A 57,671-nucleotide genomic window follows, 5' to 3' on the forward strand; every position below is an offset into this window, starting at 1 on the left:
CACCGCCGGCACTCCGGGATCGGCTACTCCTCGCCAGTGGATTACGAACACGCCTACCATCGACGGGTCACCTCAGACGTGGCCTGAACACCCAACCCGAACTGTCCGGGAAACCGGGTCAAGCTCCATACGGACCTTTGTCTACAGCGGCCATCGATCCGACTGTTAACGCACCATCGCTGTCGACGCACTGTCAGCGCGCTTAGCCTCCGCGGTGTGTTCGACCGACGCCGTCGACCGGCCTCTGCCCCACGGAACCGATCGGACGAAACAGCCCGAATTGGACCATCTAAGTTGTTAGCCTGCGTCTTCGGACGAGCGGAGCGTGTCTTGATTCGAATTCCGATCGCCACCCGCGTGACCCGGTTGGCGGCGCTCCCGGCGTCCGCCTAACCAGATCCACCTCCACCTACAACCTGAGAGACCACTGACTCGTACCGTGGATGAGCGCTCACCGATAGACATCTGCCGATTCGAAGTGCGAGTTCGGTGAGATCACGACCAGAAGTCCCGATCTCGAACCGCTCAGGCCACCACGCCAGCCCGACGAAAGATCGAGGTTAGACGTCGCTCATCAGGGCGGCGAGGGCGATGCCGGTCAGGGCTTCCTCGATGTCCGGTGTCGCTCCGTACCGCTTCGACCGCGCCACGGCCATCACCATCTCGAGTGTCGCGAGGACGAGAATCTTGGCGATCGCGTCCGGGACGTTCGGGCGTACCCCGCGCAACTCGGACACCCACTCCGAAATTCTTTGTTGTCGACGATGTTCTATGATCTTGCGCTGATCGGGGGGGAGGTGCTGTCGCTCCACCGCATGTACCGCAATGTCGTCCCGGTTCTGCATCGCGAGTGCGACGTACCGCGTCATGAGGGTCTGGAGCCGCTCCTTTCCGACACCGTCGGTGGGGGCGTGCACGGAGTCGAACTTGTCGGCCACACGCTCGAGAATCTCGAACAACAGGTCCGACTTCTTCGGGAACCACAGATAGAAAGACGGGCCCCGGATTCCCAGAGCTTCGCCCAACTCGTCCACTCCCACTTGGGAATAGCCGCGTTCGCGGAAGAGTCGAGCTCCGTGCTGCAAGAGTTGTTCGCGCCTCGATTCGAGGTCCGGAACGGGTTCGAACGGCACGGGTGATCTCGGCATCGTCGTCACGAGACCGGGGCCGAGGGTCACTGCCCGTACGACGCTCACGAGGGTGTCGACCAGGCGCACGCGCAACACAGTTCCGTGCACCAGCGGCGTGCAGTTGAGCAACCCCCACGACGCGCGAACACGGAATTCAGCCGCGTCAGCCGTCAGGCCGGGTTCACACGCCACCACCACGTCCACCCAATACTGCACGGTCCGCGACCGGAGTCCGATCAGGTCGTTTCGCAGGTCGCGATTGACCCGTCGTGCCTCCCGATGCCACAGCAGCACTTCCTTGGGGTGGTCCACCGCGACCGTGACCATGCTCGAGATCAGCTCGGCGACGGTGAGATCGGGCGACCTTCCGCGCTCGACTGCGAGCAGGGACGTCGTGAAGCCGGCTATCACGATCTCCCGGATCGGGTAGTCGAGAAGCTCCTGCTTGCTCGAAATGTGCCGGTAGACAGCGCCGGCCGAGACACCGGCGGACTCGCCGATATCGGTGATGGTCACCTGGTCGAATCCCCGCTCGGCGAACAGATCGAGTGCCCCCGACAGGACGGCAGCGCGACGGTCTTTGGGACGAACCGAGGCCGCCTTCGCACCAGCACCCACGTGCGGTCCCCTTCCTCCCCGGTCAGTCTCCGTACACCGACATCGCAATCGCGCCGCCCCGAGTGTGCACTATTGCAGCACGGACGTTCCGGCGCTCACGGGATCGCCGCGGCCACGGTCTCCCGTAAAGTCGTTTTGAGGACCTTTCCCGTGGATGTCATCGGGAGATTCCCGACGATCTGGAGAAACTCGGGCCACTTCTGCGTGGTCACGCCGCGCATCTCGAGGTGCAGACGGAGGTCGTCGAGTGTGAGGTCGACGCCGTTCTTGGTCACGACGAACGCGTACGCGCGCTCACCGAGGGTGTCGTCGGGCACGGCGATCACCGCGGCATCGCTGACCGCTGGGTGTGTGAGCAGTTCGTTCTCGACCTCCGCCGCGCTGATCTTGATACCGCTGCGATTGATGATGTCCTTGGTTCGGTCGACGTAGAGCACGAATCCGTCGTCGTCGATGGTGCACAGGTCGTTGCTGTAGAACCATCCGTCCTCGTCGCGAGACTCGCGCGTTCGCTCCGGATCGCCCAGGTATCCCAGGAACACGTGGGCGCCCCATGTCGAGTATTCGCCCAGGTCGCCGCGCGGCAACTCGTGTGATCGGTCGGCGGGATCGACTATGCGACTTCTCAACGGCGAGAAAGTCTTCCCGTCGCGACTCGTGAGGATCGACCAGTCCGCACCGGTGGGGTTCATCGCATGAAGCGGGGCCTCCGCACCACCGAACACACGAAGCACAGTGATGCCGAGTTCGTCCCGCGCCCTCTCGACGATGCCGGGAGACACCCGGGCGCCGCCGCTGAGGAAGTACTCGAACGACGTGAGGTCGTACTTGTCGCGATCGGGCACGTCGAGCATCGCAGCGATGAACGGTGTGGCGGACACCGTGAGAACAGCGCGTTCTCGGGCAATGAGTTCGAGTGCGGCGGCGGGGTCCCACCGATCCTGCAAGACGAACGGGGCACCCGCCACCAAAGCGGGGTAGAGGCCGAGGACCAGTCCGGTCACGTGCGATACCGGACTCGGCATCCACAGCGGGGTGTCCGCGCTCATGTGCGTTGCGTCGACCAGGAGTCGCGGTATCACCAGGTCCGTGTTGTGCGTGTGGACCACGCCCTTCGGTTTACCTGTGGTTCCCGACGTGAAGCTGACCTTGGACAGTCCGTCCGGGTCCGGGCGCACGCGGTCGTAGTCGACTTCGTTCAGCGGATCGGCTGTCTTGAGATCGTCGAACGCAATGGTGTCCGTGCCCGTAGTGGTCCCGACCTCGATGATGTACTCGAGGGACGGAAGTGCTGATCGGACCGATCGGGCCATGCCCACGTGGTCGAAGCCTCGATAGGTGCTCATGGTGACGAATGCCTTTGCCTGGCATCGCCCCAGCATGAACCGCACGTCTTGCTCGCGATAAATCGGCATCAGGGTCACCGCGCGAAGTCCGGCACGCTGGATCGCGAGGTAGACCTGAACGAATTCGGCAATGTTGGGCAGCTGCACAGCAACGAAGTCACCCGACGCGAGCCCGAGCCGAACCAGACCCGCAGCGATGCGGTCCACGGCGTCCGCGAGCTCGGAAAATGTCATTCTGTCCGAACCGGCGACCACTGCGGTCGACGAACCCCGCTCTCGGGCGTGAGTGGCGAGGTAGTCGGTCAGCAAACGGTCCTGCCACAGTCCTTGCTGCTTGAAGCCGGCGATCTGGGTAGGGGAGTACGCGTCGCTCGCGTGAGCGGGGTGTGGGGTTGTCGACATCGGAAGTCCTCGACTATCAGTAGGGGGGCCACTCGGCGAGGCCGTCGGAAAGTGCACCGGCCCCTGCGGAGACGGCACGTTCGACGATGGCGTCGTCGACGCCGCAGTCCCGGAGGACCGTCGCGGTGTCACTGTGATCGGGCCGTGCGGACGATGCGCGCGAGGGCGTGCGCGAGAACCGCGGGATCGGAGCCGGCGACCCCACCTCGTCGAACGCTTCGCGAAAGACGTTCTGCGGATGGGCACGTGCTTCCTCGGGGTCGAGAACGGGTGTCACGCACGCGTCGACAGTGTCGAATATCGATGCCCACTCGTCACGTGTGCGGGTCGCGAACACGTCGGTGAACTTCTCCGTGAGCGGAGGCCAGTGGATCGGATCCATGTGCTCGGGGGCGGGTCCTTCCAGCTCCAGACCTGACCAGAGGTTGTGGAAAAAGCGGTCCTCGATGGCTCCGACGGCCATGAACTTGCCGTCCTTGGTCTCGTAGCAGCGGTAGTAGGGAGCGCCCCCGTCCATCAGGCCGTCACCGCCCCTCGGCACGTGCCGCATGCCGTAGTCGCGGTGCACCATCGCGGCGAGGGAGTTGACGCCTTCCACCATCCCGACGTCGATCATCTGTCCCACACCAGATGTGGATCGTTCCACCAACGCAGCCGCAATGCCGAACGCGGCGACGAGCCCGCCCCCGGCAAGGTCGGCCAAAGTGTTGAACGGCGGTCGTGGTGCGCCGGTGGACGTACCCATTGCGCCCAACACACCGGATAATGCCAGGTAGTTGATGTCGTGCCCCGCAGCCTGCGCCAGCGGGCCGGTGGAGCCGTATCCGGTCACCGAGCAGTAGATCAAGCCGGGATTGATCGCCGCCAGTTCCTCGTATCCCGCGCCCATTCGGTCGGCCACGCCGGGGCGAAACCCTTCCAGCAGCACGTCGGCCGTCCGAACCAGTTCGTGGAGCGCCGCTCGGCCCGAGTCGCTCTTGAGGTCTAGCACCACTTCCCGCTTTCCGCGTCGCAGCGACGGGTTGGGAACGCCCGCCCGGCCTCCCAGGACCGTGACGACGTCGGCCCCGAGATCAGCCAGGAGCATCGAGGCGTAGGGGCCGGGGACCAACCGGCTCAGGTCGATCACGCGGATGCCGGCCAGTGGACCGGTTGTGTTCTTGTCGTTCGTCATTTCGTGCTCCCGTGATGTCGTTGTTCGATCGGGCGAGCTGATGGTCATCAGTGGACAGCGGTTATTTCACGGCCCTTCTGGTCCTTGAGGAAGAAGGAGAAGACGATCATGACGACGATGGCGATGGCTCCGGTCGAGATACCGCCGGCAAGACCGTAATTGGCGGCAAGAATTCCGACGATGAGCGGGCCCGTCGATGCGATGCCACGGCCGACGGAGTACGAGAACGAGGCACCCGATGCCCGGATGGCCGTCGGGAACAGTTCGCCGAGCCAGGCGCCGAAGATGCCGAAGTACCCGAGCCCGAACGAGATGACGAAGTAGGAGAGGACGGTCAGCGACACACTGCTGTCGTTCGCGTTGAAGTAAGTGAACAACCCGAACCCGATGAGCTGAATGATTGCGAACGAGACCAGGCTCGATCGCCGTCCGATCTTGTCGCTGAGGCCACCGCTGGCGAGGTAGGACACCAGGGCGATTCCTGCACTGACGTACAGGATGGTGTTCGCGTCGGTTGCGGATACGCCGAGGTCCTCTTTGAGGTAAGTCGGCATCCACGACGAGTACACGTAGTACGAGTACTGGCCGCCCATCACGACCAGGGTTGCGAGAACAACGATGCGCAACCATTGTGGGCGGGCCAGCATCGTCAGTCCGTTTCCCTGCTCCGGGATAGCTCCGCTCTCGACGCCGGCGCGCATCGCGAGCCACTGCTTGGATTCGGGGCAGCGCCGCCGAACCCAGATGGCGGCGAGAACGGGTAGGCCCCCCATCACGAACGCCCAGCGCCAGTTCTCACCGGCAAAGATGGACGTCACCAAAATGGCTGCCGCATAGCCGAACCAGAGGGACGATTGCACGGCACCGCCTGCCAATCCCCGGCGTTTCGGCGTCCAGGCTTCGTTGAGAAGGGAGAAGCCGACGGCCCATTCGCCGCCGGTTCCGAAGCCGGTGACGACTCGTAAGAGAAGAAAGACCCAGAAGGTTGGCGCAAAGGCGGACAGCACCGTGGACAGGCCGAACACCCAGATTGTCCAGGACAGGACTCGTTTGCGTCCGTAGATGTCGGCGAGGCGGCCGAAGACGATCCCGCCGAGGGCGGTGGCGATCAGCTGCGCGGTGAAGATCGCGCCGATCTGGCCCCGCGTGATCCCGAACGAATCCATGATCGGTGTGGCTAACAGTGACACCAGCTGAAGATCGAAGAACTCCAACCCCCACCCCAGTGACGCTGCCGCCATGATGCGTCGTCGATCTACCCCAGTGTACGAAACAGTCGTGTCGTGAGTCACCTTGGTGGTGGCCATGTGTACCTCGTCTCAGTTGTGAATAGTTCGAAAGTAAACCTGCGTTAGGTGTTCGTCAAGCTCATCCTTGCTGCAAAAACGTCTATTTGGATCCGACCCTGTAGTTGGTGCGGACGCGGTTGCGAATGGTCGTGTGGCGTCGTGAGGGCCCAAGGTCGATTGTCGGCACACGAGGTCCTCATCGCCGTGTGTCGGCGGTGTGATCTTGACACGCGAACCTAACGAGCATTTACTTATCTCTCAGACGCGCAGCCACAGGGCAGCGCGGAACGGCCCGGGAGGACCTGATGGATCTGTGGAGAAACCTGGCGAGCGACGACACCATCGCGCAGGCGAAGCAATTCGCTCGGGAAAACGTGGCTCCCGTCGCGACGACCCTCGACCGTGACGACGTGTATCCCCTCGATCTGGTGCGAATGACGGCCGAACTCGGCTGGAACTCCATGACGCTCGACACGAAGTACTCCGGCGGCGGGCGGTCCATGACAGAGCTCACCGCCGTGATGGAGGAGGTGTCGGTGTACAGCCCGATTCTCGGAATTTCGTTGATCACGATCTTCCAGAGCCAGAAGTGCATCGAGATGTTCGGCCAGGAATCGTTGAAGGAGCGGTACTTGCCCCAGTACGCGGCCGGGCTGACCGCGTCGTTCGCCTTGACCGAGGACGGACACGGAAGCGACATCCGGTTTCTGGATACCAAAGCGTCGAAGACCGAGAACGGTTGGCGCATCAACGGAGAGAAGGCCTTCATCACATCGGGGTCGGCCGCCGAACTCTTTCTGGTCCTCGCCGAGACCGAGAACGGCGTCTCCACTTTCGTCATCACTCGGGATATGCCCGGAGTCTCGACGTATCAGGGTGAACACGCCCAGACATTCGGTCTGCGGAACGGTCCGCACGTGAACCTCGTGCTGGATGACGTCGAGGTGCCCGACGACCACTTGGTCGGAACCGAGGGCCGTGGCCTGAAGCAGGTCATGGTCACCTTGGCCAACTCGCGCACGCTGGCGGCGGGGATCAGTTTGGGTATCGCGCGCGCCGCGGTGGAGGACGCTCTGCGATACGTCGACAAACGAGAAGCATTCGGCTCGGTGGTTCTCGAATTCCAAGGTATCCAATGGTATTTCGCTCAGCTGGTGGCCGAAATCGACGCAGCGCGATTCGTGACCTACGCGGCGGGGCAGGACCTGGACGCCGGTCGAGACATCGCCCGGTCGTCGTCGGAAGCCAAGATGTTGGCAGGAGCGCTGGCGACGAAGGCCGCGGACATCGCCGTGCAGGTCTGTGGCGCACACGGGACGCGCGAAACCCAGCCGTTCGGTCGGTACCTGCGCGATGCGAAAGCGTACGAAGTGGCGGGCGGATCGGCCGAGGTCCTGAAGAACACGGTCGCGAAATCTCTGATCAAGGCGGTCAGGAGCGGGCACGCCTGATGTTCGCCGCGACCGTGCTCCGCCGATGCCAGACGTCGCCGGACCGCACATTTCTCCGAGTCGACGACCGGACCATCACCTACGGTGAGCTTCTCGACACGGTCCGGCGAACCGCGTCGCTTCTCGACAGCAGGGGCGTGGGACCTGGAGATCACGTGCTACTCACCGCGCGCAACAGCCCGACGTTCATCTACCTGTGGTTTGCCATCCGATGGGTGGGCGCTGTCTGCGTCCCACTTCACAATCAGGCGACGGCGGAACACGTCCGCGGCATCGTCACCGATGCCGATATCTCCTTCGTGGCCGGTGACGAGGACGGCGTCGTCGAACTGTCTCGTGCCGGCTTGTGGAACGGCCCGGCGGCGGGGTTCGCGGATTACACCGAGCTCGAGCGGTGCGTCGCGAGGATGGCGGGCCTCGGTCCTGTGTCTGCCCGACCGGGCGACACGTGCAGTCTGCTCTATACGTCCGGGACCACAGGAGCGCCCAAAGGCGTTGTGCTCTCGGACGCTTCGTTCGTCGCGGGTGGCGAGCAACTTGCCGAGGCGCTCGCCGTCGTTCCCAACGACCGAATCCTGCTCGCGCTGCCGCTGTTTCACACCAACCCTCAGGTCTACGGCGTCATGACGGCACTCGCGACGGGCTGCTCGCTCGCGTTGGTCGACAAGTTCCGCCCGACCGAGTTCCTCGACGACGCAATCCGGTTGAAAGCGACCGCGTTCACCTACGTCGGCACAGTCCTCACCGCACTCCTGCGAGCACTGCCTGAGAACATCCCGCCGCACAGACTGCGCTTCTGCACGGGAGGGGGTGCGCCGTCGGAGGTATGGACCGGCATCGAAGAACGGCTCGGGGTGTCCGTTCACGAGCTGTACGGAATGACCGAGCTCGGTGGATGGGTAACTGCAAATCACGCCGGTGACATCCGACGGGGGACCTGTGGAACACCTCGCCCCGACGTGACGGTTGCCGTGCTGGACGATGAAGACGTAGCTTCGCCCACCGGCGAGCCTGGTGAAATTTGTATCCGCCCTCTACGCCCCCACGTCATCTTCGACGGGTACCGCAACCGAAGCGATGCCACGCTCGCGAAGATGCGCAACCTGTGGTTCCACACCGGAGATGTCGGCGTACTGGACGCAGATGGCCGTCTGAGCTTCCTAGGTCGCACAGACGATCTGATTCGGCGTAACGGCGAGAACGTGAACCCCGCCGACGTCGAATGGGTGTTGGCGAGCCATCCAGAGATTGCCGAAGTCGCGGTGGTCGGGATACCCGACGAACTGGCCGGGCAAGAGATCCGCGCAGTGGTCGTGGCGTCCGGTCCACTCGACCCCCTGTCGATTCCGGAGTTCCTGCACTCTCGGCTACCCAGGTTGGCGTGGCCCCGCTACGTCGCGGTGGTCGATGCTTTGCCGAAAACGGCAACACAGAAGATCAGGTCGACGTTGCTGCGTAGCCGCGGTAATGCCGACATCGACCTGCGCGCCGAGCGCGTACACACCAACGAGAGGACGTGAGATGGCGTCGTCGGTCAACGTCAGCATCACCGATGGGGCGGCGGAGATCACGATCTCCAACCCCGGAGCACGAAACGCCATCGACGCCACCATGGCGCGGGATCTCGTCGACGCCTGCGACCGGATCGACACGGACGCGTCGGTCGGAGTGGCCATCGTGCGCGGCGACGACGGCTACTTCTGTTCCGGCGGATCCCGTTCGGAACTGGCAGAGATCTCGAGCGCTCCTGTGTCGGACAAGGGCGTCGCATTGATTCAGACCATCTACGATGCGTTTCTTCGGGTCGGCCGGCTCAGGGTGCCAACCATCGCCGCGATCCGCGGTGGCGCAGTGGGCGCCGGTGTCAACCTGGCGATGGCGACCGACGTCCGAATCATCTCGCGCACAGCGCGCTTCACATCGGGCTTCGTCAACATCGGCATCCATCCCGGCGGTGGCCACTATACCCTGCTCGGTCGTTCGGCCGGCCCGGAAGCCGCCACTGCACTCGGTGTCCTCGGTGACAGCATCGACGGTGCACGAGCGGTCGAACTAGGCCTCGCCTACATCGCCGTCGCCGACGAGTCGGTAGAGCCGGAGGCCTGGAGGCTGACCGAGACCTCCCGGCGCGACCCGGCGCTGGCTCGCGCTGCGATCGCCAGTCTCCGCGCCGAGGTGCACGCGCCGGGCGTGAGCTGGGATGCGGCGGTGGCGATGGAACGGGGCATACAGGCGTGGTCCTTCGCGCGTAAGGGCGCGGCGCGGTGGGCGGAACGGAAGCGGGCGGACTGAGCGTCGGCAAAACCTCGAGCAGTGGACACAGCGCAAGGCAGTCTCGTGCTGCACTGTGGACCCTGTCGACGTAGGAGTGGTCGGTGTCCCACCGACGGGGGTCACGCTGACACGGGGTGCGCCTATCGTGCCCGTCGACGCAGTCGTGTCGCACCAGTGGCACCTGGGCTGACCGGGTCCTGATGTGAGGGGTCATCGGCACCCACTCTGTCTCACCGGGTGACGGGGCGTCCCGCCTTGACCGGCGACGACCCACGGTTAGCTTGCAGGCCGGTGGAACGCCATTAGATCGGCCTCCCCTGTACCGTATCGATGCGTCCCCGAGTGACGTGTGAACGCACCGTCACGGGTTGATTCGGCAGGTCCCGTGTCTAGCGGCGAGGTCCCGTCGGCCATTGTCCGCGGCTTTGGTAGTACTGCGTCGATTGCGGCTCCTCGGTGTACTCCATCAGATTGCCCACCTGTTGCGCGAGAACGGTCCTCACCTGTGACGGGCGTGCGAAGAAGTACTCACGCCGCAGGTTCGCGTGGTTCAGTCGTCGGTCCGAAAATGCAGCGTGCAGTGACGCTTCCAAGGCGACGGCGTCATCAGAGAAGTACAGCGCGTGCACGTCGAACGGGAACGGCACCGATGCGCTGCCGAGTTCGCGGACTCGGTCCATCGGTTCGAGTCGGCGGGTCATGCCGATCTTCACCACGTCCGGCCCGAATGCGCCCTGGTTACTGATGACGTAGACGTATCCGGCTCGAATGTTGGCGCGGCGATAGTCGTTCTGCTCGATCGCCGACTGCAGATCCGCCAATTTTTCCCGCACGCGCCGGGCCTCGTCGTCGTCGCGATCCCCCAGCGAATCGGCCACGTTCTGGTAGTGCGAGCGCTCCTTGTCGAGCTTCTCCCGCTGCGCGGCGAGTTCTTGCTCGACCTTGCGTTCCTCCCGTAGCCGCTCCCGCTGCTCGCGTTGCGCGAGTTTCTCTTCTTGGATCTTCATCAGGTAGTCCGCGGTGAGTTCGAGTTCCGTCACCCGGAGCCGGTGATAGTCGTCGGAGACGTGCATCTCCATCATCGCTCCGAGCTTGGCTATCGTGTCGGCCGCTTTCTCCAGGCGGTTGACAGCGGTGGCGAGGTTGCCCGCTTTGAGGGTCCGCACGCAGTTCTCCGCCTCGGCGTTGTACGCGCGGAGCATCAACTTCGACAGATTCGCGGTCATCTTGCGACCCTTGGCGAGGGAGTTGTTGAAGGAGAACATGTCTGACGCTTCGACGGCCGCGGTGGAGATCACGGACTGCTTGATCCGGTCTCGCACATCGGCCAGTCGTTCGCGGTACTGCTCGGCGTTCTGCAGGGGATGTTGGTAGGTGTAGATGCCCACTTCCTGCAGAACGACTCGGTCGTCAGTCTCGACGACGCCCGGTGGCGCCACCGGCGCAGCCTCGGGCGCGGGGGCCGGAGTCGACGCGGTCTGCACAGCCTCGTCGCGTTCGCGAGTGACCGCCGCGAGTTGGTCCTGCAGGGAATGCAGTTCCCGTTCCTTCGCCACCAGTGTGCCTCGGAGTGCACGAATGACATCTGCGCCGGCATCGTCGGTCATGACCTGTACCTTTCGCACCGCGCGTTGATATAGGTTCTTGTCATCCTCGAACTCCTAGGGAGTTGCTGACCGGGACCAGGTCGTACGGGTTCTTCGAGACACCCGCCCGGAGGTGGTCCAGCGTCGCCCTCGCGTCGACCCGGCCGAGGTCAAGTGCTTCGAAGCTCACTCTGTCAGTAGCCAACTGGGCCAGCGCAACGAAGTGGTCCCGCCCCGTTGCCGGGTCGACGGCGTCCACACCGACGGTCATCGACAACGTCGCCACGATGCCGTCCCGGTCGGCTTCGAAGATCTCATGCGCGGTGCGCAGGGCGACCTGACACACCGCCGTCGCGTAACGGTCCTTGCGGGCCTTGACCGGCAGAGAAGTGCTGGTGATCGAGTCGCTGGCCTTGGTGTACTTGAATGCCTTCTCGGTAGGCAGCGTGTCCGGGTGCGGAACGTGCACGGTCAGAGTGAGTTCGCCCACCGCACCGTCGAAGGTGAAGTCGTGCTCGACCTCGAAGCACTCCGGATAGGCGGAGTTTGCGAGAACGATCGACACGTACTCCTCCAGCGCCGCGGGCTCGCGGTCCTGCAGGCCTGTCATGAGCTTCTCGAGGCGCACGTTGGCTGCCAGGATCTCGGTGCGCCGTTGTGCGCACTCCGTCTCGTACTGCGCCTGGGCGGCGGCCAGAGCGTCCAATCGGTGCGTCTCGCGTTCCCGGTGCGCGGCCTCAGCCTGCTGGTGCGCAGCGTGGTGCGCGCTGGCGTACTGCTCCCACTGTCGGCGGTATTCCCAGTACTGCGCCTGCGCCGCTTCGATGGCAGCGGCATGCTTCTTCCTGCCACCCAGAACGGCCCCGATGCCCGTCGGCGCAGCGGGTTCGACGTAGACCGGTTCCGGAGACAACGGCGGAGGTACGGGGGGCGGCGCGGGCTGGGTCAGGTCGGGGCGGGAGAACGGCGGGTGCCGCACCGGCTGCCGCAGCGAGGCCAGATCCACGTAATCGTCCACCTCGAGCGTGGCGGCGAGAATTGCGTCGATGTCCTCGAGCTGCTGCAGCAAGGTGGCGTTGAGCAGGTCGACCTCGGCCTGACGCGCCTGGACATGCAGGCGCGCCTGCTCCTTGATCTGCGCCGCAGTGAGGGCGGCGGCGCGGCGGGCGTCCGCTGCTCTATTGCGTTCCGACTCCTTCCTCGAACGTTCCGCTTCCCGCGTCGCTCGGGCGTGCGCTTGGGCGGTGGCCCGCTGCTGCTGCCGTTCACGCTGTTCCCGAAGTCGGTTCTGGTGTTGAATCTCCGCGAAGAATCCGCGTCGTTTCGCCATGTGAGGTCCTCATCGTTGCGAGATGGTGCTTCAGGTCGGTCTCGACGCACCGTGAAAGGCGTGAGCCGGTGGACGTGTGGGTACTGGTGACAGCACGGTGTTGCCACAAGTCGCGTCAGTTGTCGGTCGGATCGTGACGAGCGTTCTCCGCTCGGCCACACGACACCGTCGGCCTCCGTGATGCCGCACGCGTACCCGGACTCGCATGTGAACTCGGTCGGGCCCGACTCCGGAGCGCCTTGGTCTCGCACGAATTCGTCTCGGACATTCTGGCAATACTCGCTGTATCCCGTGACCGAGCCGTCCGACCGGGTTGTCTCGACCGGGTTGTCTCCGGGCTGACACCCCACAATGCTCGCCGACTCTGTCGAGAGCGCCACTGGCGGAGGAGGGCTGGGGCACAGTCGGCCCCGATGTGGTCGGAAGCGCCGTTGGTTGAGGCGTACTGAACGCGGTGGTGACCACGGTCGAACCGGTCTCCCGATCGGCAGACGTCCCGCTGCCACATGCGGTGACGACCACGGCAATCATTGCCATGGTGACCGCACCGAGTGCACGTCCACGAATCGACCTTTACTTTTGTTCGGCGTGAATGGGCTCTCGGTGGCCATTCAAGTCGTCGTTGGTCCAGACGAGCCCCTCCAAGCACGATGAAACATACCGCAGGGTCCAAGCGATAGTTCGAGGAACACTGCTTCCGTCAGCCAGCACCGCCACACCCTCGAGAGTGACCATGAAACTCGCTACAGTCCTCGCCGCCGTCGCCCTGCTCAGCACAGCCGGGCTCTCATCCTGCAGTTCCGCAGAACCCGCTACGACCACCACGACACCCGCGATTTCGACCACAGTCCCGTCGACCACAGTTGCGCCGACAACAGTCGCGCCGATCAGCTCGGAGACTCTCGCCGATCCTGCACCGGAACCGATCACTTTCGAATGCGGTGATCTGAATCTGTATCAATCCGGCACCGCGCTGTATTCGGATGGAACGACTGGCTACGAAAGCACGTGCGACACGTATGTACCCCCTGCCGAGAAGGTCCTTTGGTACTGCGATTACCCCGAGACAGCCGTATACACCGACGGCACGTCGTCATCGTCAGACCCCGCTTGCATCAACGACGAGCCGATAAATCCGAATCCCGGTGGCGGATTCCCCTACATCGCAGAAGAAGACCGCAATGGAGACGGCGTGGTCAACGGATATGAACGCTGCGGTATCGCGTGCGGACAAGAACCCACCAGCGGTGACATTCAGACCAGGAACGGCTGCGAGGACGGCTATATCACCGGGCCACTGTGCGAGAACTTGGATGGATGAGAAACCATCCACGGTCAATCGCCGATGCGGATACGCCGCGATAGCGAGGAGCATCACCATGCCATTCGAGGGGAGCGTCATGTGCTCCTAGCAGCGGAGCGGTACGCGGACGACCCCTACCCCAACAACACCCGATACCCCGGCTTCACGACGTCGTCGATCAGCGCCAACCTCTGGTCGAAGGGCAGGAAGGACGACTTCAGCGCATTGATCGTGAACCGCTCGAGGTCGGACCACCCGTAGCCGAAGGCCCTGGCGAGCCGGTACATCTCCTTGCTCATCGAGGTGTCGCTCATCAACCGGTTGTCCGTGTTCACGGTGACGCGGAACCGTAAGCGGGCCAGAATGTCGAAGGGGTGCTCCTCGATGCTGGCCACGGCGCCCGTCTGGACGTTGGAGCTGGGGCACAGTTCCAGCGGAATCCGCTTGTCCCGCACGTAGTTTGCCAGCTGGCCGAGTTCGCGGGCGCCGTCGGTGTTCGTGGTGATGTCGTCGACGATGCGCACCCCGTGGCCCAACCGGTCCGTGCCACAGAACGCGATCGCTTCGTGGATGGAAGGCAGGCCGAACGCCTCGCCGGCGTGAATGGTGAAGTGCGCATTGTTCGCCCGCATGTACTCGAACGCGTCGAGGTGCCGGCTCGGGGGGAAGCCCGCTTCCTTGCCTGCGATGTCGAAGCCCGCGACACCCTGGTCGCGGTACCGGACCGCCAGTTCGGCGATCTCGCGGGAACGGGCGGCGTGCCGCATCGCGGTGAGGAGGCATCCGATGACGATGGGTCGACCGGCCGCACGGGCGGCGCTCTCGCCCTGGCGGAACCCTTCCAGGGTGTGCTCGACCACCTCGTCCAGTGTCAGCCCCTTCTCCAGGTGCTGCTCGGGCGCGTAGCGCACCTCGGCGTAGACGACACCGTCGGCGGCCAGATCCTCGGCGCACTCGCGCGCCACGCGCTGCAGGCCCTCGGCCGTCTGCATGACGGCGACGGTGTGCGCGAACGTCTCGAGATACAGCTCCAGGGAGCCGCTGTCGGCTGCGTCGCGGAACCACCGGCCGAGGCTCTCCGCGTCAGACGCGGGAAGCCCGTCGTACCCGCACTCGCTCGCCAGTTCCAGCACGGTCGACGGCCGGAGCCCGCCGTCGAGATGGTCGTGCAACAACGCCTTCGGCGCGCGGGCGATGTTCTGCATGTCCAGGGGTGCCGGACCGCTCAGTCGTGCCGCGCTGTCCGGAGCAACCGTCAGATCGTCATCCATGTCCCGACTGTAGTGTTCGCGGCCGCGCCTCGCGCCCCTCGCCTACAGCGGGTCGAGGATGCGTTTGAGGAACTGTTGCGTCCTCTCCTGCGCCGGGTGCGTCAGCACATCGGTGGGGGTGCCTCTCTCGACCACGACTCCCCCGTCGACGAACAGCACCTGGTCGGCCACCTGCTGCGCGAACCGGATCTCGTGAGTGACCACGACCATGGTCCAGCCCTCGCTCGCGAGGTTCTTCATGACCGACAGCACCTCGCCGACGAGCTCGGGATCGAGCGCCGAGGTGGGCTCGTCGAACAGCATGAGCTCGGGCGCCAGGGCGAGTGCGCGGGCGATCCCGACGCGTTGCTGCTGCCCACCCGACAGCTGGAACGGGTACTGGTCCTCCTTGCCGGTGAGACCGACCTGCGCGAGCAGTTCCCTGCCCGCCGCCTCGGCCTCCGCCCGCGGGTGCTTCTGCACGATCACGGGACCCTCGACGACGTTCTGCAGCACCGTCTTGTGCGGGAACAGGTTGTGGCTCTGGAACACCATGCCGCTCTGTGCACGCAGCGCTGCCGTCGCCGATCGGACGCGGCCACGCGGAGCCGACGCCAGCTCACCGAAGTCCGCGGACACGTCGCCGATGCGCACGGTGCCGGAGTCCACCGGGTCGAGCGCGTTGAGCCCGCGCAGCAGCGTGGTCTTGCCGGAGCCCGACGGACCCACGACGACGGTGACCGTGCCGCGGTCGGCGGTGAAGTCGACTCCCTGCAGGACGTGGTTGTCGCCGAACGACTTCCGCAGTCCCGTCGCCTCGATCAAGGGCTTCTCGGTCATCGCGCCACGTACCTGTCCAGTCGGGTCTCGAGTCTGCCCTGCACGGAGGACAGGACGATGCAGATGATCCAGTAGTACACCGCGGCCACCGAGTAGAGCGCGAAGAAGTCGAAGGTGGGGGCCGCCGCGAGCTGCGCCACTCGGAGCAGCTCGGTGACCAGGATCGTGGACGCCAGCGATGTGTCCTTCACCAACGAGATCAACGTGTTGGACAACGGCGGCACCGCGGTGCGCAGCGCCTGCGGCAGGACGATGCGCTGCAGCGTGGTGCGGTACCCCATGCCGATGGTCTCGGCCGCCTCCCACTGGCCCTTGGGCACGCCGAGAATGGCCGCCCGCACGATCTCGGCCGCGTACCCACCGACATTGATGCTGAACGCCACCACCGCCGCCGGGAACGGCGAGATGACCACCCCGAACTGCGGCAACGCGTAGAACACGATGAACAGCTGCAGCAGCAACGGAGTGCCGCGGACGATCGAGACATAGAAGCGCGCGAGCAGCGACAGGGGTCGGATCGAGGAGATCCGGGCCAGTGCCACGGCCAGCGCGATCGCGAGACCGATGACGAAGCTGATCGCGGTGAGCGGCAACGTCGTGGTGACGGTGGCCTTCAGCATCGGCGCCAGGTTGCGGGTGATCAGTTCCTGAGTCGACTCGGTGGCCCCGGCCTCGGCGGTGGGGGCGGTGGCCGCGGCGGTCTGCGGATCCGGCACCGCGACGTCGGACCCGAAGTAGCGCTCCGAGGCCGCCGCCAGCGTGCCGTCGTCCTGCAGCTCCTCCAGCGCGGTGTTCACCTGCTCCATCAGGCCGCTGTCCTTGCGGGCGGCGAAGGCCTGCAGGCTGGTGTCCCCGGTCTGGGCGGCGACGGCGACACCCGTGTCCCCGGTCTGCGCGAAGTACTCGGCGATGGCGAGCGAGTCGTTGACGGTGGCGTCGACACGGCCGTCCTTGACCAGCGTCACCGCCTGGACGAATCCCTCGACGGCCTGCACCTGAGCGCCTGCGTCGGTGGCCACCTCGGCCCAGTTGCTCGTCGACGACTGCGCCGTGGTCCGGCCGGCCAGATCCGCCAGCGAGGTGATCGACGTGTCCCCGGCCCGCGCGACGATCTCGCCCTCGGAGACGGTGTACGGCCGCGAGAGGTCGTACTTGGCCTGCCGTTCGTCGTTGACGGTCACTTGGTTTGCGATGAGGTCGAACCGGCCGGACTCGAGACCGGCGAAAATCGAGTCGAACGGCGTCTGGACGAACTCGACGCGTACGCCGAGTTTCTCCCCGACCGCGCGGACGACGTCGATGTCGTACCCCGTCAGGTCACCGTCGGACCCCTGGAAACTGAAGGGGCTGTACGTGCCCTCCGTGCCGACCACGAGCACACCGTTGTCGGTGACCGTGTCGATTAACGGCTCGTCCGAGGACGACCCGCACGCGCCCAGCAGGATCGCGAGCATCACCCCCACCAGCGTGACGAGGGACCACCGAGCGCGCGTCACGCTACGTACCGATCCGATCCAGGATCAGCGGCGAGACGGCAGGAGCGTCGTCGCCGACGGCCCATCCGTCCGTCAGTGCCTCGAGCGCACCGTCGAACCGTTCCGGGGTGTCCGTGTGCAGCGTGAAGACCACACTCCCGGCGGACACCCGCTCTCCCGGTCTGACATGCATGCGCACCCCTGCTCCTGCCTGGACCTGCTGGCCCTGCCGCTCGCGCCCGGCACCCAGCCGCCAGGCAGCGATACCCACCGCCATGGCGTCCACACGGGTGACCACGCCGTCGCGGTCGGCCACGACGTCGTGAGTATGTCGTGCCACGGGCAGCGGCGCATCGGGATCGCCACCCTGTCCGGCGATCATCGACCGCCACCGGTCCATGGCCGTGCCGTCGCGCAGTTTGTCGGCCGGATCGACACCGTCGAGTCCGGCGGCCGCGACCATCTCGCGCGCCAGCGCGAGAGTCAGCTCGACGACGTCCGCGGGGCCGCCGCCGGCCAGGACGTCGAGGGATTCCTGCACCTCGAGAGCGTTGCCGGCGGTGAGGCCGAGCGGGGTGGACATGTCGGTGACCAGGGCGACCGTGTTGACGCCCGAGTCGGTGCCGAGCTCGACCATCGTCGCGGCGAGCTCGCGCGCCTGATCCAGCGACTTCATGAACGCACCCGATCCGCACTTCACGTCCAGGACCAGTGCGCCCGTCCCCTCGGCGATCTTCTTGCTCATGATCGACGCGGCGATCATCGGGATCGACTCGACGGTGCCGGTGACGTCACGCAGGGCGTAGAGCTTCTTGTCCGCCGGGGCCAGATCCGCACCCGCGGCACAGATGACGGCGCCGACAGCAGGATCGTCGAGGAGTCGGGTCATCTCGTCGGCCGTGAGATCGGCCCGCCAGCCCGGAATGGACTCCAGCTTGTCCAGCGTGCCGCCGGTGTAGCCGAGACCGCGTCCCGACAGCTGCGGCACCGCCGCACCGCACGCCGCGACGAGGGGTGCGAGCGGGAGCGTGATCTTGTCCCCGATACCGCCCGTGGAGTGCTTGTCGACGGTGGGACGCGAGATGGACGAGAAGTCCATGCGGCTGCCCGAGGCGATCATCGCGTCGGTCCACTGACGGATCTCCACGCGTGTCATGCCGCGCAGCAGAATGGCCATCGTGAGGGCCGACATCTGCTCGTCCGCCACGTCGCCACGGGTGTACGCGTCGACCATCCACGAGATCTGGTCCGAAGAAAGGGTGTGGCCATCGCGTTTGGTGGCTATCACCGATACGGCATCAGGCATCGGTCACCGCCTTCTCGGCGGTGCTCGAGACCTGCCCGGCGGCGAGATCGTCGGGGCCGAACGCCTCGGGGAGGAGGTCGCTCAGTGGACGCACACCCGACGCCGTGTCGATCAGCAGATCGCCTCCGCCGAACTCGAACAGAAGCTGCCGACAACGGCCGCACGGCAGCAGGATCGAGCCTCGACTGTCGCAGCACGAGAACGCGATCAGGCGTCCACCGCCGCTCGCATTCAGCGCCGACACCAGTCCGCACTCGGCGCAGAGCCCGAGACCGTATGAGACATTTTCCACATTGCATCCGGCGACGATGCGTCCGTCGTCCACTGTCGCAGCGGCCCCCACGGGGTAGTTCGAATAGGGCGCGTAGGCGTGGGTCATAGCCTCACGAGCACTGTCGCGCAAGGATTTCCAGTCGACTTCCGGCATGAGGGCGATCCTGTCACGTCGAGGCTGCCACTGCAGGCAACTCCGAGCGACCCACCGGGTCATTGGACAGGCAAACCTAACTTCCGGTCGGCAGGGAAACGCCAGGCCCAACGCGAATTAGTGCGTGTCCGAGCATGGGATTAGAGTTCGAAGAAGTCGTTTCACACACACGATCGAGCTGGATTTCTCCGGTATCTCTCCGGGCGTCTTCGCTCGTCGCGTCCATCAATGATGTTGGAGGCACTGCACTCGATGGCTAGCACGACCGAAGCCGCCCCGACGCGGGAGCGCACGCGGTCTCTGTACCGCGGAGACCCTGGCATGTGGTCCTGGGTTCTGCACCGGATCACCGGTGTCGTCACGTTCTTCTTCCTGTTCGTGCACGTCCTGGACACGGCGCTCGTCCGCGTCGATCCCCAGGCGTACAACGACGTGATCGACACGTACAAGACGCCGATCGTCGGCCTGATGGAGCTCGGCCTGGTGGCCGCGGTGCTCTACCACGCACTCAACGGCATCCGAGTCATGCTCGTCGACTTCTGGTCGAAGGGAACCCAGTACCAGCGCCTCATGCTGTGGGTCATCCTCGGCATCTGGTTCGTCGTCATGATCCCGGGCGCGGCACGCATCCTCTACAACACCTTCACCGGGGGGCACTGAGACATGGCGACCACCGACGCAGGTGCCAAGCAGGCACGCACGCTGGGAACGTCTCACGACCGTCCCGCCAGCCTCGACAATCCGCGCTCACCGCGCCGGAAGAACCGCGGCAACTTCGAGCTCTACGCATGGCTGTTCATGCGCTTCTCCGGACTCGCGCTCGTCGTCCTCGTCCTCGGCCACATGTCCATCATGTTGCTGCTCGACGACGGTGTTCACCGCATCAACTTCGCCTTCGTGGCCGGCCGCTGGTCGAGCCCGTTCTGGCAGGTGTGGGACCTGACGATGCTCTGGTTGGCGCAGCTGCACGGCGGCAACGGTCTGCGGACCGTCATCGCCGACTACTCGCGCAAGGACTCCACGCGGTTCTGGCTCACCACGCTTCTGGTGCTCTCGATGATCCTCATCATGGGTCTGGGCACGTACGTCATCTTCACGTTCGACCCCAACATCACCGCCAGCTAGGGGAGAGTGCACATGCAGGAACATCGTTACGACGTACTGATCGTCGGTGCCGGTGGTGCAGGTATGCGCGCGGCGATCGAGGCCGGTCCGCGCGCCCGCACCGCGGTGCTCACGAAGCTCTACCCCACTCGCAGCCACACCGGCGCGGCTCAGGGCGGCATGTGTGCTGCCCTCGCCAACGTCGAGGAGGACAACTGGGAGTGGCACACCTTCGACACGATCAAGGGCGGCGACTACCTGGTCGACCAGGACGCTGCCGAGATCATGGCGAAGGAGGCCATCGACGCGGTCCTCGACCTCGAGAAGATGGGCCTGCCGTTCAACCGCACGCCCGAGGGCAAGATCGACCAGCGTCGCTTCGGCGGGCACACCCGTGACCACGGCAAGGCGCCCGTGCGCCGTGCGTGTTACGCCGCCGACCGCACCGGTCACATGATCCTCCAGACGCTGTACCAGCAGTGCGTCAAGCACGACGTGGAGTTCTTCAACGAGTTCTACGCACTGGACATCGCGCTGACGGAGACCGACGAGGGCCCCGTGGCCACCGGCGTCATCGCCTACGAGCTGGCCACCGGCGAGCTGCACGTGTTCCACGCGAAGTCGATCGTGTTCGCCACCGGCGGTTCGGGTCGTATCTACAAGACCACCTCGAACGCCCACACCCTCACCGGTGACGGCATGAGCATCATCTTCCGCAAGGGCCTGCCGCTCGAGGACATGGAGTTCCACCAGTTCCACCCGACCGGCCTCGCCGGACTCGGCATCCTCATCTCCGAGGCCGTGCGCGGTGAGGGCGGAATCCTCCGCAACGCGGACGGTGAACGCTTCATGGAGCGCTACGCCCCCACCATCAAGGACCTCGCGCCGCGCGACATCGTCGCCCGCTCGATGGTGCTCGAGGTGCTCGAAGGTCGCGGTGCCGGACCGAACAAGGACTACGTCTACATCGACGTGACCCACCTCGGCGCCGACGTCCTCGAGGAGAAGCTCCCGGACATCACGGAGTTCTCCCGCACGTACCTGGGCGTCGACCCGGTCACCGAGCTGGTGCCCGTGTACCCGACGTGCCACTACGTCATGGGCGGCATCCCCACCAAGATCCGCGGTGAGGTGCTCCGCAACAACGACGACGTCGTTCCCGGCCTCTTCGCCGCCGGCGAGTGCGCCTGCGTGTCCGTGCACGGCTCCAACCGTCTCGGCACCAACTCGCTGCTCGACATCAACGTGTTCGGCCGTCGCGCCGGCATCGCTGCCGCCGAGCACGCCAACAGCGTCGACTTCACCCCGCTGCCCGAGGCTCCGCAGAAGATGGTCGAGGAATGGCTCGAACTCATCCTCTCGGATCACGGCAACGAGAAGGTCGCGACCATCCGCACCGAGCTGCAGCAGTCGATGGACAACAACGCGTCCGTCTTCCGTACCGAGGACACCCTCAAGCAGGCCCTGAGCGACATCCAGGGACTGAAGGAGCGCTACGGCCGGATCACCGTGCAGGACAAGGGCAAGCGCTACAACAGCGACCTGCTCGAGGCCGTCGAGCTCGGCTTCCTGCTGGAGATGGCGGAGGTCACCGTCGCCGGTGCTCTCAACCGCAAGGAGACTCGCGGCGGACACGCGCGCGAGGACTACCCGGAGCGCGACGACGTCAACTTCATGCGCCACACCATGGCGTACAAGGTGGGCGAGGGTCTGCTCTCCGATATCCGCCTCGACTACAAGCCCGTGGTGCAGACCCGCTACGAGCCGATGGAGCGTAAGTACTGATGAGCGCACCCGCTATCGACAAGTCCGAAGACAAGGGCGGCCTGCCTGCGGTTCCGGACGAAGCAGTGATGGTCACACTGAAGATCGCTCGCTTCAACCCGGAGGACGACAAGGGTTCGCACTGGGACAGCTTCCAGGTCCCCACCCTGCCGACCGACCGTCTTCTCAACCTGATGCTGTACGTGAAGAACTACCTGGACGGCACGTTCTCGTTCCGCCGCTCGTGCGCGCACGGCGTGTGCGGCAGCGACGCGGTCCGTGTCAACGGTGTCAACCGTCTGGCCTGCAAGGTCCTGATGCGCGACATGCTCCCGAAGGACTCCTCGAAGTCCCTCACCATCACGATCGAACCCATCCGCGGTCTGCCCGTGGAGAAGGACCTCATCGTGAACATGGAGCCGTTCTTCGACGCGTTCCGTGCCGTCAAGCCCTACCTGATGACGTCCGGCAACGAGCCCACGCGTGAGCGCATCCAGTCGGCCGCCGACCGCGCGCGGTTCGACGACACCACCAAGTGCATCCTGTGCGCGTGCTGCACCACCTCGTGCCCCGTGTACTGGAACGACGGCAGCTACTTCGGTCCCGCCGCCATCGTCAACGCACACCGCTTCATCTTCGACAGCCGTGACGAGGGCGCTCCCGAGCGCCTGGACATCCTCAACGACGTCGAGGGTGTGTGGCGCTGCCGCACCACCTTCAACTGCACCGACGCGTGCCCCCGTGGCATCCAGGTGACGAAGGCGATCCAGGAAGTCAAGCGCGCACTGCTCTTCGCACGCTGATCCTCGCGCACCACCACGAGAGCCCGCTCCTGCACTGCAGGAGCGGGCTCTCGTGCGCTTCGGACTAGACGAACGCCGAGTACCCCGTCACTCCCCTGCCGACGATGAGGTTGTTCATCTGCGACGTGCCCTCGTACGAGTACAGCGCCTCGGCATCGGTGAAGTAACGGATCACGTCGTAGTCGAGCACGATGCCGTTGCCCCCCATGATCTCTCGGGCCCAGCCCACCACCTCACGCAGTCGCGTGGTGGTGTAGCTCTTCGACAGCGCCGCGTGCTCGTCGTGCTGCACCCCGGAGTCCTGCAGCTGCGACACTCGCAGTGCCATCCCGAGGCACGCGGTGATGTTGCCGGCCATGCGCGCGATCAGATCCGAGATCAACTGGAACGACGCGATGGGCGCCCCGAACTGCTCGCGCTCCTGTGCGTAGGCCACCGCCTTCTCGAACGCACCGATCATCACTCCGACCGCGCCCCACGCGACGCCGCCGCGGGTGAGGGAGAGGACCTTGGCGGTGTCGGCGAACGAGTTCGCGTGCTCGAGCTTGTTCGCGGCGGGCACCCGGCAGTCCTCGAAGTACAGATCCGCGTTCTCGACCGCGCGCAGTGAGTACTTGCGCTCGATCTTCTCCGCACGGAATCCCTCGGGGAAGCCGTCGTCGCCCTTCTCGAGGACGAAGCCCTTCACCTCACCGTCCGCCTCGTCCTTCGCGTAGACGATGATCAGGTCGGCGAAGGTGGCGTTGCCGATCCACCGCTTGCTGCCGTTGAGGATCCAGTGGTCGCCGTCGAGCCGCGCCGTGGTCTCCAACCCGCCGGCGACGTCGGAACCGCCGTGCGGCTCGGACAGGCCGAAGGCGCCGATCTTCTCCATGCGGCGCATGGCCGGGAGCCACCGCTCCTTCTGCTCGTCCGAGCCCAGGATGGCGATGCTGCTCATCGCGAGCCCGCTGTGGACGGTGAACATGGTGCCCGTGGACGGATCGACCCGCGAGAACTCCATGCCCAGCCACCCGGTGAAGACCTTGCGTGCGGGCGCTCGACCGTCGAACTCGTACTCCAGACCGACGATCCCGAGATCGGCCAGGCGCGGGAGCAGATGGACCGGTGACTCCGCCTTCTCCCAGAACTCGTTCGCGCGCGGGGCGACCTCGTCCTCGAGGAAGCGACGCACCACCCCGACCGTCTCCGACTCCTCGTCCGTCAGAATGCCCTGGTAGCCGAACATGTCCGCGGCGAGGAACCCCTTCGAGAGAGGTCCCAGCGGTTCGTGCTTGCTCATGTGCGACTCCTGTGTCGGTCGTCCGGCGAGTGGTCGGGTGACGCCTGTGTCTGTCACCGTGCTGCACGGATACCCCGACTGTCCCGAGATCAGTCGAACCCGTCGAACGGATCTCGAGGTGTTCTCGAGGTATCCGGAGTCCCCGCTGTGCGGTCTCGACGAGGTGGGGCCATAGTTGAGCGGTGACAGAACCCGGGGGCAGCTCGACGACCGAACCCACCATCGGCCGCGGGCTGGTCCTCCTGCTGGCCGTCACCTGCGGTGTCCTGGTCGCGAATCTGTACTACGCGCAACCGCTGCTCGACACGATCGCCCGCTCCTTCGACATCGAGGAGGGCACGGCGGGGATCCTCGTCACCACCGCGCAGATCGGCTACGCCATCGGTCTGGCGTTCCTCGTCCCGCTCGGCGACCTGATCGAACGGCGGCGCCTCATCGTCACCGCCGCCCTGATCTGCGGCGTCGCGGACGGCATCGCCGTGGTGTCCCCCGGCTTCCCGATGCTCGCCGCCGCCCTCGTCCTCGCCGGGGTGGGAGCGTCCGCCGCCATGGTCATCGTCCCGCTCGCCTCGGCCCTCGCCGCGGAGGAGGATCGCGGACGCACCGTGGGCACCGTCATGAGCGGCCTGCTCACCGGAATCCTGCTCGCCCGCACCGTCAGTGGGTTCCTGTCCGAACTGGGCGGCTGGCGGTTGGTCTACGGGGTGGCCGCCGTGGCCATCGGCCTGCTCGCGGTGGTGCTGCGGAAGTACGTCCCGGTGTCGACCCCGGTGGTGACCGACACCTACCGCGGCATTCTCGGCTCCATCCTGACGCTCGTACGCGAACTCCGGGAGCTCCGGTTGCGCATGGCTCTGGGCGCGCTCCTCATGGCCGCGTTCTCGGTGCTGTGGACCGGGCTCGCGTTCCTGCTCGCGGCTCCGCCGTTCTCCTACGGTGACGCCGTCATCGGCCTGTTCGGCATCGCCGGGGTCGCCGGTGCGTTGATGGCACCCATCGCCGGGCGCATGACCGACAAGGGACACGGACGGCGCGCGACGACGCTGTGCCTGACGATCCTGCTGGCCAGCTGGGCGCTGCTCTTCCTCGGATCGGGCAGCTCCGCCGTGTGGGCCGTCGTCGTCCTGATCGTCGGCATCATGGCTCTCGACCTGGGCACCCAGGGCGCGCACATCAGCAATCAGAACGTCGTGTTCGTCCTGGATCCGCCGGCGCGAAACCGTCTCAACACCGCGTACATGGTGAGCTACTTCGGCGGCGGCGTCCTCGGTTCCGTCGCTGCGTCCGTCAGCTATTCCGTCGGTGGGTGGGCGGTGCTGTGCCTCACCGGGGCAGCGATCTCCCTCGCCGCACTCGCCATCTGGCTCCTCGGCCGGAGCGCGTCATCGGGGAGTGTTGTGCGGAGTGACCACGTGCACGGGTGACGGCTCGTCCCGAACACCGTCCAGGGCACCGGCGGCCTGCATGAGCAACCGGCACGCCGACCGCGCGTCGGCACGCAGATCATGGTGCAGCACAGCCGAGATGGAGCGCTCGGCCAGCAGCCGACGGTTGTCCGCGTCGAGGTCGTGGGCGATGAACACCCGGCACCGACGACCCACCCGCTCGAAGGCCCGCACGGTGGCGACGTTGCCGCCGCCGATGGAGTAGACCGCCTCGATGTCGGGGTGCTGCGTCAATGCCTCGACCACCAGGTCCTCGACCGTGTCGTCGAGTCCGCTGCTGCGGGCGATGTCGAACACGGCCCGCGGCACCCCGGACGCCGTGCGGCGCAGGGCCCGACGGAACCCGATCTCCCGTTCACCCTCGTTGCGGAACGTGTCGTGGCTCAATGTGACCAGCACGCTCGACGTCGACTCCCCCAGCCACTGATCGACGAGGTACGCCGCGGTGGCGCCCGCGGCGCCGTCGTCGATGCCCACGTACGCGGTGCGCGCGCTCGACGGCACGTCGCTGACGTAGGTCACCACCGGGATGCCGGCTGCCACGACGGCGTCGAGCGCGTCGGACACCTGCGGATCGTCCGGCGCCTTGACGATCAGTCCGTGCGAGCCGCGCGCGCGGATGCCGTCGAGCGTCTCGAGCATCGCGGGCACCGACTCCGTCTCCCGGAAGTGGAACCGCGACCGGACCACGGCCGGTGACAGCATCGGCAACTCGGCCTCGAGGGCGGACCGCACCTGGGAACAGAACCGCTCGGGTGCCTGCATGACCACGTCGACGAAGAACTTGCGCCCCGACAACCGCAACTGGGTGCGCTGCTTGTCGAGGTCGGCGATGGCCTGGCGCACCTCCGCTCGGGTGTCCTCCCGGACACCGGGCCGCTCGTGCAGCACCCGGTCCACGGTCGCCTCGCTCAGGCCCGACTGCTGCGCGATCTCCCGCACTTTGTAGCGATGTCCCACAGCGGTGTCCTCTCGAGGTGTTTTTGATGCGTTCAGAGTGTTGATCACCGGCGCCGGGACCGCAAGACTTCCCGGTGTGGGCACTCTTCTGGACGACACCGTCGTTCTCGTCAGCGGTGGCACGTCCGGTGTGGGCGCCGCCGTCGTGCGAGCGAGCCTCGCCGCGGGCGCACGCGTGGCCTTCAGCGGCCGACGTGACGAGGTGGGCACCGCGTACGAACGCGAGCTGCGCGCCGACGGCCACGACGCGACCTTCGTGCGCGCCGACATCGCCGACCCCATCGAGGCGATCGCGAGCGTCGAGCGCACCGTCGAGCACTACGGCCGCGTCGATGCCGTGTGCAACGCGGCCGGACTCACCTCCCGAGGGTCACTGCTCGACACCACCCCCGAGCTGTTCGACCAGCACATGGCCGTCAACCTGCGGGGACCGTTCTTCGTCATGCAGGCCGCCGTCCGAGACATGCTCTCGCGCTCGGCTCCCGGCACCATCGTGAACATCGGCTCCGTGAGCGGCCGCGGCGGGCAGTCCTACCTCGCCCCGTACGTGGCGGCGAAGGCCGGCCTGTCGGGGCTGACCAAGAACGCGGCACACGCTCACCGGTTCGACCGGATCCGCATCAACGCACTCGACATCGGCTGGACCGAGACCGAGGGCGAAGCCGTGACGCAGAGGACGTTCCACGACGCGCCGGACGACTGGGCCACCGACGCGGCCGCGCGCATGCCGATGGGCAAGCTCGGACAGCCCGACGAGATCGCCGACATGGTGGTGTTCCTGCTGTCGCCGCGCAGCGGCGTCGTCACCGGCTCGGTCATCGAATGGGATCAACAGGTAGTAGGAGGGCAGGACTGATGGGCAACGACGTTCGGAACCAGCGAATCGGAGTCGTCGGACTGGGACGCATCGGTGCGTTCCACACCGAGACTCTCGCCGGACTCGACGGGGTCTCGAGCCTCGTGGTCACCGACGGACGGCCGGAGGTCACCGACGCCGTCGCCGCGAAGTACGGCGCGGAGAAGGTCGACGGGGTCGACGCGATGCTCACCGCCGGCGTGGACGGCATCGTCGTCGCGGCGGCCACGCCCGCGCACGCCTCGCTGCTGCTGGCCGCGGTGGACGCCGGGATCCCCGTCTTCTGCGAGAAGCCGTTGGCCTTCACCGCCACCGAGAGCAAGGCCGTGGTCGACGGCATCGCGACCTCCGACGTGCCCGTCCAGATCGGGTTCAACCGGCGGTTCGATCCGGCCGTCGCAGCCGCCGAACGTGCCGTGCGCAGTGGGGATCTCGGGTTCCTGCACACCGTGCGGTCCACCACTCTCGACCCCGCTCCCCCGCCGATGGCGTACATCGCGGAGTCCGGCGGCATCTTCCGCGACTGCAGCGTCCACGACTTCGACGTCGTGCGCTGGATCGTCGGCCGCGAGGTCGTGTCCGTGTTCGCCACCGGCTCGAACCAGGGCGATCCCGCGTTCGCCGCCGCCGGCGACGTCGACTCCGCCACCGTGCTCCTGACGTTCGAGGGTGGCGCCGTCGGTGTCGTGTCGAACTCCCGCTACAACGGTCGCGGCTACGACTGCCGGCTCGAGGTCCACGGCCGGGACGACACGGTCGTCGCCGGCTGGGATCCCCACACCCCGGTCCGGAACATGGAAGCGTCTCAGCTCTTCCCGCACGGCGAGCTGTTCCCGTCGGACACGCCCCACGGGTTCTTCATGGACCGGTTCGCCGCCTCCTACCGCGCCGAGCTGTCCGCGTTCCTGGAGGTCTGCGCCGGCACCCGCCCGTCCCCCTGCACCGCGCAGGACGCCCTCGAGGTCGCCTGGATCGCCGAGGCCGCCACCGAATCCCTGCGCCGCGGCGCACCCGTCACCCTGGAAGAGGTCCGCTCATGACCGCCGCACCCGTACGTATCGCCGGAGCACCCATCTCGTGGGGCGTCTGCGAGGTCCCCGGCTGGGGATACCAGATGGACAACGACCGCGTGCTCCGAGAGATGCGCGGCGCCGGACTCACCGCGACGGAGAACGGTCCCGAGGGCTTTCTCCCGGCCGATCCGGCATCCCTGGCCGCAGTGCTCGCCGGTCACGACCTCACCTCCGTCGGGGGCTTCGCTCCCGTTCTGCTGCACGAGGAGTCGCACGATCCGGTGCCGACCATCGCCTCGCTGCTCGACGGCTTCGTGGCCGCGAACGCCGACGTCATCGTCCTCGCCGCGTCCACCGGCCAGGAGGGCTACGACGCCCGTCCGACGCTCACCGCCGATCAGTGGACCGTGTTGCTGCGCAACCTCGATCGTCTCGCCGCCGCCTCCGCCGAGCGGGGAATCCTCGCCGTCGTGCATCCCCACGTCGGCACCATGATCGAGCAGCGCGACGAGGTGCACCGCGTGCTCGACGGCTCCTCCATCCCGCTGTGCCTGGACACCGGGCACCTCATGATCGGCGGCACCGATCCGGCCGAACTGGCCACCGCGGCAGCCGATCGCATCGCGCACGCTCACCTCAAGGACGTCGACGCCGCCCTCGCAGCACGGGTCCAGGCCGGCGAGCTCACCTACACCGACGCGGTCCGCGCCGGCATGTACACGCCGCTCGGAACCGGGGACGTGGGCATCGGCGGCGTCGTCGACTCGCTCCTCGACGCCGGATACACCGGCTGGTTCGTGCTCGAGCAGGACACCATCCTGTCCGAGGAGCCGGGCGAGGTGGGCGGCCCGGTGACGGACGTCGTCGCCAGCGTGCAGCACCTCCACGACATCGTCGCCGCCCGAACGGCCGCGGTGTGACGGCACCTCTGCGCATCGGGGTCCTCGGCGCGTCGCGCATCGCGGAGCAGGCGATCATCGGACCGGCTCACGCGCTCGGTCATCGACTGGTGGTCGTCGCGGCACGCGATCGCGGCCGCGCCGAGGCCTTCGCACAGCGGTACGGCGTCGAGCGCGTCGCCGACGACTACGACGCGGTGATCGACGATCCCGAGGTGGACGCCGTCTACAACCCGCTCGCCAACGCCCTGCACGCCGAGTGGAACATGCGCGCACTGCGCGCCGGCAAGGCCGTCCTGACGGAGAAGCCGTTCGCGCGCAACGCCGCCGAGGCGCGGGCAGTGCGCGATGTGGCTCGCGAGACGGGCGCAGTGATCGTCGAGGGGTTCCACTACCTCTTCCACCCGGTGACGCGGCGGCTGCTGGACATCGCCGCGGACGGCACCCTCGGTCGCCTCACGCGGGTCGAGGTCGTCATGGCCATGCCCGCACCCGCCGACGACGATCCGCGATGGTCGCTCGACCTCGCGGGCGGTTCCGTCATGGACCTGGGCTGCTACGGGCTGCACGTGCACCGCCTGCTCGCCGACGTCGCCGGCGGACCTCCCCGCGTGGTCTCCGCCGTCGCCACCGAACGTGACCCCGGCGTCGACGCGACGTCGACCATCGAACTCGCGTTCCCCGACGGCGCCACCGGCACCGTGACGAACTCGATGGAGCACGCCGAGCACGAGTTCACGGTGCTGCTGACCTTCTCCGAGGGAACGGCGTTCGCGCACAACCACATCAAGCCGAACACCGACGACCGCGTCTCCGTCACGGATGCGTCGGGGACGACGGTGGAGCACCTCGGCACCCGCGCGTCGTACGAGTACCAGCTCGAGGCCTTCGCGGCGCACGTGCAGAGCGGCGCTCCGATCCCCCTCGACGCCGACGACGCGGTGGCCACCATGGAGCTCGTCGATGCCGCGTACACGGCGGCAGGTCTCCCTCTCCGCTAGACCCCGACCGACTGCCCCGCACCCCTTGGCGAAAACCTCGGTGCGGGGCCGTCGTCGTTCGTGCAGTTCTGCTCACGAGCACTCGCGCGCGCGGTCCGGGTGCCGACACGACACGGGCCCCGCACCTCGTGTGAGGTGCGGGGCCCGGGAGTCGAGCGTCAGCGGCGCAGTTCGTGGGTGAGCGTCTCGAGCTCGTCGCCGCCGGCCATCTCCTTGGTGAGATCGTCGAGGCTGATCTCGTCGTAGGAGCAGTCGAGCTTCTGGCGGCCACGGTTGAGCAGCACGAAGTGGTCACCGACCATGTACGCGTGGTGCGGGTTGTGCGTGATGAACACGACGCCGAAGCCCTGCTCCTTGGCTGCCGAGATGTAGCGCAGCACCATGCCGGACTGCTTGACGCCCAGCGCGGCGGTCGGCTCGTCGAGGATGAGGACACGGGCGCCGAAGAAGATGGCGCGGGCGATGGCCACACACTGGCGCTGACCGCCGGAGAGCGAGCCGATGGGGGCGTCCACGTCGGGCAGGTCGATGCCCATCTTGTGGAGTTCCTCCTTGGTCGTCGCGCGCATCGCGGCGGCGTCGAGGGTGCGGAAGACACCCTTCTTCCGGAGCTCCTGGCCCAGGAAGAAGTTGCGCCACACCGGCATCAGGGACACGACGGCGAGGTCCTGGTAGACCGTCGCGATGCCCTTGTCGAGCGCGTCCTTGGGTGAGGAGAACTTGACCTCCTCGCCGTCGACGAGCAGCTGGCCCTCGGTCTGCTGGTGCAGGCCGGCCATGATCTTGATGAGGGTCGACTTGCCGGCACCGTTGTCGCCGAGCACACCGGTGACCTCGCCGGCGCCGACGCGCAGGTTGATCCCGCCGAGGGCGATGATGTTGCCGTAGCTCTTGCCGACGTTCTTCAGCTCGATCAGCGGGGTCTTGCCGCCACTGTTCGATTCGAGGGGAGTCTCGATGGTTGCACTCATGTCAGGTGTCACCTTTTCGCAGCGTAGGAACGGAAGCTGTTGTTGGCGATGACGGCGAAGAGCAGCATCGCACCGAGGAAGAACTTGAACCAGTCCGGGTTCCAGCCGGCGTAGACGATGCCCTGGTTGGTCATACCGAAGATGAAGGCGCCGATGGCCGCACCGATGGCGGTACCGAAACCTCCGGTGAGCAGGCAGCCACCGATGACCGCGGCGATGATGTAGAGGAACTCGTTGCCGACACCCTGGCCGGACTGGACGGTGTTGAAGGCGAAGAGCAGGTGCATGCCGACGAACCAGGCGCAGAAGCCGACGAACATGAACATGCCGATCTTGACCTTGGTCACCGGCACACCGATGGCGCGAGCCGAGTCCTGGTTGCCGCCGACGGCGAAGATCCAGTTGCCGACGCGCGTCTTCATCAGCACGTAGGTGGTGATGAGCGTGAATACGAGCCACCACAGGACGGTGATGCGGACCGAGACACCGAAGACCGAGAACGACGAGGCGAAGACCTTCTTGGCGGACTCGAAGCCGTCCATGTCGGAGATGGACTGCGTCGCGACCTGGCCGGTGACGAGCTTGGTCACCGCGAGGTTGATGCCCGTCAACATCAGGAACGAGGACAGGGTGATGAGGAACGACGGGATCTTCGTCTTCATCACCAGGTACCCGTTGAGGAATCCCACCCCCAGTGCCAGCACCAGGGCGAGGACCGAGCCGATCCACACGTTGAGGTGGAGGTTGTAGGCCAGCATGGACGCGGCGATCGAGGAGAACGTCACCGCCACACCGGTCGACAGGTCGAACTCGCCGCCGATCATGAGGACCGACACGCCGCACGCCATGATGCCGATGGTCGACGAGGCGTACAGCACGGTGGCCAGGGCCTCGGGGCTCCGGAACGGCGGGGCGACGATGGCGAAGAACACGAAGATGATGATGGCGCCGAAGAGGGCACCGATCTCCGGACGGACCAGCAGACGCTGGAACGGCTTCTGCTTCTTCACCCGCTCGTCGGTCACGACGGTATGCGTGGCGAGATCGAGATCTGCCTGAGTGGACATGGACTTCCTTACCTGACGGGGGATTCTCTGCGCTGGCGGAGCATTCGTTCGGATGACACCCCGTGAGGGAGGCGAGCGGCGAACGTTCCGTGTGATGTCGATGTAATACGCATCACAGCCATAAGTCAATACTTTGTTCGGACATTAGGACTGCAGCCGGACATACTCGTTAGAGCGTGACCCACCTTCCCGACTCCACCGACTCCGTCATCGCGTCCAGCACCGAGGCGCTGCGGACAGCATCCCGCACGGTCGCGCCGACGGAGGCGTTCTCGGCGATCGACTGCAGGAAGCGCGCCGCCTCGACCACCTTCAGGTCGTCGTACCCCATCGCGGACGCGGACCCCGGCTGGAAGACGCCGTACTCGCCCGCTCCCGGACCGACGAAGAGCGTCGACTGCGGCTGGTCCTGATACATCGGCTGATCCTCGCCGGCCGCCCGCAGGCCCAGCTGCAGCTCCCCCATCCGACGGAAGTCCCACGAGACCGAGCCCTGGGTCCCGTGGATCTCGAACCCGTAGGAGTTCTGGTCACCCACCGCCACGCGGCTGGCCTCGAGGACACACCGGGCGCCGGTCGCCATGCGCAGCTGCGCGGACACGAAGTCCTCGTTCTCCACCGGGCCCTGCTCACCGCCCGAGGCGCGCATGTGGCCGCTGGTCACCCCCGTCGGCTTGGCACGCTGCGGGATGAAGACGGCGGTGTCCGCCACCAGTGAGGCGATGTCGCCGAGCAGGTACCAGATCAGATCCGCGCCGTGGGACGCCAGATCGCCGAGCACGCCGCTACCGCCGCGCTCACGCTCGAAACGCCAGCTCAATGCGCCGTCCGGGTGGGCCGCGTAGTCACTGAAGAACCGGAAGCGTGCATGCGTCACGTCGCCCAGTTCGCCGGACGCGATGATGCCGCGCGCCTGCTCCACGGCCGGTGCATTGCGGTAGTTGAAGCCCACTGCCGTCTGCACGCCTGCCTTCTCCGCGGCGATCGCCACTGCACGGGCATCGTCCGCCGACAGTCCCACGGGCTTCTCGATCCAGAGGTGCTTCCCGGCCTCGGCCACCGCGACGCCCATCTCCCGGTGCAGGAAGTTCGGCGACGTCACCGACACGGCACCGATGGACGGGTCGGCCACGACGTCGCGCCACGACTCGGTGGACGAGCCGAAGGCGAACTGCTCGGCAGCCGCGGCGGCGCGGCCGGGCACCTCGTCGGCCACGGTCGCGAGAACGGGCAGGGGTCGGAGCGCGGGGTAGTGGTGGCGCACGCGGCTGTAGGCCTGCGTGTGGACGCGGCCCATCCAGCCGAAGCCGACGACGGCGACAGGCAGAGTGGTGAGGCGAGGGTCGGACATGGGTGCACTCCAGACGAGGGGGTTGTTGGACCGTTCCAAACGGTAGACTGTCCGCAGTCTGCCCGTCGCTCGATCGCGCTGTCAACGCTCTTCCGTTCACCGCGTCCGTCCCGCTAGGCTGCGTTTGGCACGGTCCAACTCGGCGGGGCCGCCTCACCGGACGGAGCGAGCCGTGACGAACATCGAGCGGCCACCCACGATCCGCACCGTGGCCAAACGCGCCGGCGTGTCCAAGTCGCTCGTCTCCCTGGTCCTGCACGACTCCCCCAACGTCAGCGACGAGAAGCGCGCGGCCGTGCACGCAGCCATCGACGAGCTGGGGTACCGGCCGAACCTGTCGGCTCGCAACCTGTCCCGGCAACGGACGGACATCGTCGGGGTCCTCATCAACGACCTCCGCAACCCGTGGTTCGTGGACTGCCTCGAGGGCATGGCCCCGGTGCTCGAGGCACACGGGCTGACCATGATGCTCGGCGACGGTCGAGCCGACCGGAGCGGGGACGACACCGTCGTCCGCAAGTTCACCGAACTGCGACTCGACGCGCTCGTCCTGGTCGGCACCCGGTCACCCACTCCCCTGGTCGCCGATGCCGCGACGTCCATGCCGACGGTGATCGTCGCGAGCCGCGACCTCGAACTCCCCCGCGCGGACGTCGTGGCCAACGACGACACCGCGGGATCCGCGCTGGCGGTGGCGCATCTCGCGGAACTGGGTCACCGCCGGATCGCCCACGTGGCCGGGTCGTTCGGCGCCGTGTCCGCCCTGCGCGCCGACAGCTACCGCGCCGCGATGGCGTCGCGCGGTCTGGACACCGACGGCCTCGTCGAAGCGTGCGACCTCACCGAGGACGGCGGATACGACGCCGCCCGGAGACTCCTCGCCCGCACCCCCCGCCCGACCGCCGTGTACGCGGTGAACGACATCGCCGCGGTCGGTGTCATGACGGCCTGTCAGGAAGCGGGACTGACCGTGCCGCAGGACATCTCGATAGTCGGATACGACAACACCTCCATCGCACAACTGCGCCACGTCTCCCTGACGTCGGTGGACAACGCCAGCGCGTCGGTCGGTCGCCAGGCCGCAGCGGCGGTGATCGACCGAATCGCTCGTCCGACGGCAGCCGGCACCCTCGACCTCATCGCGCCGACACTGCAGGTGCGCGGAAGCACGGCACCGCCGGCCGACACGTAGCTCCCCACGCGGCCTCCCAGGTGACTTAGGGTACCCCTACCTCCGCGGTCTCCGGAGGCATCGCGAGCAGCAGGGGTACCGCATGCGCAGCACGACATCACGACGATTCGCCACGGCCGTCGCCGTTCTGACACTCCTCACGGCGGCCGGGTGCAGCAGTGATCAGGCGTCCGACGCGGTGCCCGACAGCGACGCCCCGACGGGCACAGTGACCATCGAGCACGCACTGGGCTCCACCGCGATCGACCGCGCCGAACTCGGGTCCGACCCCCTCATCGTCGCCCTCACCGCTCCGGCCGTGGACGCCGCGCTCGCCCTGGGGGTGCAGCCGGTGGCCTTCGCCTCGGACACGACCGGGGCACCGGACGGCCGCTATCCCTGGCAGTCGGAGCTGGCGGCGGACGTACCGCTCATTCCCGTCCCCGTCGAGGGCACCCTCCCCATCGAGGAGATCGCCTCGTACGCACCGGATCTCATCCTCGCCGACTTCGCCGCGTCGACACCGACCCAGTACGAGCAGTTGACCGCACTGGCCCCGACCATTCCCGTCATCGGCGACACGGTCTCGCCCTACGACGCGCTGACGCGCGCGCTGGGCACGGCGCTCGGCCGCGAGGACGACGCCGACGCGGTGATCGCGCGGACGCGGACCGCCCTTGCCGACGCCGCCGCGGAGCTGCCCGGACTGGCGGGGAGGACGGCGCTGCTGTCGCAGTACATCCCGGCCACCCAGCAGCTCGTCGTGGTGGCCGATCCCGACGACGGCGCCTCGGCGTTCTACCAGGAACTGGGGATGACGCTGCCGGCCGTCGACCTGCCCGCCACGGCCGGCAACCGGCTCGTCGTCGGGCCCGAACGCGTCGACGTCCTGAACTCCGACCTGGTGATCATCCTCGTGAACGGCGGTACCGCCGCCGATCTCGAGGCACTGCCCGGCTGGGCCGATCTGCCCTCGGTGCGCTCGGGCGGCATGCTGATCACGGATTACGCGACCATCATCGCGCTGAACACACCGTCACCGGCGTCGCTGACGTACGCGCTGGAGAAGGTTCGGCCGACGCTCCGGTCGATCGCAGGCTGACGCCTCCGGGTCAGCGGTCGACGAGGGTCGTGTCGAAGTAGTACCGCGACGCGCGGTACACGTGCGACCCGTACTCGACCACCTTGCCGGAGTCGTCGAACGCCGTTCGGTGCATGGTGAGCAGCGGCGCCTTCGGCTTCTCGTCCAGCAGGTGCGCCTCGTCGCGATCGGCCGCCTTCGCCCCGATGCGCTGGCGAGCGAGGCGGATGTGGACTCCTTTGGTGCGAAGCGACTGGTACAGGCCGTGCGCCTCGAGCTCGGCGGGCTCCGGCGCCACGTCGACGGGCATGTAGTTGATCATCAGCGCGAGCGGTTCACCCTTGGTCAGTCGCAGACGCCGCACGGTGACCACCTCGGACTCCGGCCCGATGTTGAGCTCGCGCGCCACGTCCTCGGTGGGCAGCCCGACCGAGTACTCGAGCAACTTCGTCGTCGGGTCCTGGCCGGCGCGCGCCAGGTCGTCGAAGAGGCTGGTGAGCTCCACCGGTCGATGCACCGGGCTCTGCACCACCTGTGTGCCGACGCCACGCTTGCGCACCAGCAGCCCCTTGTCCACCAGTTCCTGGATGGCCCGACGCGTGGTCGGCCTCGACAGGTTCAGGCGCTTCGCGAGGGCGAGCTCGTTCTCGAAGCGGTCACCCGGGGCCAGACTGCCGCCGAGGATCGCGCCCTCGATGGCCTGCGCGAGTTGGTAGTAGAGCGGAACTGGACTCGACCTGTCGAGCTCCACGGCGAGCGGTTGACTCACGTACCAGCTCCGATCCGAAACTAGGCGGGTGTGCGGGCGGGCTGCCCGAGAACAGAGTGTAAGTGACCGTGCGCAATATGACGGCAAGTTAGAATGTCAGGACAAACTATTGACAGGTTGGTGTGGCGCGGAGCACAGTGATACCGGCCCCCACGCACACGCCCCGAGTATCGATGGAGCAGACCTTGACCACAGTGAACAACACCGGCCCCACCGGTGATGCACGTTTCGACGTGCTCGCCATCGGACGCAGCGGAGTCGACATCTATCCCCTGCAGGTCGGTGTGGGCCTCGAGGACGTCGAGACGTTCGGCAAGTTCCTCGGTGGAAGCGCCGCCAACGTCACCGTCGCCGCCGCGCGACTCGGGCGCCGCACCGCGCTGATCTCCGGCGCCGGCGACGATCCGTTCGGCCGCTTCGTGCGCGCCGAGCTCGCCCGCCTCGGCGTCGACAACCGCTACGTCGTGGTCGACGGCCAGTACGCCACCCCGGTCACGTTCTGCGAGATCTTCCCGCCGGACGACTTCCCGCTGTACTTCTACCGCAAGCCCACCGCGCCGGACCTGCAGGTGCGCCCCGAGGACATCGACACCGAGGCCGTCCGGAGCGCCGCTCTGTACTGGTCGACGGTCACCGGTCTGTCCGAGGAGCCTTCGCGCAGTGCACACTTCACCGCCTGGGAGGCGCGTGGACGCGCTCCGCTGACGGTGCTCGACCTCGACTACCGGCCCATGTTCTGGGAGAGCCCCGCCGCCGCGACCGAGCAGGTCCAGCGCGCACTGCGACACGTCACGGTGGCCGTCGGCAACCGCGAGGAGTGCGAGGTCGCCGTCGGCGAGACCGAGCCGGACCGGGCCGCCGACGCGCTGCTCGACATGGGGGTGGAACTGGCGATCGTCAAGCAGGGCCCCAAGGGCGTACTGGGCAAGACGCGCACCGAGCGCGTGGAGGTGCCACCGAACTTCGTCGACGTCGTCAACGGACTCGGTGCCGGCGACAGCTTCGGTGGATCGCTGTGCCACGGACTGCTGTCCGGCTGGCCACTCGAGAAGATCCTCCGCCACGCCAACGCGGCCGGCGCCATCGTCGCGTCGCGCCTCGAATGCTCCACCGCCATGCCCACCGCCGACGAGGTCGCCGCCCTCGCCGAGTCCGCGGTCACCGCACCGGGTTCCGATCTCGCCGATTCCGAGGAAGCACATGTCTGAGACCATCACCGCGACCTGCACCACGTACGCCGACGTCACCGAGATCCGGGCGCAGGACCCGGGCGCGATCGACCGCGCCTGGGCCTCTCGCGTCACCCGTGAGACGGTGCGCGGAGACGGGCGGCTCATGATCGTGGCCGCCGATCACCCCGCCCGCGGTGCCCTGTCGGTCGGCTCGAACCCGACGGCCATGAACAGTCGCACCGAACTGCTCGACCGCCTGCGCACCGCGCTGGCCGACCCGGGAGTCGACGGTGTCCTCGCGACGTCCGAGATTCTCGACGACCTCGTCCTGCTCGGCGCCCTCGATGACAAGGTCGTCATCTCCTCGATGAACCGCGGCGGACTCGCCGGCGCGTCGTTCGAGCTCGACGACCGGATGACCGGCGCGACCGCGGCGTCCACCGCGAAGGCGCGGATGAACGGCGCCAAGATGCTGACCCGCATCGACCTCGACGATCCCGGCACGCTCGGCACCCTCACCGCCTGCGCGCAGGCCATCGACGAACTCGCGGCCGAGGGCCTCATGGCCATGGTCGAGCCGTTCCTGTCGTCGCGCCGCGACGGCAAGGTGGTCAACGATCTGCGTGCCGACGCCGTCATCAAGTCCATCCACATCGCCCAGGGCCTCGGCGCCTCGTCGGCGTACACCTGGATGAAGCTGCCCGTGGTCGACGAGATGGAGCGCGTCATGGACGCCACCACGCTCCCGACGCTGCTCCTCGGCGGCGACCCGCAGACCGCGCCCGACGAGACCTTCGCCAGTTGGGCACGCGCCCTGAAGATCCCCGCCGTCCGCGGCCTCATCGTGGGCCGCACACTGCTCTACCCGAAGGACGGCGACGTCGCCACCGCGGTGGCGACCGCAGTCGACATGGTGCGGGGCGGGGCGGACGAGTGAACAGCGAGTTCTACATTCCCGCCGTCCCCGGCGCCGGAGTCACCGTCACCCCGGAGAGCGCGGGATGGACCGAGTCCAGTCTGCGCACAGTGCTTCTCGCACACGGCGAGTCCGTCGATCTCACCTCCGACGACGACGAGATCATGGTGGTCCCTCTGCAGGGATCCGCGACCGTCACGTGCGGCGAGGAGTCGTTCGCACTGACGGGGCGCGCGTCGGTCTTCGACGGGCCCTCCGACTTCGCGTACGTCGGCCGTGACAGCAGCTACACCCTCCGCAGCGAGCAGGGTGGACGTTTCGCGTTGTGCGGCGCACGCGCCTCGCGGGCCCTGCCGTTCCGCTACGTTCCCGCCGCCGACGTCGCCGTCGAACTGCGCGGCGCGGGCAACTGCAGCCGTCAGGTGCACAACTTCGGCACCGCCGACACGTTCGAGGCCGACTCGCTCATCGCGTGCGAGGTCATCACCCCCGGCGGCAACTGGTCGTCCTACCCCGGCCACAAGCACGACGAGGAGACCGAGACCGAATCGGCACTCGAGGAGATCTACTACTTCGAGATCGACAGTGGCCGTGACGGTTCCGCCGGTTTCGGATACCACCGCGTGTACGGCACACCCGAGCGTCCCATCGAGGTGCTCGAAGAGGTGCGCACGGGTGACGTCGTCCTCGTCCCGCACGGGTATCACGGGCCGTCCGTCGCGGCGCCCGGCTACCACATGTACTACCTCAACGTCATGGCCGGACCGGGCAGCGAGCGCGCCTGGAAGATCGTCGACGATCCCGACCACACCTGGATCCGCAGCACGTGGGACGGCCAGGACGTCGATCCACGCCTCCCCCTCACCCCCCGACCTCCGCTGGACTCAGCGCACCGTGGAAAAGGAGCCTGACGATGGTGTCCACCGCACCGATGTCACAGAGCAAGACCGAGAACGCCGAGCCGATGGTGCACCTCACGGTGTCCCAGGCCATCGTCCGCTTCCTCGCCAACCAGTACGTCGAGCGTGACGGGGTCCGGACCAAGTTCTTCGCGGGCTGCTTCGGCATCTTCGGCCACGGCAACGTCGCCGGTCTCGGACAGGCGTTGCTGCAGGCCGAGATCGACGCCGTCGAGGCGGGCACCGAGCCGGAGCTTCCCTACGTCCTCGGCCGCAACGAGCAGGCCATGGTGCACAGCGCCGTCGGCTTCGCCCGCCAGAAGGACCGTCTCCAGACCTGGGCCGTCAGCGCCAGTGTCGGACCGGGCTCGACCAACATGCTCACCGGCGCGGCGCTGGCCACCATCAACCGGTTGCCCGTCCTGCTGCTCCCGGCGGACACCTTCGCCACCCGCGCCTCCTCACCGGTGCTGCAGGAGCTCGAGCTCCCGTCCAGCGGCGACGTCACCGTCAACGACGCGTTCAAGCCGCTCTCGCGCTACTTCGATCGAGTGTGGCGCGCCGAGCAACTGCCCGCGGCTCTGCTCGGCGCCATGCGCGTCCTCACCGACCCGGTGGAGACCGGCGCCGCCACGGTCGCCGTCCCGCAGGACGTCCAGGCCGAGGCACACGACTGGCCCGAGTCGTTCTTCGCGCCGCGCACCTGGCACGTCGCCCGCCCGCTGCCCGAGCGGTCCGTCGTCGCCCGCGCCGCCGAGATCATCCGCTCGGCGAAGGCGCCGCTGATCGTCGCCGGCGGCGGCGTCATCTACTCCGGTGCCACCGAGGCGCTCGCGTCGTTCGCGGAGAAGACCGGAATCCCCGTCGGCCAGAGCCAGGCCGGCAAGGGCTCCCTCGTGTACGACCACCCGCAGTCGGTCGGCGCGATCGGGTCCACCGGCACCACGGCCGCCAACGCCCTCGCGACCGAGGCCGACGTCGTCATCGGGATCGGCACGCGCTACAGCGATTTCACCAGCGCGTCGCGCACGGCCTTCTCCAACCCCGACGTGCGGTTCGTCAACATCAACGTCGCCTCCATCGACTCGGTCAAGCAGGGCGGTCTCTCCGTGGTCGCCGACGCCCGCGAGGCCCTCGAAGCACTGACGGACGCGCTCGCGGACCACGAGGTGAGCGCCGAGTACCGTGCGCGCGCCACCGAACTCGCCGCCGAGTGGGATCGCACGGTCGCCTCGGTCTACGCCGTGGACGACGACAACCTCGGCATGAACCAGAACCAGGTCATCGGTCTCACCAACTCGCTGTCCGACCCACGCGACATCGTCGTGTGCGCCGCCGGCTCGATGCCCGGAGACCTCCACAAGCTGTGGCGCACACGCGATGCCAAGGGCTACCACGTCGAGTACGGGTTCTCCTGCATGGGCTACGAGGTGGCCGGCGGCATCGGCGTCAAGATGGCGGCACCGGATCGCGACGTCTTCGTCATGGTCGGCGACGGCAGCTACCTCATGATGGCCACCGAGCTGGTCACCGCGGTCCAGGAGGGCGTGAAGGTCATCCTGGTGCTGGTGCAGAACCACGGCTTCGCCTCCATCGGATCACTGTCGGAGTCGCTCGGCTCCCAGCGCTTCGGCACCGCGTACCGCTACCGATCCGAGTCCGGTCGACTCGACGGCGGTGTGCTGCCCGTCGATCTGGCGGCCAACGCACAGAGTCTCGGCGCCGACGTCATCCGCGTGAACACCGCCGGCGAGTTCGCCGACGCCGTCAAAGTGGCCAAGGCGGCGGACCGCTGCACGGTCATCCACGTCGAGACCGATCCGCTGATCGCCGCGCCGGACAGCGAGTCCTGGTGGGACGTCCCGGTCAGCGCCACCTCGACGCTCGAGAGCACGCAGACGGCGTACGAGACGTACGAGGCGTGGAAGAAGGTCCAGCGGCCGTACCTCCGGCCGTCCGCCGACTGACTTCTCGATCCGGACACACCCGGTCACCCGGGGCGGCGTGCGCGAGCGCGCCGCCTAGGGTGACCGGTGATGAACATTCACGACCGCACCGGACGCGGCCGACGGACAGCCGCGGCGATCGCGACGGCGGTCGTGCTCGTGGGTACGCCGGCACTCCTTCCGAGTCTCGCCGGGGCGCAGCCCGCACCGCCTCCGACGTCCACCCCGTTCCGGACGCCCGACACCGACGCCTGTCCCCACCGTGACGTGCCACCACCGGCCATCGATGCGTCCGAGGTCCCCGCTCCCGGCGACGCGGAACCGCAGCCCGTACCCGTCCCGGCCGAGACGGTCGGCGGCGAGGAACTGGCGGCGTGCGGTGTGATCACCGCGGCCGGTGCGCCCGCTCTTCCCGCGGACATCTCGGCGGCGGGATGGGTGCTCACCGATCTCGACTCCGGCGCGGTGATCGCGGCGAAGGATCCGCACGGCCGGTACCGGCCGGCGAGCACGATCAAGGTCCTGCTGGCGCTCGTCGCGCTCGACGAGCTCGATCTCGATCGCACCGTGGTGGCCACCGCGGAGGACGCGGCCGCCGAGGGCAGCGCGGTGGGCATCGGTACCGGCGGCGTGTACTCGGTGCGCCAGCTGATGCAGGGGCTGGTGATGGCGTCGGGGAACGATGCCGCGCACGCCCTCGCCGTCCAGCTCGGCGGCGTCGACACCGCCGTGGAGAAGATGAACGCGAAGGCCCGTGAGCTCGGTGCCCTGGACACGCGCACCGCGTCGCCGTCGGGTCTCGACGGACCGGGCATGGCCTGCTCACCCTACGATCTGGCGCTCATCTTCCGGGCCGCGATGGATGATCCGACCTTCGCGGAACTCGTTGCCACCGAATCGGTTCCGTTCCCGGGCTATCCCAAGGACGCGTCGAAGCCGGACAATCCCTCGCGGCCCGACATGCCCGGCGTGCCGGTGAACCCCGATCTGCCGCTCAACGAGGACCGGCCGGGCTTCACCCTCGCCAGCGACAATGCGCTGCTGTTCAACTACCCGGATGCACTGGGCGGCAAGAACGGCTACACCGACGACGCACGCCAGACCTTCGTCGGCGCGGCCGAACGCGGTGGCCGCCGGTTGGCCGTGTCGCTCATGAATGCCGACGTGCTGCCCATCCGGCCCTGGGAGCAGGCCGCCCGCCTGCTCGACTACGGCTTCACGCAGCCTGCCGACACGGTGGTGGGCACCCTGGTGACCGGGAGCCCGGACGCGGCGGCGGCGCCGACCTCGTCGACCCCCGCCTCGACCACGCCGACCGATCGGCGGACCGAGGCGAGCAGTGGCGGCGCCTATGCCGGAGTGGACGACGAGAGCGAGGTGGCGATCAGGGTCGGTGCGGGAGTTCTGGGTCTGATCGTCGTGATCGGGCTCCTCCTGTGGGCGCGCACGCTGCACCGCAGACGGTCCTGACCACGCTGCACGTCAGCGTCGGCGCCGGCCGCGCCATCCGCCCAGGCCGAGCACGGTGAGCACGCCGGCGCCGACGAGAGCTGCCGCACCGGCGGGTGAGACCCCTTCGCGGACCACCACGTGCGGTGCGATCACCGCACTGTCGGGCACGGCGGGTGCCGCGAGGGACAGGTTCTCCGTGGCCGTCGCCGCCCATGCCGTCGAGAACAAGAGGAAGCGTGACGTCGTGAAGGCGAACACGAGGATGCCGATGATCGGTCCGAACGTGGCACCGGCCGGACCGGACGTGACGCTCTCGAGGTAGACCGCGCCGACCTGCTTGAAGATCTCGAACACCACGGCCGCCAACAGCGCGGCGCGTGCCGCGCTGCGCACGGTCACGGGCTCACGGGGCAGCCGGGCGATGACCCACACGAACAGTGCCCACGTCGCGGCGATGGCCAGGGCGAACGACGCGATCTGCACGGCGACGCCGACACCGGGAACGTCGTCCAGATCGACGGCCTTCAGGAGTGCGGGGAGCACCGACCCGCTGGCCACCGCCGACAGGCCGAGCGAGATCACCAGGGCCAGACCCAGACCGAGCAGCGCTCCGAGATCCTTGGCCTTGGTGGCCAGGAAGCTGCCCGCCTCGTGCGGCGTCTCCCACATCGCGGTGAGCGCCTCCCGCAGATTGGCCGTCCATCCGAGGCCTGCGTAGAGCGCACCCAGGAGACCGATGATGCCCACGCTGGTGCGCGACTCGATGGCACTCGAGACCAGTTCGTTGATGGTGCCCGCGAAACTCCCGGGAACGTTCTCGGCGATCTGGGACTGCAGTTCCGTCAACAGGTCCGGCCGGGAGGCGAGAACGAAGCCCACCACGGCGAACGCGACCATCAGCAGCGGGAAGAGGGCCAGAACGCTGAAGTAGGTGATACCCGCGGCGTAGTAGTCGCCCTTCTGCTGCTGGTACACCGAGCCGGCCCGCGCGAGGTGATCGAACCACGGCCACCGCCGTCGACGTTCCTCGATGATCGCCGCGAAGTCCGGCATGGCGCTCAGCCTTTCGGTGGAAGGAATCCGACCCGGTCGTACACCTGTGCCAGCGTCCTGGACGCGATCGAGCGTGCGTGCTCGGCCCCGTCCCGAAGAATCCGGTCGAGTTCGGCCGGGTCGTTCATGTACTCCGTGAACGCCGTGCGCACCGGGGCGGAGAACGCCGACACCGCATCCGCGGTGTCGCTCTTGAGATCACCGTATCCCTTTCCGACGTATCCCTCGACGAGCGTCGCGACGGGCGTGCCGGTGAGGGCGGACTGGATGGTGAGCAGATTGCTGACACCGGGCTTCTCCGCCGTGTCGTAGCGGATCTCACGCTCGTTGTCGGTGACCGCCGAGCGAATCTTCTTGGCCGACACGGCGGGGTCGTCCAGGATGTCGATCCGGCCCGACACGCCGGAGCCGGACTTGCTCATCTTCGCCGTCGGCTCCTGCAGGTCGTAGATCTTCGCGATACCGGTGACGATGTGCGCCTCCGGCACGACGAACGTCTTCTTGTAGCGCGAGTTGAAGCGTTGGGCGAGATCGCGGGTCAGCTCGAGGTGCTGGCGCTGGTCCTCCCCCACGGGCACTCGCTGCGGGCGGTAGAGCAGGATGTCCGCGGCCTGCAGCACGGGGTAGGTGAACAGGCCCACACTCGCCTGATCGCTGCCCTGGCGTGCCGACTTGTCCTTGAACTGCGTCATGCGGCCGGCCTCGCCGAATCCGGTGATGCAGTTGAGAACCCATGCGAGTTGGGCGTGTTCGGGTACATGGGACTGCACGAACAGCGTGGAGCGCGCGGGGTCGATGCCGACGGCCAGCAACTGCGCTGCGGCGCGGCGAGTCCGGGCGCGCAACTCCTTCGGATCCTGCGGCACCGTGATGGCGTGCAGGTCCGGAATGAAGTAGAAGGCGTCGTACTCGTCCTGCAGTTCGACCCATTGCCGCACCGCGCCCAGGTAGTTGCCCAGGTGGAAGGAATCCGCCGTGGGCTGGATGCCGGAGAGCACTCGGTGCCGAGGTGCGACTCCTGCGCTGTCGGTCGCGGTGTCGGTCGTCATGATCTACAGATTCAATCACCTCTGGTCGCAGGGTCTGCGCCATGACCGTCGCAGGGTCTGCGCCATGACCGTCGCAGGGTCTGCGCCATGACCGTCGCAGGGTCTGCGCCATGACCGTCGCAGGGTCTGCGCCATGACCGTCGCAGGGTCTGCGCCATGACCGTCGTAGGGTCTGCGCCATGACCACTGACAGGACGTCCGACACCGCCGTGACCATCGGCTCGGCGCCGGGGATCGAGGTGGAGGTGCTGCCGTACGGTGCGACCCTGCTGCGCCTGACCGTCACGGGCGGGGACGGTGTACGCCGCGACGTGTCGGTCGGCGTCGCCGGCGAAGCCGAGTTGCGCGCGGGCACGGACTACCTCGGGGCGACCGTGGGGCGCTACGCCAATCGCATCGCGCACGGGCGATTCGACCTCGACGGTGAGCGGGTGGAGGTGTCGCGCAACGACGGCGACAACCACCTGCACGGCGGAGTCGACGGCTTCGACTCCCGCACCTGGACGGTGGAGCGGGTCACCGCCGACGAGGTGGAACTGTCCCTGGTGAGTCCCGACGGCGACCAGGGCTACCCCGGCGAGGTGCGGGCACGCGCCGTCTACTCGGTCCGGGGAGACACGATGCGCATCGAGTACCTCGCGCAGACCTCACGTACGACAGTGGTGAACCTGACCAGCCATGCCTACATCGAACTCGACGGACACGGTGTCGACGACCTCGAACTGCAGGTGGACGCGGCCTCGTTCGTGCCCGTGGACTCCGCGGGAATTCCCACGAACGGTGTCGTCCCGGTCGACGGCACGGCACTCGACCTGCGGCTCCCGCGCCGCATCGGCGACGTCGTCCGGTCCGACGATCCTCATGTGGCGGCCACGCGAGGGGTGGACCACAACTTCGTCCTCGACGGACCCGAGGACGGCGGGGAGTTGCGCCGCGCCGCGCGTGTCACGTCGCATCGCAGCGACACGACGCTCGAGGTGTGGACGAATCGGCCCGGGCTGCAGGTCTACACCGGCAACTTCCTCGACGGCAGCACCGTGTCCCGACGCGGTACCGCGCTGCGTCAGGGCGACGGACTCGCGCTCGAGCCCCAGTTCTTCCCCGACAGCCCGAACCGGCCGGCGTTCCCGTCGGCCGTCCTGCGCCCGGGCGAGACGTCTCGCTGCGTGATCGAGTACAGGTTCGCCGCACGATAGTCGGCCCACCTCCAGCCTTCCCGCGGTGTGGTCGTCCGGCCCTCCCGCGTCACGACCGGCCCATGATGCCATTGATGTGAGCGTTCACATCTAGTTTCGGCAATGTTCGCGAACCCCTTGACGCAGACAAATGTTAACGCTCACACTCTGTGTCACGCGTCACACGGAGTGATGCCTACAGAGGAGACCACGATGACGTCGAAGAGAGTCGTTGCAGCGAGCACGTTCCTGGTGAGCAGTGCGCTGATCCTGAGTGCCTGCGGCGGCGGAGGCGACTCCGCGAGCGACGGAGGCGGGACCGTCCTGGGTTTCTCGCAGGTCGGAGCCGAGAGCGGCTGGCGCACCGCCAACACCACGTCGATCCAGGGCGCGGCGAGCGAGGCCGGAATCGATCTCAAGTTCTCCGACGCACAGCAGAAGCAGGAGAACCAGATCAAGGCCATCCGCACCTACATCCAGCAGAAGGTGGACGTGATCGCCTTCAGCCCCGTCGTCGAGACGGGCTGGGAGCCGGTGCTGCAGGAAGCGAAGCGCGCGAACATCCCCGTGATCCTCACCGACCGCTCGGTCGACACGACGGACGAGTCGCTGTACGCCACGTTCCTCGGATCCGACTTCGTCGCCGAGGGCGTCAAGGCCGGCGACTGGCTCGTCGAGAACAGCGCGACGTCGGACGTCAACGCCGACGGACGCATCAACGTGGTCGAGCTCGAGGGCACGACGGGTGCCGCACCGGCCATCGATCGCGCCGAGGGCTTCCGCGAGGCCATCGCCGCACAACCGACCATCGCCATCTCCAAGTCCCAGACCGGTGACTTCACCCGCGACGGCGGCAAGCAGGTCATGGAGTCGTTCCTGAACTCCGACAAGGCCATCGACGTGGTCTACGCCCACAACGACGACATGGGCCTCGGCGCCATCGAGGCCATCGAGGCGGCCGGCCTCGTCCCCGGCAAGGACATCAAGATCATCACCGTCGACGCGGTCAAGGACGGCATGCAGGCGCTGGCCGACGGCAAGATCGACTACATCGTCGAGTGCAACCCGCTGCTCGGACCGCAACTGATGGACCTGACGAAGAAGGTCGTCGCCGGCGAAGAGGTACCCAAGCGCGTGGTCACCGAGGAGACCACGTTCACCCGCGAGCAGGCCGCCTCCGTGCTCGCCGACCGCCAGTACTGACATGAGCACCGAGATGATCGTCCCCCCGCCGACCACGACGGCGACGGAACCGATCGTGGAGATGACGGACATCTCCATCACCTTCGGCGCCGTCCGTGCCCTCGACGGCGTCTCCCTGCGGCTCTACCCGGGCGAGGTCCACTCGCTGATGGGCGAGAACGGTGCCGGCAAGTCGACGTTGATCAAGGCGCTCACCGGCGTCTACCCGATCGACAGCGGCACCGTCACCGTCGACGGGACCGTGCACGAGTTCGCGAGTCCGGCGGCCGCTCAGGCCGCCGGCATCAGCACGGTGTACCAGGAGGTCAACCTCCTGCCCAACCTCACCGTGGCCGAGAACATGCTGCTCGGGCGCGAGCCGCGGCGGCTCGACCGACTGCTCGGCGGCACCGGCGGCGCGGTGCGCACCGTTCTCGACGCCGTGGGCGGTATCGACACCCGGGCGATGAACCGCCGCGCACGTGCGACGCTCGATCGACTGGGCCTCGCGGTCGATCCCGCGTCGGTGCTCGGCGATCACCCCATCGCCGTGCAGCAGTTGATCGCGATCGCTCGTGCGGTGGACGTCGACGCCCGCGTGCTCATCCTCGACGAGCCCACCTCCAGCCTCGACAAGGACGAGGTGGAGACCCTGTACGGGGTCATCGAGCGGCTGCGGGACGCGGGTACGGCCGTCGTCTTCGTCTCCCACTTCCTCGACCAGGTCTATCGCATCTCGGATCGCATGACGATCCTGCGCAACGGACGCCTGGTGGAGGAGCGGTCGGTGGCGGACACCCCGCAACTGACCCTGGTGGAACTGATGATCGGCCGGGAGCTCGACACCCTGCGCGAGTTGGACGACCGCGAGCCCACGGTGGTCGATCCCACCACCGAACCCGTCATGGAGGTGCTCGGCCTCGGCCGCAAGGGCGCCCTCGAGGCGACGGATCTCCGGCTGTACGCCGGGCAGGTCGTCGGCGTCGCGGGGCTGCTGGGATCGGGCCGCACCGAACTGGCGAGGTTGCTCGGCGGGGCGGACCGCGCAGATTCCGGCACCATCGAGATCCACTCCACCCGTCGACGTTTCCGCACACCACGCAACGCGGTCGATCGACGGGTCGCGCTCACCAGCGAGGACCGCAAGGCGGACGGCGTCGTGGGCGACCTGACGGTGGCCGACAACATGATGCTCGCGCTCCAGGCCACTCGTGGGTGGATGCGCCCGATCCCCCGCGCCACCCGCACCGCCCTGGTGGAGAAGTACATCACTGCACTCGACATCCGTCCCGCGGACCCGAACGCGTTGATGCGCAACCTCTCCGGCGGCAACCAACAGAAAGTGCTGCTCGCGCGCTGGCTCGTCACGGAACCGGAGATCCTGATCCTGGACGAGCCCACCCGCGGAATCGACATCGGCGCCAAGGCGCAGATCCAGGCTCTCGTGGCCGATCTCGCCGAACGCGGGATGTCGGTCGTGTTCATCTCGGCCGAGCTCGAGGAGATTCTGCGCCTCAGCGACCGCGTCGTCGTGATGCGCGATCACCACCTGATCGACGAGCGCGTCAACCACGGAGTCTCCGTCGACGACGTCCTCGCGACCATCGCGGCGGGGACCCGCGCAGACGACAGGAGTTCCGAGGCATGACCGACACTCTGGGAGTACGACCGACGTCGACTCCCCCGCCACGGCCGGCGTCCGACGCCCCGGCCGGTCGCCGGACCCCGGGATGGATGTCGCACCCGGTCGTCTGGCCGTTGCTCGCCCTGATCGCGCTGATCGTCGTCAACGTCGTCGCGACACCGGACTTCCTCGACATCAGGATCGAGAACGGTGGCCTGTTCGGCAACGTCGTCGACATCGCGCGGAACTCCGCGCCGCTCATCCTCGTCGCGGTGGGCATGACGCTCGTGGTCGCGACCCGCGGCATCGACCTGTCGGTCGGCGCCGTCGCCGTCATCGCGGCGGCCGTGGCCTGCACCCGTATCGCGGCCGCCCCGGACGAGGGCGCCGTCACCACCGTCGTCATGGCCGTCGTGTGGGCACTGGGAGCCAGCGTGCTGCTGGGCCTGTGGAACGGACTGCTGGTGTCGGTGTTCGGGATTCAGCCGATCATCGCGACCCTGGTCCTCATGGTGGCCGGCCGCGGCCTGGCCATGCTCATCACGGACGGTCAGATCACCACCGTGCAGGACGGGGCCTTCAGCTCGCTCGCCTCGGGGATCGTCCTCGGACTCCCCGTGGCACTGCTGATCGCGCTCGCCGTCGTCGTGGTGACCGCCCTGCTGACCCGCCGTACCGCGCTCGGCATGCTCGTCGAAGCGGTCGGCATCAATCCCGAGGCCAGTCGCCTCGCGGGAGTGAGCGCCCGCACGATCGTGTGGACCGTCTACGTCTTCGCGGCGACATGCTCCGGCATCGCCGGTCTCATCATCGCCGCCAACACCAACTCGGTGAACGCCAACAGCCTCGGTCTGTGGATCGAGCTCGACGCGATCCTCGCCGTGGTGATCGGCGGCACGGCACTCACGGGCGGACGCTTCTCGCTCGCCGGCACCGTGGTCGGTGCGCTGCTCATCGGCACCCTGACCCGCACCATCCCGAATCTCGGCATCCCTTCCGAGGCCAACTACCTCTTCAAGGCTCTGGTCGTCATCGTCGTCTGCCTCCTGCAGTCACCGCGTGCCCGAGCGTCACTGCTGGGCTTTCGACACAGGAGACCGACGACTCGAAAGGCGGCCCGGTCATGACCGATCTGCTGACACGCCCCCCGGCCACCTCCACTGCGCCGTCCCGCTGGGACCGCATCCGGCGCTATTCGCCGCCGAGCAGGTTCCTGCCGGTCATCGCCACCTTCGCGTTGCTCGTCGGCCTGTTCGGCGTCGGCGAGATGCGCTACCCCGGCTTCGCCGACCCGCAGCTGTTCCTCTCCCTGTTCGTCGACAACGCGTTCCTGATCGTCCTCGCTGTGGGCATGACCTTCGTCATCCTGACCGGCGGTATCGATCTCTCGGTCGGCTCCGTCGTGGCGCTGTCGACCATGATCGCAGCGCGCACACTGCAACTCGGCTGGTCCCCCGTCCTCGTCATCGCGGCCGTGCTGCTGTGCGGCACGCTGCTCGGCACCACGATGGGCGTGTTGGTGCACTACCTCCAGATCCAGCCGTTCGTCGCCACGCTCGCCGGCATGTTCCTCGCCCGTGGTCTCTGCTACATGATCGGCGTCGAGTCCATCCCCATCACCGACGAGACGTTCAGCTCCATCGCGTTCGCCGTGATCGAGCTCCCGGGCGGCTACACCATCACGTGGAGCGTCGTCATCGCACTCGTGACCGTCGCGGTGGCGGCCTACGTCCTCGCATGCACCCGTTTCGGCCGGTCGGTCTACGGCATCGGCGGCAACGAGGCGTCGGCCGTGCTGATGGGACTGCGTGTGGCGGCGGTGAAGGTGGGTGTCTACTCGATCAGCGGTTTCTGCGCCGCGCTCGGCGGACTCCTGTTCGCGTTCTACGCCCTGTCGGGTTACAGCCTCCACGCGGTCGGCATGGAGCTCGACGCGATCGCCGCCGTCGTCATCGGTGGGACGCTGCTCACGGGTGGCCGAGGCTACGTTCTCGGCTCGGTCGTCGGTGTCCTCATCCTCGGTGCCATCCAGACGTTCATCGCGTTCGACGGGACCCTGAGTTCGTGGTGGACCCGGATCACGGTCGGAACACTGCTGCTCGTCTTCGTCGTCGCTCAGCGTCTGACCACGGTGCCGCGGGCCCGCTTCCGTCCGAGGCGAGCATGACCACCACGACCGGCACGGACGGTCGACCTCCCGTCATGGCCGACGTCGCCCGGCTCGCCGGCGTGTCCCATCAGACGGTCTCCCGAGTCATCAACGGACAGAACAACCTTCGCCCGGAGACTCGGGAACGGGTCCAGCGTGCCATCGACCAGCTCGGGTACCGGCCCAACCGGGCCGCCCGCGCCCTGGTGACGAAGCGGTCGGCCACCATCGGCATCATCGGCTCCAAGCTCGGGTTCTGGGGCCCGAGCACCACCCACCGCACCGTCCAGAGCGCCGCCCGCGAGGCCGGTTTCTCGGTCAGCGCGGTCAGTCTCACGACCCTCTCGCGCGACGAGCTCGTCGACGCGATGCACCACCTGCACGACCAGGGCGTCGAGGGCATCGTCCTCATCGCCGCGACCGACGACGCGGTGGCCGCGGCGCGCTCCGAGGAGGCGGTGGTGCCCGTCGTCGTCGTGGAGGGCGATCCGCTGACATCGCGCTGGACGGTCGGCATCGACCAGGTCGGCGGCGCCCGCCTGGCCACCCGTCACCTCGTCGATTCCGGACATCGACGCATCGCCCACCTCGCGGGTCCGCTGGGTTGGGCCGAGGCTCGCGCGCGCGAACAGGGGTGGCGGGAGGTCCTCGACGAGGCGGGGCTGCCGTGGACCCCTCCGCTCCGTGGTGACTGGTCCGCGCGCAGTGGGTTCGAGCGCGGCTCCCGGTTGGCGGCCGATCCCGACGTCACGGCGGTGTTCTGCGCCAACGATCAGATGGCGCTGGGCCTGCTGCGTGCGTTCCACGAGCACGGCCGTCGAGTGCCGGAGGACGTGAGCGTCGTGGGCTTCGACGACATCCCCGAAGCCGCCTATCTCATCCCTCCGCTGACGACGATCCGACAGAATTTCACCGAGGTGGGCCGACGCGCCATCGAGATCCTGCGAGCGGCGATCGACGGGACCGGCGGTCCCGAGACGCAGATCGCTCCGGAACTCGTCGTGCGCGCGAGCACCACCCGAGCCACAGGAGAACAGCCATGACGACGCCCGATCACGAGACCTATACCCTGGGAGTCGATTTCGGCACATTGTCCGGACGGGCCGTCGTCGTGCGGGTCTCCGACGGTGCCGAGCTGGGTACGGCCGTGCACGAGTACCGACACGGAGTCCTGGAGTCGACGCTGCCCGGCGGCTCCGTGCGACTCGGCGACGCCTGGGCCCTCCAGGTTCCCGACGACTACCGCGACGTGCTCCGCACCGCCGTTCCCGCAGCCCTGCGCGATGCCGGTGTCCCGCCCGACCGGGTGGTCGGCATCGGGACCGACTTCACGGCGTGCACGATGGTGCCCACGCTCGCCGACGGCACCCCGCTCGACGAGGTCGCCCAGTTCGCCGATCGGCCGCACGCCTACGTGAAGCTGTGGAAACACCATGCGGCGCAGGGCCAGGCCGATCGCATCAACGCCCTCGCCGCGGAGCGCGGCGAGGCGTGGCTCCCCCGCTACGGCGGATTGATCTCGTCCGAGTGGGAGTTCGCCAAGGCGTTGCAGATCCACGAGGAGGACCCCGAGGTCTACGACGCCATGGAGCGGTGGGTCGAGGCGGCGGACTGGATCGTCTGGCAGCTGTGCGGACGCTACGTCCGCAACGCCTGCACGGCGGGCTACAAGGGCATTCTCCAGGACGGCGAGTACCCGTCGGCCGAGTTCCTCACCGCCCTGGCACCCGGGTTCGCCGCGTTCGTCACCGACAAGCTCGACCAGCCGATCGGCGAACTGGGTTCTCGTGCAGGATCTCTGACCGCCGAGGCGGCCGCGTGGACCGGACTGCCCGAGGGAATCGCCGTGGCCGTCGGCAACGTCGACGCGCACGTCACGGCGCCGGCGGCCCGCGCCGTGGAACCCGGGCGCATGGTGGCGATCATGGGCACCTCCACCTGTCACGTCATGAGCGCCGACGTACTGCGGGAGGTTCCGGGGATGTGCGGCGTCGTCGACGGCGGCATCGTCGCGGGGTCCTACGGGTACGAGGCCGGGCAGTCCGGAGTCGGCGACATCTTCGGATGGTTCACGCGCACCGGGGTTCCTGCCGACTACCGCGACGCCGCCGCCGAGGCCGGCGAGTCGGTCCACGAGTACCTGACCCGGCTGGCGTCCGAGCAGGAGGTCGGCGAACACGGGTTGGTGGCCCTCGACTGGCACAGCGGCAACCGATCCGTCCTGGTCGACCACCGACTGTCGGGACTGTTGCTGGGTACGACTCTCGCCACCAGGCCCGAGGACATCTATCGGGCACTGCTCGAGGCCACGGCCTTCGGCACGCGGGTCATCGTCGAGACCTTCCGCGCCAGCGGTGTTCCGGTCGAGGAGTTCGTCGTCGCCGGCGGACTGGCGAAGAACCCACTGCTGATGCAGATCTACGCCGACGTGCTGCGCATGCCGCTCTCGGTCATCGGGTCCGACCAGGGTCCGGCGCTGGGATCGGCGATCCACGCGGCAGTCGCGGCCGGCTGCTACGCCGACGTGCCCGTGGCCTCGAAGGCGATGGGCCGCGTGCACCGCGGCGCGTACCAACCCGACGAGGGCCGGTCGCAGGCCTACGACGCTCTGTTCCGCATCTACTCCGATCTCCACGACCACTTCGGACGTCAGGTGTCCACCATGCGCGACCTGCGGGCCCTCCGCGGCGACGTGCTCGACCGGAAGGCGGTTCGACGATGACCGTTCTCGACAGCGCTCGCGGCACCGTGGAGGCGGTCCGCGCCGAGGTGTGCGCGCTGCACGCCGAACTGGTGCGGTACGGACTGGTGGTGTGGACCGCCGGCAACGTGTCCGCTCGGGTCCCCGGCCACGATCTCTTCGTGATCAAGCCGAGCGGCGTCTCCTACGACGACCTCACCCCCGAGAACATGGTGCTGTGCGATCTGCACGGCACCGTGGTCGAGGGCGATCATGCCCCGTCCTCCGACACCGCGGCCCAGGCCTACGTCTACCGCCACCTCGATCACGTCGGCGCCGTGGTGCACACCCACTCCCCCTACGCGGTGGCGTGGGCCGCCCGCGGCGAGCCGATCCCGGTGGTCACCACGATGTGCGCCGACGAGTTCGGCGGCGACATCCCCGTCGGACCGTTCGCCGCGATCGGTGACGACTCGATCGGACGCGGCATCGTCGACACGCTGCGTGGCAGCAGGTCGCCCGCCGTGCTGATGCAGAACCACGGCGTCTTCGCGGTGGGCCCGACGGCGCGGTCCGCCGTCAAGGCAGCGGTGATGTGCGAGGACGTCGCACGGTCGGTGCATCTCGCACACCAGCTCGGCCGGCCTCTGCCCATCCCGCCGGACGCCGTCGACGCGCTGCACGACCGCTACCAGAACGTGTACGGCCAACGCTGAACCGCCGCAGCACCACTCGCTCCGCACCCGTCTTCACCCGCACTCGTTCCACCGCCTCTGCGGTGACCAGGAGGTTCCCATGTCAATCGTCGAAACCAGGTCCGCCCCGTCCCCCTCGCCCGCACCGTCCGGTGTCGCCCGACCCGAGGTCTGGTTCCTCACGGGCAGCCAGAGTCTGTACGGTCCCGAGACTCTCGAGCAGGTGGCGGTGCAGTCCCGCACGATCGCCGAGAAACTCGACGATGCACTGGGTGTGACGGTGGTCTGGAAGCCGGTGCTCCTCGACGCGTCGTCCATCCTGAACCGGATGCGCGAGGCCAACACGACCGACGACTGCATCGGGGTGATCACCTGGATGCACACCTTCTCCCCCGCCAAGATGTGGATCGCCGGCCTCGACGCCCTCGACGTGCCCCTCCTGCATCTGCACACGCAGGCCGGGATGTCGCTGCCGTGGTCGACCATCGACATGGAGTTCATGAACCTCAACCAGGCCGCGCACGGCGACCGGGAGTTCGGTCACATCCAGTCCCGCGTCGGTGTGCTGCGGACCACCGTCGCCGGACACGTCGACGATCCCGCCGTCGTCCGGCGCGTCGAACAGTGGACGTGTGCGGCGCGCGGTCGCGCCGACATGCGGTCGCTCCGGCTGGCGCGCTTCGGCGACAACATGCGCGACGTGGCCGTCACCGAGGGCGACAAGGTGGAGGCTCAGCTGCGGTTCGGTGTCTCCGTCAACACCTACGGTGTCAACGATCTCGTCGAGGTCGTCTCCGCGGTGGACGAGGCCGCGGTGTCCGCACTGGTCGACGAGTACGTCGAGACCTACGACGTCGCGTCCGCGTTGCGGCCGGGCGGCGATCGACACGAGTCGCTGCGCTACGGCGCTCGGGTCGAGGCGGGAATGCGACAGTTCCTGACCGAGGGCGGATTCGGCGCCTTCACCACGAACTTCGAGGACCTCGGCGGCCTGCGTCAGCTCCCCGGACTCGCGGTCCAGAGGCTGATGGCCGACGGGTGGGGCTTCGGCGGCGAGGGCGACTGGAAGACCTCGATGTTGTTGCGCGCCATGAAGACCATGGCCATCGGGCAGCCCGGCGGCACGTCGTTCATGGAGGACTACACGTACCACCTCGTGCCCGGCGAGGAGAAGATCCTGGGGGCACACATGCTCGAGGTGTGCCCGTCCATCACCACGGCGACCCCGACTCTCGAGATCCATCCGTTGTCGATCGGCGGGCGCGAGGATCCCGTACGACTGCGCTTCACGGCGGATCCCGGCGCCGGCATCGTCGTGGGCATCTCCGACGTCGGCGAACGGTTCCGCCTCACCGCCAACGTCATCGAGGTCGTCGAGCCGGACGAGGCGCTGCCCTCCCTGCCGGTGGCCTGCGCCGTGTGGAAGCCGCAGCCCTCGCTGTCGGTGTCCGCGGAGTCGTGGCTCACAGCCGGCGCACCGCATCACACGGTGCTGAGCACCGCGCTCGATCTGCCGGTACTGGAAGCGTTCTCGGACATGATCGCGGTGGAGCTGCTCACGATCGAGGAGGGCACCACCACACGAGACTTCCAGCGCACGTTGCGCTGGAACGCCGCGTACCACCGACTGGCCGCCGCGTTGTGAGCCGACCGGTCAGCGGTAGACGACGGTGACCGGTGCGTGGTCGGACCACCGCTGGTCGTAGGTGTCGGCCCGCTCGACCACGGCGTCTTTCGCGCGGTCCGCGAAGTCCCGGGTGGCCATCTGGTAGTCGATGCGCCACCCGGCGTCGTTGTCGAAGGCCTTACCGCGGTACGACCACCAGCTGTAGGGCCCGTCGACGTCCGGGTGGAGCGCTCGCACCACGTCGACCCACGCGCCCGACTCACCGACGAGAGCGTCGAGCCAGGCGCGCTCGCTCGCCAGGAAGCCGGACTTGGTGCGGTTGCCCTTCCAGTTCTTCAGATCCCGTTCGGTGTGCGCGATGTTCCAGTCGCCGCAGACCACGTGATGCTCGCCCGAGGACGCGAGCGCCGCGAGACGGTGCTCGAACGAGGCCATGAACCGTTCCTTGGAGTCCTGCTTCTCGTTGCCCACCTCACCGGACGGCAGGTAGAGACTGGCGACGGTGACGGCCGGATCTGCTCCGACTGCCGGGAAGCAGGCCTCGATCCAGCGCCCCGCGTCGTCGAACTCGGCGCTCCCGAACCCGACGACGGCACTGTCCGCAGGAACCCGCGACAGGATGGCGACACCGTTGCGGCCCTTCGCGGACGGCTCGGCGGACACGAGATGCCAGCCCTCGCCCAGCGCGGGAGCGAGGCAGGCGAGCAGCTCCTCGTCCGTCGCCCGCGTCTCCTGCAGGCAGACGATGTCCGCCGCGGACTGCTCGAGCCACTCGAGCATGCCCTTGCGCACCGCGGCGCGCACTCCGTTGACGTTGACCGACGTGATGGTGTGAGACACCGCAGCACCGTATCCGACAGGGCGGACAGGACCGTCAGGCGGCGAGACGAGCGTCGGTGCGACGCTGCATCGCCACCGACGTGGCCAGAACGGCGATGCCGGCGATCGCGAGACCGGCACCCACCACGGCCGGCGCCGTGTAGCCGAAGCCCGCGGCGATGACGGCGCCGCCGAGGGCGGCCCCCAGCGCGTTCGCGAAGTTGAACGCCGCGTGGTTGAGCGAGGCGGCGAGGGTCTGCGCATCGGCGGCGACGTCCATCAGTCGCGTCTGCAGTCCGGGCACGATGGCGGATCCCGATGCGGCGATGAGGAACACGACGATCAGAGCGGTCACCGGGTTGTGCGCCGCGGCGACGAACACCGCCAGGCTCACCGCGACGGACGTCATCGCCAGGAAGAGCCCGGGGACGAGCATGCGGTCCGCGATCCATCCGCCGGCCATGTTGCCGACCACCATGCCGAGGCCGTAGATCA

50 protein-coding genes (1 of these 50 running past the window's edge) are annotated in these 57,671 nt (G+C 67.6%); 29 read left to right on the forward strand and 21 right to left on the reverse strand.

Translation table 11 applies throughout. From position 1 onward, the window contains the following. Window positions 1-560 precede the first annotated feature (560 nt). The 4 genes from HQ308_RS06445 to HQ308_RS06460 all read right to left on the reverse strand — a co-directional run bounded on the left by HQ308_RS06445 (window position 561) and on the right by HQ308_RS06460 (window position 5,977). Window positions 561-1,748, reverse strand: a complete 1,188-nt coding sequence (locus HQ308_RS06445) for a TetR/AcrR family transcriptional regulator (RefSeq protein WP_222645985.1) — start codon at window positions 1,746-1,748, stop codon at window positions 561-563. Window positions 1,749-1,843: 95 nt separating this feature from the next. Then, the gene (locus tag HQ308_RS06450) at window positions 1,844-3,496 is read right to left on the reverse strand and encodes an AMP-binding protein (protein ID WP_222645986.1); all 1,653 of its coding nucleotides are present in this window, start codon (window positions 3,494-3,496) and stop codon (window positions 1,844-1,846) included. Between the two features lie 16 nt (window positions 3,497-3,512). Continuing rightward, on the reverse strand, window positions 3,513-4,670 hold the full coding sequence (locus HQ308_RS06455; RefSeq protein WP_222645987.1) for a CaiB/BaiF CoA-transferase family protein: 1,158 nt from the start codon (window positions 4,668-4,670) through the stop codon (window positions 3,513-3,515). Between the two features lie 47 nt (window positions 4,671-4,717). Next, on the reverse strand, window positions 4,718-5,977 hold the full coding sequence (locus HQ308_RS06460; protein ID WP_222645988.1) for an MFS transporter: 1,260 nt from the start codon (window positions 5,975-5,977) through the stop codon (window positions 4,718-4,720). A gap of 287 nt (window positions 5,978-6,264) precedes the next feature. On the opposite strand from HQ308_RS06460, the gene HQ308_RS06465 reads away from it, so the two are divergent. Genes HQ308_RS06465 through HQ308_RS06475 form a run of 3 tightly spaced genes read left to right on the forward strand, consistent with a single transcriptional unit; the run spans window position 6,265 to window position 9,702 of the window. Then, the gene (locus HQ308_RS06465) at window positions 6,265-7,410 is read left to right on the forward strand and encodes an acyl-CoA dehydrogenase family protein (protein WP_222645989.1); all 1,146 of its coding nucleotides are present in this window, start codon (window positions 6,265-6,267) and stop codon (window positions 7,408-7,410) included. Then, window positions 7,410-8,930, forward strand: a complete 1,521-nt coding sequence (locus HQ308_RS06470) for a class I adenylate-forming enzyme family protein (RefSeq protein ID WP_222645990.1) — start codon at window positions 7,410-7,412, stop codon at window positions 8,928-8,930. The genes HQ308_RS06465 and HQ308_RS06470 overlap by 1 nt, the downstream gene beginning before the upstream one ends. 1 nt (window position 8,931) lies before the next feature. After that, complete coding sequence (locus HQ308_RS06475) at window positions 8,932-9,702, forward strand: enoyl-CoA hydratase/isomerase family protein (RefSeq protein ID WP_222645991.1); 771 nt, start codon at window positions 8,932-8,934, stop codon at window positions 9,700-9,702. Window positions 9,703-10,073: 371 nt separating this feature from the next. Here the strand turns inward: HQ308_RS06475 and HQ308_RS06480 are convergent, their stop codons facing one another. Continuing rightward, complete coding sequence (locus HQ308_RS06480) at window positions 10,074-11,291, reverse strand: DUF4041 domain-containing protein (protein ID WP_222645992.1); 1,218 nt, start codon at window positions 11,289-11,291, stop codon at window positions 10,074-10,076. Between the two features lie 40 nt (window positions 11,292-11,331). After that, window positions 11,332-12,600 carry a hypothetical protein gene (locus tag HQ308_RS22490; protein ID WP_261775832.1) on the reverse strand — a complete coding sequence of 423 codons (1,269 nt, stop codon included), beginning with the start codon at window positions 12,598-12,600 and terminating at the stop codon, window positions 11,332-11,334. 727 nt (window positions 12,601-13,327) lie between these two features. Here HQ308_RS22490 and HQ308_RS06490 point away from each other — a divergent pair. After that, the gene (locus tag HQ308_RS06490) at window positions 13,328-13,921 is read left to right on the forward strand and encodes a hypothetical protein (RefSeq protein WP_261775833.1); all 594 of its coding nucleotides are present in this window, start codon (window positions 13,328-13,330) and stop codon (window positions 13,919-13,921) included. A 116-nt stretch (window positions 13,922-14,037) separates the two neighbouring features. Here HQ308_RS06490 and HQ308_RS06495 read toward each other — a convergent pair whose 3' ends face one another. The 5 genes from HQ308_RS06495 to HQ308_RS06515 all read right to left on the reverse strand — a co-directional run bounded on the left by HQ308_RS06495 (window position 14,038) and on the right by HQ308_RS06515 (window position 19,201). Continuing rightward, window positions 14,038-15,108: an adenosine deaminase gene (locus tag HQ308_RS06495; protein WP_261775866.1), complete on the reverse strand. Its 1,071-nt coding sequence runs from the start codon at window positions 15,106-15,108 to the stop codon at window positions 14,038-14,040. A gap of 108 nt (window positions 15,109-15,216) precedes the next feature. Then, the gene (locus tag HQ308_RS06500; RefSeq protein WP_056447689.1) at window positions 15,217-15,993 is read right to left on the reverse strand and encodes an amino acid ABC transporter ATP-binding protein; all 777 of its coding nucleotides are present in this window, start codon (window positions 15,991-15,993) and stop codon (window positions 15,217-15,219) included. After that, complete coding sequence (locus tag HQ308_RS06505; protein WP_222638785.1) at window positions 15,990-17,447, reverse strand: ABC transporter permease subunit; 1,458 nt, start codon at window positions 17,445-17,447, stop codon at window positions 15,990-15,992. The genes HQ308_RS06500 and HQ308_RS06505 overlap by 4 nt, the downstream gene beginning before the upstream one ends. Window positions 17,448-17,490: 43 nt before the next feature. After that, entirely contained in the window at window positions 17,491-18,774 is a 1,284-nt protein-coding gene (locus tag HQ308_RS06510; protein ID WP_056447687.1) for a thymidine phosphorylase, read from the reverse strand. Then, window positions 18,767-19,201, reverse strand: a complete 435-nt coding sequence (locus HQ308_RS06515; RefSeq protein WP_056447685.1) for a cytidine deaminase — start codon at window positions 19,199-19,201, stop codon at window positions 18,767-18,769. The genes HQ308_RS06510 and HQ308_RS06515 overlap by 8 nt, the downstream gene beginning before the upstream one ends. A 252-nt stretch (window positions 19,202-19,453) precedes the next feature. Here HQ308_RS06515 and sdhC point away from each other — a divergent pair, with 252 nt between their 5' ends. Genes sdhC through HQ308_RS06535 form a run of 4 tightly spaced genes read left to right on the forward strand, consistent with a single transcriptional unit; the run spans window position 19,454 to window position 22,872 of the window. Further along, window positions 19,454-19,861 (forward strand): succinate dehydrogenase, cytochrome b556 subunit, encoded by a 408-nt coding sequence (gene sdhC / locus HQ308_RS06520; protein WP_081821085.1) that lies wholly within the window; start codon window positions 19,454-19,456, stop codon window positions 19,859-19,861. A gap of 3 nt (window positions 19,862-19,864) precedes the next feature. After that, window positions 19,865-20,326 carry a succinate dehydrogenase hydrophobic membrane anchor subunit gene (locus HQ308_RS06525; protein ID WP_027503724.1) on the forward strand — a complete coding sequence of 154 codons (462 nt, stop codon included), beginning with the start codon at window positions 19,865-19,867 and terminating at the stop codon, window positions 20,324-20,326. A gap of 12 nt (window positions 20,327-20,338) precedes the next feature. Then, window positions 20,339-22,090 carry a succinate dehydrogenase flavoprotein subunit gene (sdhA, locus tag HQ308_RS06530; protein ID WP_027503725.1) on the forward strand — a complete coding sequence of 584 codons (1,752 nt, stop codon included), beginning with the start codon at window positions 20,339-20,341 and terminating at the stop codon, window positions 22,088-22,090. Next, entirely contained in the window at window positions 22,090-22,872 is a 783-nt protein-coding gene (locus HQ308_RS06535; RefSeq protein WP_027503726.1) for a succinate dehydrogenase iron-sulfur subunit, read from the forward strand. The genes sdhA and HQ308_RS06535 overlap by 1 nt, the downstream gene beginning before the upstream one ends. A gap of 64 nt (window positions 22,873-22,936) precedes the next feature. Here the strand turns inward: HQ308_RS06535 and HQ308_RS06540 are convergent, their stop codons facing one another. Beyond that, a complete protein-coding gene (locus HQ308_RS06540) occupies window positions 22,937-24,154 on the reverse strand; it encodes an acyl-CoA dehydrogenase family protein (RefSeq protein ID WP_222628184.1) in 1,218 nt (405 codons plus the stop codon). Between the two features lie 182 nt (window positions 24,155-24,336). Here HQ308_RS06540 and HQ308_RS06545 point away from each other — a divergent pair, with 182 nt between their 5' ends. Then, the gene (locus HQ308_RS06545; RefSeq protein WP_222645994.1) at window positions 24,337-25,578 is read left to right on the forward strand and encodes an MFS transporter; all 1,242 of its coding nucleotides are present in this window, start codon (window positions 24,337-24,339) and stop codon (window positions 25,576-25,578) included. Here HQ308_RS06545 and HQ308_RS06550 read toward each other — a convergent pair. Further along, window positions 25,537-26,559 carry a LacI family DNA-binding transcriptional regulator gene (locus tag HQ308_RS06550; RefSeq protein ID WP_027503728.1) on the reverse strand — a complete coding sequence of 341 codons (1,023 nt, stop codon included), beginning with the start codon at window positions 26,557-26,559 and terminating at the stop codon, window positions 25,537-25,539. The genes HQ308_RS06545 and HQ308_RS06550 overlap by 42 nt on opposite strands. A gap of 76 nt (window positions 26,560-26,635) precedes the next feature. Between HQ308_RS06550 and HQ308_RS06555 the strand changes: the two genes are divergently transcribed. The 4 genes from HQ308_RS06555 to HQ308_RS06570 are packed head-to-tail and all read left to right on the forward strand — an operon-like array spanning window position 26,636 to window position 30,328. Beyond that, window positions 26,636-27,415 carry an SDR family oxidoreductase gene (locus HQ308_RS06555; protein ID WP_222645995.1) on the forward strand — a complete coding sequence of 260 codons (780 nt, stop codon included), beginning with the start codon at window positions 26,636-26,638 and terminating at the stop codon, window positions 27,413-27,415. Further along, the gene (locus tag HQ308_RS06560) at window positions 27,415-28,455 is read left to right on the forward strand and encodes a Gfo/Idh/MocA family oxidoreductase (RefSeq protein WP_037183802.1); all 1,041 of its coding nucleotides are present in this window, start codon (window positions 27,415-27,417) and stop codon (window positions 28,453-28,455) included. The genes HQ308_RS06555 and HQ308_RS06560 overlap by 1 nt, the downstream gene beginning before the upstream one ends. Next, window positions 28,452-29,348, forward strand: a complete 897-nt coding sequence (locus tag HQ308_RS06565; protein WP_027503731.1) for a sugar phosphate isomerase/epimerase — start codon at window positions 28,452-28,454, stop codon at window positions 29,346-29,348. The genes HQ308_RS06560 and HQ308_RS06565 overlap by 4 nt, the downstream gene beginning before the upstream one ends. Beyond that, window positions 29,345-30,328, forward strand: a complete 984-nt coding sequence (locus HQ308_RS06570; protein WP_308115699.1) for a Gfo/Idh/MocA family oxidoreductase — start codon at window positions 29,345-29,347, stop codon at window positions 30,326-30,328. The genes HQ308_RS06565 and HQ308_RS06570 overlap by 4 nt, the downstream gene beginning before the upstream one ends. Before the next feature lie 158 nt (window positions 30,329-30,486). On the opposite strand, the gene HQ308_RS06575 is transcribed toward HQ308_RS06570, so the two are convergent. The 3 genes from HQ308_RS06575 to HQ308_RS06585 form a co-directional block, all read right to left on the reverse strand. Continuing rightward, window positions 30,487-31,299 (reverse strand): ATP-binding cassette domain-containing protein, encoded by an 813-nt coding sequence (locus tag HQ308_RS06575; RefSeq protein ID WP_027503733.1) that lies wholly within the window; start codon window positions 31,297-31,299, stop codon window positions 30,487-30,489. An 8-nt stretch (window positions 31,300-31,307) separates the two neighbouring features. Further along, complete coding sequence (locus HQ308_RS06580) at window positions 31,308-32,366, reverse strand: ABC transporter permease (RefSeq protein ID WP_222627218.1); 1,059 nt, start codon at window positions 32,364-32,366, stop codon at window positions 31,308-31,310. A gap of 169 nt (window positions 32,367-32,535) precedes the next feature. Next, window positions 32,536-33,717 carry a Gfo/Idh/MocA family protein gene (locus HQ308_RS06585; protein WP_222645996.1) on the reverse strand — a complete coding sequence of 394 codons (1,182 nt, stop codon included), beginning with the start codon at window positions 33,715-33,717 and terminating at the stop codon, window positions 32,536-32,538. A 172-nt stretch (window positions 33,718-33,889) separates the two neighbouring features. Between HQ308_RS06585 and HQ308_RS06590 the strand changes: the two genes are divergently transcribed. Both HQ308_RS06590 and HQ308_RS06595 read left to right on the forward strand, forming a co-directional pair. Beyond that, window positions 33,890-34,909, forward strand: a complete 1,020-nt coding sequence (locus tag HQ308_RS06590) for a LacI family DNA-binding transcriptional regulator (protein ID WP_308115700.1) — start codon at window positions 33,890-33,892, stop codon at window positions 34,907-34,909. 82 nt (window positions 34,910-34,991) lie between these two features. Further along, window positions 34,992-35,990 (forward strand): ABC transporter substrate-binding protein, encoded by a 999-nt coding sequence (locus HQ308_RS06595; RefSeq protein WP_222645997.1) that lies wholly within the window; start codon window positions 34,992-34,994, stop codon window positions 35,988-35,990. A gap of 10 nt (window positions 35,991-36,000) precedes the next feature. Here HQ308_RS06595 and HQ308_RS06600 read toward each other — a convergent pair whose 3' ends face one another. Further along, window positions 36,001-36,738 (reverse strand): GntR family transcriptional regulator, encoded by a 738-nt coding sequence (locus HQ308_RS06600; protein WP_027503738.1) that lies wholly within the window; start codon window positions 36,736-36,738, stop codon window positions 36,001-36,003. Window positions 36,739-36,911: 173 nt separating this feature from the next. On the opposite strand from HQ308_RS06600, the gene iolC reads away from it, so the two are divergent. From iolC to HQ308_RS06625, 5 genes are all read left to right on the forward strand, one after another. Further along, window positions 36,912-37,946 (forward strand): 5-dehydro-2-deoxygluconokinase, encoded by a 1,035-nt coding sequence (iolC, locus tag HQ308_RS06605; protein ID WP_051612912.1) that lies wholly within the window; start codon window positions 36,912-36,914, stop codon window positions 37,944-37,946. After that, window positions 37,939-38,847, forward strand: a complete 909-nt coding sequence (locus tag HQ308_RS06610; RefSeq protein ID WP_222645998.1) for an aldolase — start codon at window positions 37,939-37,941, stop codon at window positions 38,845-38,847. Before iolC ends, HQ308_RS06610 begins: the two co-directional genes overlap by 8 nt. After that, window positions 38,844-39,737 (forward strand): 5-deoxy-glucuronate isomerase, encoded by an 894-nt coding sequence (gene iolB, locus HQ308_RS06615; protein ID WP_222645999.1) that lies wholly within the window; start codon window positions 38,844-38,846, stop codon window positions 39,735-39,737. Before HQ308_RS06610 ends, iolB begins: the two co-directional genes overlap by 4 nt. Window positions 39,738-39,739: 2 nt before the next feature. After that, window positions 39,740-41,692: a 3D-(3,5/4)-trihydroxycyclohexane-1,2-dione acylhydrolase (decyclizing) gene (iolD, locus tag HQ308_RS06620; RefSeq protein WP_222638737.1), complete on the forward strand. Its 1,953-nt coding sequence runs from the start codon at window positions 39,740-39,742 to the stop codon at window positions 41,690-41,692. A gap of 69 nt (window positions 41,693-41,761) precedes the next feature. Continuing rightward, window positions 41,762-43,141: a D-alanyl-D-alanine carboxypeptidase family protein gene (locus tag HQ308_RS06625; RefSeq protein ID WP_222646000.1), complete on the forward strand. Its 1,380-nt coding sequence runs from the start codon at window positions 41,762-41,764 to the stop codon at window positions 43,139-43,141. Between the two features lie 12 nt (window positions 43,142-43,153). On the opposite strand, the gene yhjD is transcribed toward HQ308_RS06625, so the two are convergent. Further along, entirely contained in the window at window positions 43,154-44,176 is a 1,023-nt protein-coding gene (yhjD, locus tag HQ308_RS06630; protein ID WP_222646001.1) for an inner membrane protein YhjD, read from the reverse strand. 5 nt (window positions 44,177-44,181) lie between these two features. Continuing rightward, entirely contained in the window at window positions 44,182-45,225 is a 1,044-nt protein-coding gene (trpS, locus tag HQ308_RS06635; RefSeq protein ID WP_056447663.1) for a tryptophan--tRNA ligase, read from the reverse strand. Window positions 45,226-45,404: 179 nt separating this feature from the next. On the opposite strand from trpS, the gene HQ308_RS06640 reads away from it, so the two are divergent. From HQ308_RS06640 to araA, 9 genes are all read left to right on the forward strand, one after another. Continuing rightward, window positions 45,405-46,421, forward strand: a complete 1,017-nt coding sequence (locus HQ308_RS06640) for an aldose epimerase family protein (RefSeq protein WP_222646002.1) — start codon at window positions 45,405-45,407, stop codon at window positions 46,419-46,421. A gap of 192 nt (window positions 46,422-46,613) precedes the next feature. Then, window positions 46,614-47,603 carry an ABC transporter substrate-binding protein gene (locus tag HQ308_RS06645; RefSeq protein WP_222646003.1) on the forward strand — a complete coding sequence of 330 codons (990 nt, stop codon included), beginning with the start codon at window positions 46,614-46,616 and terminating at the stop codon, window positions 47,601-47,603. A gap of 1 nt (window position 47,604) precedes the next feature. After that, window positions 47,605-49,230, forward strand: a complete 1,626-nt coding sequence (locus tag HQ308_RS06650) for a sugar ABC transporter ATP-binding protein (RefSeq protein ID WP_261775836.1) — start codon at window positions 47,605-47,607, stop codon at window positions 49,228-49,230. Further along, a complete protein-coding gene (locus HQ308_RS06655) occupies window positions 49,227-50,333 on the forward strand; it encodes an ABC transporter permease (RefSeq protein ID WP_261775838.1) in 1,107 nt (368 codons plus the stop codon). Before HQ308_RS06650 ends, HQ308_RS06655 begins: the two co-directional genes overlap by 4 nt. After that, window positions 50,330-51,373 (forward strand): galactofuranose ABC transporter, permease protein YjfF, encoded by a 1,044-nt coding sequence (yjfF, locus tag HQ308_RS06660; RefSeq protein WP_037183810.1) that lies wholly within the window; start codon window positions 50,330-50,332, stop codon window positions 51,371-51,373. Before HQ308_RS06655 ends, yjfF begins: the two co-directional genes overlap by 4 nt. Further along, complete coding sequence (locus tag HQ308_RS06665; RefSeq protein ID WP_027503751.1) at window positions 51,370-52,398, forward strand: LacI family DNA-binding transcriptional regulator; 1,029 nt, start codon at window positions 51,370-51,372, stop codon at window positions 52,396-52,398. Before yjfF ends, HQ308_RS06665 begins: the two co-directional genes overlap by 4 nt. Next, entirely contained in the window at window positions 52,395-54,077 is a 1,683-nt protein-coding gene (araB, locus tag HQ308_RS06670; RefSeq protein WP_222646004.1) for a ribulokinase, read from the forward strand. Before HQ308_RS06665 ends, araB begins: the two co-directional genes overlap by 4 nt. Next, window positions 54,074-54,751: an L-ribulose-5-phosphate 4-epimerase gene (locus HQ308_RS06675; protein ID WP_222627238.1), complete on the forward strand. Its 678-nt coding sequence runs from the start codon at window positions 54,074-54,076 to the stop codon at window positions 54,749-54,751. The genes araB and HQ308_RS06675 overlap by 4 nt, the downstream gene beginning before the upstream one ends. Window positions 54,752-54,830: 79 nt before the next feature. Continuing rightward, a complete protein-coding gene (gene araA / locus HQ308_RS06680) occupies window positions 54,831-56,375 on the forward strand; it encodes an L-arabinose isomerase (protein WP_222646005.1) in 1,545 nt (514 codons plus the stop codon). A 9-nt stretch (window positions 56,376-56,384) separates the two neighbouring features. Here the strand turns inward: araA and HQ308_RS06685 are convergent, their stop codons facing one another. Next, window positions 56,385-57,137: an exodeoxyribonuclease III gene (locus HQ308_RS06685; RefSeq protein ID WP_261775869.1), complete on the reverse strand. Its 753-nt coding sequence runs from the start codon at window positions 57,135-57,137 to the stop codon at window positions 56,385-56,387. Window positions 57,138-57,231: 94 nt separating this feature from the next. Further along, window positions 57,232-57,671, reverse strand: partial view of an MFS transporter gene (locus HQ308_RS06690; RefSeq protein WP_027503756.1) — the 3' end only. Its footprint extends 712 nt past the window's final position; only the last 440 of its 1,152 coding nucleotides appear in the window; its start codon lies off the right edge, out of view; the stop codon is at window positions 57,232-57,234.

Source organism: Rhodococcus sp. BP-241 (assembly GCF_019836145.1).
GTDB lineage: Bacteria > Actinomycetota > Actinomycetes > Mycobacteriales > Mycobacteriaceae > Rhodococcoides.

Bases quoted from the DNA above. Each gene is read 5' to 3' on its own strand.
- araB (WP_222646004.1), top strand. From the start codon at position 52,395: ATGACGACGCCCGATCACGAGACCTATACCCTGGGAGTCGATTTCGGC.
- HQ308_RS06655 (WP_261775838.1), top strand. From the start codon at position 49,227: ATGACCGACACTCTGGGAGTACGACCGACGTCGACTCCCCCGCCACGG.
- HQ308_RS06575 (WP_027503733.1), bottom strand. From the start codon at position 31,299: ATGAGTGCAACCATCGAGACTCCCCTCGAATCGAACAGTGGCGGCAAG.
- HQ308_RS06460 (WP_222645988.1), bottom strand. From the start codon at position 5,977: ATGGCCACCACCAAGGTGACTCACGACACGACTGTTTCGTACACTGGG.
- HQ308_RS06535 (WP_027503726.1), top strand. From the start codon at position 22,090: ATGAGCGCACCCGCTATCGACAAGTCCGAAGACAAGGGCGGCCTGCCT.
- HQ308_RS06650 (WP_261775836.1), top strand. From the start codon at position 47,605: ATGAGCACCGAGATGATCGTCCCCCCGCCGACCACGACGGCGACGGAA.
- HQ308_RS06645 (WP_222646003.1), top strand. From the start codon at position 46,614: ATGACGTCGAAGAGAGTCGTTGCAGCGAGCACGTTCCTGGTGAGCAGT.
- HQ308_RS06640 (WP_222646002.1), top strand. From the start codon at position 45,405: ATGACCACTGACAGGACGTCCGACACCGCCGTGACCATCGGCTCGGCG.
- HQ308_RS06525 (WP_027503724.1), top strand. From the start codon at position 19,865: ATGGCGACCACCGACGCAGGTGCCAAGCAGGCACGCACGCTGGGAACG.
- HQ308_RS06455 (WP_222645987.1), bottom strand. From the start codon at position 4,670: ATGACGAACGACAAGAACACAACCGGTCCACTGGCCGGCATCCGCGTG.
- HQ308_RS06595 (WP_222645997.1), top strand. From the start codon at position 34,992: ATGCGCAGCACGACATCACGACGATTCGCCACGGCCGTCGCCGTTCTG.
- HQ308_RS06665 (WP_027503751.1), top strand. From the start codon at position 51,370: ATGACCACCACGACCGGCACGGACGGTCGACCTCCCGTCATGGCCGAC.
- HQ308_RS06585 (WP_222645996.1), bottom strand. From the start codon at position 33,717: ATGTCCGACCCTCGCCTCACCACTCTGCCTGTCGCCGTCGTCGGCTTC.
- HQ308_RS06540 (WP_222628184.1), bottom strand. From the start codon at position 24,154: ATGAGCAAGCACGAACCGCTGGGACCTCTCTCGAAGGGGTTCCTCGCC.
- iolC (WP_051612912.1), top strand. From the start codon at position 36,912: ATGGAGCAGACCTTGACCACAGTGAACAACACCGGCCCCACCGGTGAT.
- HQ308_RS06685 (WP_261775869.1), bottom strand. From the start codon at position 57,137: ATGCTCGAGTGGCTCGAGCAGTCCGCGGCGGACATCGTCTGCCTGCAG.
- HQ308_RS06505 (WP_222638785.1), bottom strand. From the start codon at position 17,447: ATGCTCGCGATCCTGCTGGGCGCGTGCGGGTCGTCCTCGGACGAGCCG.
- sdhC (WP_081821085.1), top strand. From the start codon at position 19,454: ATGGCTAGCACGACCGAAGCCGCCCCGACGCGGGAGCGCACGCGGTCT.
- HQ308_RS06560 (WP_037183802.1), top strand. From the start codon at position 27,415: ATGGGCAACGACGTTCGGAACCAGCGAATCGGAGTCGTCGGACTGGGA.
- sdhA (WP_027503725.1), top strand. From the start codon at position 20,339: ATGCAGGAACATCGTTACGACGTACTGATCGTCGGTGCCGGTGGTGCA.
- HQ308_RS06475 (WP_222645991.1), top strand. From the start codon at position 8,932: ATGGCGTCGTCGGTCAACGTCAGCATCACCGATGGGGCGGCGGAGATC.
- HQ308_RS06450 (WP_222645986.1), bottom strand. From the start codon at position 3,496: ATGTCGACAACCCCACACCCCGCTCACGCGAGCGACGCGTACTCCCCT.
- HQ308_RS06625 (WP_222646000.1), top strand. From the start codon at position 41,762: ATGAACATTCACGACCGCACCGGACGCGGCCGACGGACAGCCGCGGCG.
- HQ308_RS06510 (WP_056447687.1), bottom strand. From the start codon at position 18,774: ATGCCTGATGCCGTATCGGTGATAGCCACCAAACGCGATGGCCACACC.
- HQ308_RS06470 (WP_222645990.1), top strand. From the start codon at position 7,410: ATGTTCGCCGCGACCGTGCTCCGCCGATGCCAGACGTCGCCGGACCGC.
- HQ308_RS06480 (WP_222645992.1), bottom strand. From the start codon at position 11,291: ATGACCGACGATGCCGGCGCAGATGTCATTCGTGCACTCCGAGGCACA.
- HQ308_RS06500 (WP_056447689.1), bottom strand. From the start codon at position 15,993: ATGACCGAGAAGCCCTTGATCGAGGCGACGGGACTGCGGAAGTCGTTC.
- HQ308_RS06675 (WP_222627238.1), top strand. From the start codon at position 54,074: ATGACCGTTCTCGACAGCGCTCGCGGCACCGTGGAGGCGGTCCGCGCC.
- yhjD (WP_222646001.1), bottom strand. From the start codon at position 44,176: ATGCCGGACTTCGCGGCGATCATCGAGGAACGTCGACGGCGGTGGCCG.
- HQ308_RS22490 (WP_261775832.1), bottom strand. From the start codon at position 12,600: ATGGCGAAACGACGCGGATTCTTCGCGGAGATTCAACACCAGAACCGA.
- HQ308_RS06515 (WP_056447685.1), bottom strand. From the start codon at position 19,201: ATGCCGGAAGTCGACTGGAAATCCTTGCGCGACAGTGCTCGTGAGGCT.
- HQ308_RS06465 (WP_222645989.1), top strand. From the start codon at position 6,265: ATGGATCTGTGGAGAAACCTGGCGAGCGACGACACCATCGCGCAGGCG.
- HQ308_RS06580 (WP_222627218.1), bottom strand. From the start codon at position 32,366: ATGTCCACTCAGGCAGATCTCGATCTCGCCACGCATACCGTCGTGACC.
- yjfF (WP_037183810.1), top strand. From the start codon at position 50,330: ATGACCGATCTGCTGACACGCCCCCCGGCCACCTCCACTGCGCCGTCC.
- iolD (WP_222638737.1), top strand. From the start codon at position 39,740: ATGGTGTCCACCGCACCGATGTCACAGAGCAAGACCGAGAACGCCGAG.
- araA (WP_222646005.1), top strand. From the start codon at position 54,831: ATGTCAATCGTCGAAACCAGGTCCGCCCCGTCCCCCTCGCCCGCACCG.
- HQ308_RS06610 (WP_222645998.1), top strand. From the start codon at position 37,939: ATGTCTGAGACCATCACCGCGACCTGCACCACGTACGCCGACGTCACC.
- HQ308_RS06565 (WP_027503731.1), top strand. From the start codon at position 28,452: ATGACCGCCGCACCCGTACGTATCGCCGGAGCACCCATCTCGTGGGGC.
- HQ308_RS06495 (WP_261775866.1), bottom strand. From the start codon at position 15,108: ATGCAGAACATCGCCCGCGCGCCGAAGGCGTTGTTGCACGACCATCTC.
- trpS (WP_056447663.1), bottom strand. From the start codon at position 45,225: ATGACGACCGACACCGCGACCGACAGCGCAGGAGTCGCACCTCGGCAC.